The 57671-nt window shown below is 71.9% G+C and carries 35 protein-coding genes, 2 rRNA genes and 1 pseudogene (2 of these 38 only partly in view); 15 read left to right on the top strand and 23 right to left on the bottom strand.

Annotated features, from left to right (window positions below; translation table 11 throughout):
- The 3 genes from prfB to E4198_RS16910 all read right to left on the bottom strand — a co-directional run.
- Positions 1–997 carry the 5' portion of a peptide chain release factor 2 gene (prfB, locus tag E4198_RS16920; protein ID WP_136183900.1) on the bottom strand. 122 nt of this gene lie to the left of the window's left edge, so 997 of the gene's 1119 nt are visible here — the first part of the coding sequence; the start codon lies at positions 995–997; its stop codon lies beyond the left edge, outside the window.
- 126 nt (positions 998–1123) lie between these two features.
- A complete protein-coding gene (locus E4198_RS16915; RefSeq protein WP_136183899.1) occupies positions 1124–2452 on the bottom strand; it encodes a serine/threonine-protein kinase in 1329 nt (442 codons plus the stop codon).
- Positions 2453–2657: 205 nt separating this feature from the next.
- On the bottom strand, positions 2658–4367 hold the full coding sequence (locus E4198_RS16910) for a serine/threonine-protein kinase (RefSeq protein WP_136183898.1): 1710 nt from the start codon (positions 4365–4367) through the stop codon (positions 2658–2660).
- Between the two features lie 442 nt (positions 4368–4809).
- Between E4198_RS16910 and E4198_RS16905 the strand changes: the two genes are divergently transcribed.
- Positions 4810–7845, top strand: a complete 3036-nt coding sequence (locus E4198_RS16905) for an FHA domain-containing protein (protein WP_136183897.1) — start codon at positions 4810–4812, stop codon at positions 7843–7845.
- Between the two features lie 42 nt (positions 7846–7887).
- On the opposite strand, the gene E4198_RS24950 is transcribed toward E4198_RS16905, so the two are convergent.
- The 4 genes from E4198_RS24950 to E4198_RS16890 all read right to left on the bottom strand — a co-directional run bounded on the left by E4198_RS24950 (position 7888) and on the right by E4198_RS16890 (position 11860).
- Positions 7888–8064 carry a hypothetical protein gene (locus tag E4198_RS24950; RefSeq protein WP_168711456.1) on the bottom strand — a complete coding sequence of 59 codons (177 nt, stop codon included), beginning with the start codon at positions 8062–8064 and terminating at the stop codon, positions 7888–7890.
- 159 nt (positions 8065–8223) lie between these two features.
- Entirely contained in the window at positions 8224–10545 is a 2322-nt protein-coding gene (locus tag E4198_RS16900; RefSeq protein ID WP_136185439.1) for an FtsX-like permease family protein, read from the bottom strand.
- Positions 10546–10547: 2 nt separating this feature from the next.
- Positions 10548–11357 (bottom strand): ABC transporter ATP-binding protein, encoded by an 810-nt coding sequence (locus E4198_RS16895; RefSeq protein WP_051308598.1) that lies wholly within the window; start codon positions 11355–11357, stop codon positions 10548–10550.
- On the bottom strand, positions 11354–11860 hold the full coding sequence (locus tag E4198_RS16890) for a PadR family transcriptional regulator (protein ID WP_136183896.1): 507 nt from the start codon (positions 11858–11860) through the stop codon (positions 11354–11356). Before E4198_RS16890 ends, E4198_RS16895 begins: the two co-directional genes overlap by 4 nt.
- Before the next feature lie 198 nt (positions 11861–12058).
- Between E4198_RS16890 and E4198_RS16885 the strand changes: the two genes are divergently transcribed.
- The 5 genes from E4198_RS16885 to E4198_RS16865 all read left to right on the top strand — a co-directional run bounded on the left by E4198_RS16885 (position 12059) and on the right by E4198_RS16865 (position 19073).
- Complete coding sequence (locus tag E4198_RS16885) at positions 12059–13324, top strand: ABC transporter substrate-binding protein (protein WP_136183895.1); 1266 nt, start codon at positions 12059–12061, stop codon at positions 13322–13324.
- Between the two features lie 246 nt (positions 13325–13570).
- Complete coding sequence (locus tag E4198_RS16880; protein ID WP_136183894.1) at positions 13571–15250, top strand: glycoside hydrolase family 13 protein; 1680 nt, start codon at positions 13571–13573, stop codon at positions 15248–15250.
- A 64-nt stretch (positions 15251–15314) separates the two neighbouring features.
- Complete coding sequence (locus E4198_RS16875) at positions 15315–16691, top strand: extracellular solute-binding protein (RefSeq protein WP_136183893.1); 1377 nt, start codon at positions 15315–15317, stop codon at positions 16689–16691.
- 157 nt (positions 16692–16848) lie between these two features.
- On the top strand, positions 16849–18126 hold the full coding sequence (locus tag E4198_RS16870) for a sugar ABC transporter permease (RefSeq protein ID WP_247597941.1): 1278 nt from the start codon (positions 16849–16851) through the stop codon (positions 18124–18126).
- On the top strand, positions 18123–19073 hold the full coding sequence (locus tag E4198_RS16865; RefSeq protein WP_136183891.1) for a carbohydrate ABC transporter permease: 951 nt from the start codon (positions 18123–18125) through the stop codon (positions 19071–19073). Before E4198_RS16870 ends, E4198_RS16865 begins: the two co-directional genes overlap by 4 nt.
- A 264-nt stretch (positions 19074–19337) precedes the next feature.
- Here E4198_RS16865 and rox read toward each other — a convergent pair whose 3' ends face one another.
- Positions 19338–20777: a rifampin monooxygenase gene (gene rox, locus E4198_RS16860; RefSeq protein WP_136183890.1), complete on the bottom strand. Its 1440-nt coding sequence runs from the start codon at positions 20775–20777 to the stop codon at positions 19338–19340.
- Between the two features lie 296 nt (positions 20778–21073).
- Between rox and E4198_RS16855 the strand changes: the two genes are divergently transcribed.
- Entirely contained in the window at positions 21074–24784 is a 3711-nt protein-coding gene (locus E4198_RS16855; RefSeq protein WP_136183889.1) for a bifunctional glycosyltransferase/CDP-glycerol:glycerophosphate glycerophosphotransferase, read from the top strand.
- Between the two features lie 25 nt (positions 24785–24809).
- Here E4198_RS16855 and E4198_RS16850 read toward each other — a convergent pair whose 3' ends face one another.
- From E4198_RS16850 to E4198_RS16830, 5 genes and pseudogenes are all read right to left on the bottom strand, one after another.
- Positions 24810–27077 (bottom strand): bifunctional glycosyltransferase family 2 protein/CDP-glycerol:glycerophosphate glycerophosphotransferase, encoded by a 2268-nt coding sequence (locus tag E4198_RS16850; RefSeq protein ID WP_136183888.1) that lies wholly within the window; start codon positions 27075–27077, stop codon positions 24810–24812.
- A 270-nt stretch (positions 27078–27347) separates the two neighbouring features.
- The gene (locus E4198_RS16845; protein ID WP_136183887.1) at positions 27348–32342 is read right to left on the bottom strand and encodes an NAD-glutamate dehydrogenase; all 4995 of its coding nucleotides are present in this window, start codon (positions 32340–32342) and stop codon (positions 27348–27350) included.
- A gap of 651 nt (positions 32343–32993) precedes the next feature.
- A pseudogene (locus tag E4198_RS25525) lies at positions 32994–33125 on the bottom strand (transposase); the annotation flags it as partial.
- An 84-nt stretch (positions 33126–33209) separates the two neighbouring features.
- Positions 33210–33899, bottom strand: a complete 690-nt coding sequence (locus tag E4198_RS16835; protein WP_136183886.1) for an HAD family hydrolase — start codon at positions 33897–33899, stop codon at positions 33210–33212.
- Between the two features lie 82 nt (positions 33900–33981).
- Positions 33982–34518, bottom strand: coding sequence for a hypothetical protein (locus tag E4198_RS16830; protein ID WP_136183885.1), 537 nt, complete (start codon positions 34516–34518; stop codon positions 33982–33984).
- Between the two features lie 732 nt (positions 34519–35250).
- On the opposite strand from E4198_RS16830, the gene E4198_RS16825 reads away from it, so the two are divergent.
- On the top strand, positions 35251–35586 hold the full coding sequence (locus E4198_RS16825) for an Rv3235 family protein (protein WP_027764961.1): 336 nt from the start codon (positions 35251–35253) through the stop codon (positions 35584–35586).
- 89 nt (positions 35587–35675) lie between these two features.
- Here E4198_RS16825 and secA read toward each other — a convergent pair whose 3' ends face one another.
- A complete protein-coding gene (gene secA / locus E4198_RS16820) occupies positions 35676–38489 on the bottom strand; it encodes a preprotein translocase subunit SecA (protein WP_136183884.1) in 2814 nt (937 codons plus the stop codon).
- 177 nt (positions 38490–38666) lie between these two features.
- Between secA and E4198_RS16815 the strand changes: the two genes are divergently transcribed.
- Together E4198_RS16815 and E4198_RS16810 are read left to right on the top strand one after the other, a co-directional pair.
- Positions 38667–39251, top strand: coding sequence for a GNAT family N-acetyltransferase (locus tag E4198_RS16815; protein ID WP_136183883.1), 585 nt, complete (start codon positions 38667–38669; stop codon positions 39249–39251).
- 132 nt (positions 39252–39383) lie between these two features.
- Positions 39384–40550, top strand: coding sequence for a crosslink repair DNA glycosylase YcaQ family protein (locus tag E4198_RS16810; protein WP_136183882.1), 1167 nt, complete (start codon positions 39384–39386; stop codon positions 40548–40550).
- 69 nt (positions 40551–40619) lie between these two features.
- Here the strand turns inward: E4198_RS16810 and E4198_RS16805 are convergent, their stop codons facing one another.
- The 7 genes from E4198_RS16805 to mtnA form a co-directional block, all read right to left on the bottom strand.
- Positions 40620–41360: a response regulator transcription factor gene (locus E4198_RS16805; protein WP_247597940.1), complete on the bottom strand. Its 741-nt coding sequence runs from the start codon at positions 41358–41360 to the stop codon at positions 40620–40622.
- Between the two features lie 187 nt (positions 41361–41547).
- Positions 41548–42246: a ribosome-associated translation inhibitor RaiA gene (gene raiA / locus E4198_RS16800; RefSeq protein ID WP_136183880.1), complete on the bottom strand. Its 699-nt coding sequence runs from the start codon at positions 42244–42246 to the stop codon at positions 41548–41550.
- 147 nt (positions 42247–42393) lie between these two features.
- Complete coding sequence (locus tag E4198_RS16795) at positions 42394–43227, bottom strand: ComF family protein (RefSeq protein ID WP_247597718.1); 834 nt, start codon at positions 43225–43227, stop codon at positions 42394–42396.
- Between the two features lie 113 nt (positions 43228–43340).
- On the bottom strand, positions 43341–45173 hold the full coding sequence (locus tag E4198_RS16790; protein ID WP_136183879.1) for an LpqB family beta-propeller domain-containing protein: 1833 nt from the start codon (positions 45171–45173) through the stop codon (positions 43341–43343).
- Positions 45163–46983, bottom strand: a complete 1821-nt coding sequence (gene mtrB / locus E4198_RS16785; protein WP_247597939.1) for an MtrAB system histidine kinase MtrB — start codon at positions 46981–46983, stop codon at positions 45163–45165. Before mtrB ends, E4198_RS16790 begins: the two co-directional genes overlap by 11 nt.
- Before the next feature lie 49 nt (positions 46984–47032).
- A complete protein-coding gene (gene mtrA, locus E4198_RS16780) occupies positions 47033–47710 on the bottom strand; it encodes a two-component system response regulator MtrA (RefSeq protein ID WP_136183877.1) in 678 nt (225 codons plus the stop codon).
- Complete coding sequence (mtnA, locus tag E4198_RS16775; protein ID WP_136183876.1) at positions 47707–48807, bottom strand: S-methyl-5-thioribose-1-phosphate isomerase; 1101 nt, start codon at positions 48805–48807, stop codon at positions 47707–47709. The genes mtrA and mtnA overlap by 4 nt, the downstream gene beginning before the upstream one ends.
- A 143-nt stretch (positions 48808–48950) precedes the next feature.
- On the opposite strand from mtnA, the gene E4198_RS16770 reads away from it, so the two are divergent.
- From E4198_RS16770 to E4198_RS16750, 5 genes are read left to right on the top strand one after another with little or no spacing between them, the layout of a single operon-like run.
- Complete coding sequence (locus E4198_RS16770; RefSeq protein ID WP_136183875.1) at positions 48951–50279, top strand: glycerophosphoryl diester phosphodiesterase membrane domain-containing protein; 1329 nt, start codon at positions 48951–48953, stop codon at positions 50277–50279.
- Between the two features lie 5 nt (positions 50280–50284).
- A complete protein-coding gene (locus E4198_RS16765) occupies positions 50285–51031 on the top strand; it encodes a DUF4129 domain-containing protein (protein WP_136183874.1) in 747 nt (248 codons plus the stop codon).
- Positions 51028–52257 (top strand): DUF4350 domain-containing protein, encoded by a 1230-nt coding sequence (locus E4198_RS16760; RefSeq protein ID WP_136183873.1) that lies wholly within the window; start codon positions 51028–51030, stop codon positions 52255–52257. Before E4198_RS16765 ends, E4198_RS16760 begins: the two co-directional genes overlap by 4 nt.
- Entirely contained in the window at positions 52254–53219 is a 966-nt protein-coding gene (locus tag E4198_RS16755) for a MoxR family ATPase (protein ID WP_136183872.1), read from the top strand. The genes E4198_RS16760 and E4198_RS16755 overlap by 4 nt, the downstream gene beginning before the upstream one ends.
- 9 nt (positions 53220–53228) lie before the next feature.
- Positions 53229–54542, top strand: coding sequence for a DUF58 domain-containing protein (locus E4198_RS16750; protein WP_136183871.1), 1314 nt, complete (start codon positions 53229–53231; stop codon positions 54540–54542).
- 133 nt (positions 54543–54675) lie between these two features.
- Here E4198_RS16750 and rrf read toward each other — a convergent pair.
- Both rrf and E4198_RS16740 read right to left on the bottom strand, forming a co-directional pair.
- A 5S ribosomal RNA gene (gene rrf, locus E4198_RS16745) occupies positions 54676–54792 on the bottom strand.
- A 128-nt stretch (positions 54793–54920) separates the two neighbouring features.
- Positions 54921–57671: ribosomal RNA gene (locus E4198_RS16740) — 23S ribosomal RNA — on the bottom strand; it runs 374 nt beyond the window's last position.

Here is a 57671-nt window from a genome sequence, read left to right as displayed (position 1 = left end):
TGACCATCTGGTACGGGTGCAGCACGTAGGAACGCATCTGGTTGCCCCACGAGTTGCCGCCGTCGCCCTTGAGCGCGTCCATCTTGGCCTGCTCCTCCTCCCGCCGGTGGGCGAGGAGGCGTGCCTGCATGACCCGCATGGCCGCGGCGCGGTTCTGGATCTGCGACTTCTCGTTCTGGCACGACACGACGATGCCGGTCGGGATGTGCGTCATCCGCACGGCGGAGTCCGTGGTGTTGACGGACTGGCCGCCCGGACCGGACGAACGGAACACGTCGATGCGGAGCTCGTTCTCCGGGATGTCGATGTGGTCCGTCTGCTCCACCACGGGAAGCACCTCGACGCCGGAGAACGACGTCTGGCGACGGCCCTGGTTGTCGAACGGCGAGATCCGGACCATGCGATGCGTGCCCTGCTCGACGGAGAGCGTGCCGTAGGCGTACGGCGCCTTCACGGTGAAGGTCGCGGACTTGATGCCCGCCTCCTCCGCGTAGCTGATGTCGAACACCTCGGTCGGGTAACCCTTGCGCTCGGCCCAGCGCAGGTACATCCGCATCAGCTGCTCGGCGAAGTCGGCGGCGTCGACACCGCCCGCCTCGGCGCGGACGCTGACCACGGCCTCACGCGGGTCGTACTCCCCGGACAGCAGCGTCCGGACCTCCAGCTCCTCCACGGCCTTGCGGACGCTCGCCAGTTCCTGCTCCGCCTCGGCGCGGGCGTCGGCGTCGCCCTCGTCCTCGGCGAGCTCGAAGAGCACGCCGACATCGTCGATGCGGGACCGCAGGTCCTCGGCCTTGCGGAGCTGGCCCTGAAGGTAGGACAGCTTGCTGGTGACCTGCTGGGCGTTGTCCACGTCGTCCCACAGGTCGGGGGCCGCCGCCTGCTCCTCGAGCGCGGCGATATCGGCCCTCAGCCTGTCCAGGTCGAGGACTGCCTCGATCGACTCCATGGTGGAGGAGAGGGACTTCAGCTCTTCGGATACATCGACGACTGCCACGCCCCCAGCCTAACGGCTGGCCCGGCGGACCCGGCCCCTCCGGGGGCGCCCCGCTGCGGCGCCGCAGCGGGGCCCGGGGCTCCCCGGACCCGTCGTGCGGGGGAAGCGGAGGGGGCGGCCCCGCGGTCAGGGCTGCTGGACGGCGGGCGCGGGGCGCGTCGAGGTGCCGTCATCCCCGGCCGCGAGCCACCCTCCGACGCCGACCGCCGCCGCGACGGCGACTCCCGCGACCGCCAGCACCAGGCGCCGCCGCCCCGCGGCGGCCGCACGGTTGCGCGCCGACCCGGCCCGTCGCGCACCCGCCGCCCGCGGCGTGCGCGCCGTACCGTGGGCGCCGCCGGCGAGCTCGTCCGCGCCGGGCACCCGCATCGAGGTGTGGGTGTCGCGGTTCGCGTCGGGGCCCGCGCTGCTGCGCACCAGCGGCACCGCGGCGCGTCCCGGCTCCGGTCGCACCTGCGCCGGTACGGCCGCCTCGTCGGCGCCCGCGACGGCGGGTGCGGCACCGTCGGCGGCGTCGTACGGCTCGTCCTGGTGGTCGTCGATGTCCAGCGGCGGCAGACCCCGCAGCAGGGGCAGCACCTCGCGCAGCCGCTCCGACAGTTCGGGGGCGCGCAGGCGGGACGCCGGGGCTTTCGCCAGACACTGGTGGACGACCTGCCACAGCTCGTCCGGGATGCCGGGCAGCGGGGCGACGGTCTCGGTGACGTGCCGCCGCAGCACCGCGCCGGGGTGTCCGCCGCCGAACGGCGTGAATCCGGCGAGCAGCTCGTAGAGCACGGTCGCGAGGGCGTAGACGTCGACGAAGGCACGCGGCGGCAGCCCTTCGACGAGTTCGGGGGCCAGGTAGTCGGGGGTGCCGATGAGTCCGCGCGGGGCGCGCTCGCCCCCCGTCGCCGCGCCCGGCCCCGAGGCGCCCCCCGCGGCGCCCGCCGGGAGCCCTGCGGCGGCCCGCCGCCGGGGCGAGTCGATGAGCTTGGCCACGCCGAAGTCGGTGAGCAGGGCCGGCGGCGCTCCGCCCGGCCCGCCGGGGCCGTGTGCGTCGAGCAGCACGTTCTCCGGCTTCACGTCACGGTGGACGACGCCCGCGGCGTGGGCGGCGGCGAGCGCGTCGGCGACGTCCGCGCAGATCGCGACGGCGACCTCGGGCGCAAGACGTCGTTCGCGTTCCAGCCGGGTGCGCAGGTCGGTGCCCCGGACCAGGTCCATGACCAGGGCCAGGTCGGCGCCGTCCACGACCAGGTCGCGCACGCCGACGACGTGCGGGTGGTCGAGGGAGAGCAGCGCGGCCCGTTCCTGCACGAAGCGGTCGACCAGGTTCTCGTCCGAGGCCAGGTCGTCCCGCAGCAGCTTGACGGCGACCGGGCCGTCGGGGCCGTCCGCGAGCCATACGGTGCCCGCGCTGCCGCGTCCGATGATCTGCCGAGCGGTGTAGCGACTGCCGATCTTCCGTGCCACGTTCCGTCCCTCGCTGAAGCCGGGTGGGGTGAGCCGAGTGCGCCGAGTGACCGGCCCCGCCGTCACGGAAGAGGGGCCGCACGGCGACAAAGTACGCGCCGTGGACCCCTGTGGGCGGGAGAACGGGGGTGATATGTCGTGAATGCGAGGGTTTTACCCTCCCGGAGTCGACAAATCTCCCCGGTGACGTGCCGTCCGGAGGGTGCTACTGCCCGCCCGTGGCGTCCTCGGCGCTGCTGAAGAAGTCGCCGACGTCGTTGAAGAACTCCTTGGTCTGATCCCACCACTGCTGACCGGTCTCCCACCACTCCGGCAGCGGCGTGAAGTTCCACACCAGCACGGCGATGACGACCAGGATCAGGATCGAGACCAGGCAGCCCTTCAGGCAGCCCAGGCCCGGGATGCGCGTCGGGTTCGCGCTGCGACGGCGCGGCTCGCGGGCCGGTGCCTCGCGCGGCGCGGGACGCCGGGGCTCGTACCGCTGCGGGGCGGGCTGTTCGGGGCGGCGCGCCGGCGGGCGGGACGGCGCCTCCGGGGCGCCGCCGTAGGACTGCCGGCGGGGCTGCGGACGCTGCTGCTGCGGGCGCGCCGGCGGCGGGGGCTGCTGGGCCCGGCGCTGGGGGCGGCGGCGCAGCGGGTCGAGGGACGGGTCGAGCGGCTGAACCTGGGTCTGCTCGTTGCGGTCGCGGGCCGCACGCAGCTGGCTCTCCCACGGGTGGGGGCCCTCCGGCTGCGGCGGCTGCTCGGGGTACTGCTGCGGCCCGCCCGGTCCGCCGGGACCGCCGGTGGGCATGACACGGGTGGCGTCCTCGGAGCCGCCGGGCCCGCCATGGCCGCCGGGTCCGCCGGTCTGCGGCATCACGCTGGTGGCGGCGTTCGGGTCGTACCCGTAGCCGCCCTGCCCCGGGCCGCTGTGACCGTCGTACGCGGCGGCGCCGCCCTGCGGCAGGACCTCGGTCGGCGCGGACTCGCCGATCAGTCGGCCGTCCGGCACGGTGGTCGGCTCGGGGTCGGGCGCGAGCAGCGCGGCGACGCCCATCGCGGCGCCCGCCTGCTGCGGGGTGGCCTGCGCGCCGATGCCCGCCGCGACCGTCCGCAGGGCACGCCCGAGGTTGACGGCGCTGGGGCGCTGGGCGGGCTGCTTGCGCAGGCAGCGCTCGATCACCGTCCACAGCGGGTCGGGGACACCGGGGGGACGCTGCGGCTCGTCGTCGAGGTGGCGGCGCAGCACCTGCAGGGTGGAGTCGCCGCCGAACGGCGGGCGTCCGCTGATGAGTTCGTAGAGCAGGATGCCCGCGCCGTACACGTCGACGGCGGAGGTCTGCTCGCGGCCCTCGGCCGACTCGGGCGCCACGTAGGCCGGGGTGCCGACGAACTCCTGGGTGCGGGTGAGGCCGGGCGAGTCGGCGAGGCGGGCGATGCCGAAGTCGGTGAGCATCGGGTGCATGCCGTCCGGGCCCTCGGCCAGCAGCACGTTGGCCGGTTTCAGATCGCGGTGCACCACACCGTCCGCGTGGCTGGCGGCCAGCGCGTCGGCGATCTGGGCGGTCAGCAGGGCGGCGCCGACCGGTGAGAACGTGCCGTTCTCCCGCAGGTAGCGGTGCAGGTCGGGGCCCTCGACCAGGTCCATCACCAGTGCCAGCAGGTCGCCCTCCACGACGAGGTCGCGGGTGCGGACGATGTTGCGGTGGGTGAGGCGCAGCAGGGCGGACCTCTCACGCAGGAAGCGCATCACCACGTCGGGGTCGTGGGCGAGCTCCTCGCGCAGGACCTTGATCGCCACGGCCTCACCGGGGTGCCCGGCGACCGCGGCCTCGTCCCCAGCGACCTCCCGTTGCCGCGCCCGCCACACGGTGCCTGTGGCCCCGCGCCCGAGCTGCTCCTCGAGGAGATACTTGCTGCCTACCGGCCGCACGTCATGCGCTCCTTGGGTCTCGCACTGCTGTCCCGCCCACTGTACGGCCGTCGCGCCGGGCGGCGGCCGGGCCGAGGCGATCGTACGCGGGCCCTGCGGGCCCAGGGGCGACCGCATTCCTGTCGAAGACGTGCGGGCGGGGCCGCAGGTTCCCGCGCGGGCGTCTTCCCGGACACCGGACGAGAGCCCCCGCGGCGAAAAGACCGGGGGATCTCCCACACCGGCGGGACCCCGGCGACGGAGACCGGGAGCGATCACCCTCGGGGCCGGACCGATCGCGGCCGGATCACGCACAATCCCCCTCGGACACCTTGCGCACCGAACGCGCCAATCAAGATCATGTGGCGGTGCGGGCGCGGCCGGATGTCGGCGCCGGATGCGAGGATGCCGGAGAGCGCCTGCGGGAGCAGACGCACGCGGTGGTGGGAAGCGGGAGGGACCGATGCAGATCCGTCTGGGCGTCCTGGCGTCGCGCGGCGGGCAGGCCGCCGCGCGTGCGACCGACGTCGTCGTCACGGCCCCGAGCGGCACCGTCCTGGCCACCATCGCGGAGGGGCTGGTCGCCGCGGCTGCCGGGGCGCCGGACGGCGCCGAGCGGAGCGAGCGCCCCGAACGCGACCGCGACCGGGGTCACGAGACGGTGCCGGTGTACGTCGGCGAACACCGGCTGGACCCGCATCGGCAGATCGTCGGCGTACCGCCGCTGGTAGACGGCGCGGAGGTGTCGCTGTACACCCCCTCCCCCGCCGCGCACGCGGAGGCGCCCGGCGGCGCGCGGGCCCGGCTGCACGTGGTCGCCGGACCCGACGCGGGCGGCGTGCACCTCCTGCACGGCGGACGGGTCACGCTGGGCCGCTCCGCGGAAGCCGACGTGCCCCTCGACGACCCCGATGTCTCCCGGCTGCACTGCGCGGTGACGGTCACCGACTCCGGGCAGCTCACCGTGACCGACCTGGAGTCGACCAACGGCACGGCGCTCGACGGCTCGGACGTGCCGAGCGGCCGCACGGTGCCGCTGCGGGCGGGGGCCACCGTCCGCCTCGGCGAGTCCGCGGCGCGCGTCCAGACTTCCGAGGGCGACGCGGTACCGCTCGGCACCGTCCCGGACGGCGAGGGCCGCCTCCGCCTCACCCAGCCTGGAGTCCCCGGCGCCGACGGCGGCCCCGGCGAGCCGGCTCCGGCACCCAGTCCCGTGACCGGCCCGGAGGCGCCGGGAACGCTCAGCGTTCCGCCGCCCAGCCGCGCCCCAGGCGGCGGAGCCGCCGCCCGTCGCGGCCAGGACCCGACGACCGGACCGCCCGGACCCCCCGGACCGCCCGGCTCGTCTGTCGCGGACGGCCGCCGCACGGAACCGGAGGCCGCGCACCGCGACGCCGCGCCATCGGGGCCGTCGGAGCCGTCAGCGCCGTTGGGCAGAGGGCTCACCGGCTGGGCGCGGAAATGGGCGACCTGGCGGGCGGAGGCGGCGCCGGGTCTCGACGCGCGCAGCGGGGCTGCCGCCCACCGCGCCACCGGGCCACAGGAAGGCGGCCCCGCCGCGCGGGACGTGACGCAGCCCGACCTCGCCACCGTGCTGCTCACCGCGTTGGGCCCCGGCCCCCTGCTGTGGGAGCGCGGGCCGCAGCACCCGCACGCCCTGACCGTGCGGATCGGCATCGCGCACCGCAGCCACGGGCCGGGTGAGCCTGTCACCGTCGATCTCCGCACCTCCGGCTCCCTCGGCATGGCCGGGCCCCGCACACGGCTCGCCGCGCTCGCCCGCGCGCTCCTCGCCCAACTCACCGCCCTGCACGGGCCCGGCGCGCTGGAGACCGTGCTCATCGCCGCCGACGGTGCGCGCGACGTGGCCGACCGCACCCGGGAGTGGGCCTGGCTCGGCTGGCTGCCCCACGTACGGCCCGCGCACGGACAGGACTGCCGACTGCTCGTCGCCTACGACTGCGACCAGGCCGCCGCCCGCACGAGCGAACTGGTCCGCCGCCTCGACGAAACCGCATCCGTCTCCCCCGCCGCGTACCGGGGCCCGCGCACCGTCCTGGTCGTGGACGGCGACCCCGGCCCGGCCCCTGTGCGGGACGCCGTCGCCCGGCTGGCCGCCGAGGGCGCCGCGGCGGGCATCCATGTGCTGTGCCTGGCCGAGACGCCGTCGGCGACACCGGCCTCCCCGCTGGACGACACTGTCCGCGCCGCCGGTGAGGCGTCACCGCCGTTCCGCTCGTGCGGCACGTTCGCGCTGCTCAGCGGCGCGGTGGCGACCGCCGTACGGATAGTGCGCCCCGGCCGTCGGCACGCGGACGGCACGGTGGCCACCATGGACGGCGTGTCCGCCGCCTGGGCCGAGCGCTTCGCACGCGCCCTGGCACCGCTGCGCGAGGCCGACGGCTCCCCGCCCGGGTCCCCAGCCGCCGACGTTCCGCGCGTCCCGGCCGCCCTGCCCCGGACATGCCGGCTGCTCGACGAGCTGGGCCTGGCGCGCGCCACCCCGTCGGCGCTGCTCTCCCGGTGGGCGGCTTCCGCCGCGCAGCCGACACGACTGCCGCTCACCCTGGGAGCGGGGCCGCGAGGTCCGGTCACTGCCGCGCTCACCGCCACGCACCCGCACCTCCTCCTCACCGGCCCTGCCGGTTCGGGCAAGACGGAGCTGCTGCGCGCGGTTGCCGCCTCGCTGGCCGCCGACACCCCCACCGACCGGCTCGCCCTCATGATCGTCGACGGCGACGCGGATCGCGCGGCCGCCGGCGGCGGCCTGTCCGCGTGCGCGGACCTGCCGCCCGCCGGTGACCACCTCGTCGCCGGCGACCCGGTGCGGATGCGGGAGTTCGCCCAGTCGCTCAGCGCCGAGCTGAAACGCCGGGCCGAACTCGTCGCGGAGGGCCGGTCCTTTGACAGCCCTCCGCCGGACGCCACCCGCGTGGTCTCCCCTCGCCGCCCGCTCGGCACAGCAGGCACGGCACGCCACGCCGGGCCCCCACTGCCCCGACTCGTCGTCCTGGTCGACGACTTCGACACCCTGGTCGACCCGGCGCTGGGCAACCCGGGGCGGCCGTCGGCCGGTTCGGTCGTCCGCGCGCTGGAGGCCGTGGCCCGCGACGGTGCGCGGCTCGGCGTGCACCTGATCGCCGCCTCCGGCCGCCCCGACGCCGTCGCCGACACCGCGACGGCGCGCGGCGCCGCGTTCGAGGTGCGTCTCACCGGCCGCGACGGCGACGACCCGGTTCCCGGTCGCGGCTCCCTGCGCCTCCCGGACGGCACCTCCCTCCCCTTCCAGGGCGGGCGCGTCTCCGGGCGCATCCCCCGCACGGCCACACTCCGGCCGACGGTCGTCCCGCTCGACTGGGCGCGGGCGGGCGACCCCCCGACCCGCCGCACGGTCCGCGAACTGGGCAACGGGCCGACCGACCTCGCCCTCCTGGCCAGCGCGATGACCCGCGCAGCCCGCCCGGCCGCCGCCCCGACCCGCCACGCCTCCCCCACCTGACGCGCGAGACACCCTGCGAACCCTCGGGGCGTCATGCTTTCGTCAAAGAAATCTCTCCAGCGAAAGCATCAGGTCGGGACCCGCACCGACAATCCCGAGATCGACCTCGTCGGCGCCGGCCGCTCCCCCGTGGCGAAGAAGGTCACATGCGTCGGCGCCGTCAAGTGGCTGGAGAACAAGCCCTTCGACTCGCGAGACCTCGGCCGCCTCGTCGAGCATCGCTCCCGACTCCCGGGCGCCGACGACTCCGCCCCGCTCCTGGCCCTGACCCGGACCACCTGCACCGCCCCCGAGATCCCCCACCTCTCCTCCGCCGGCCTCCTCTCCGCTTGGGCCTGCCCCCACGGCGGCGGGCCCGCCACGGGGTCAGCCACGGGGTCAGAGCGTCGCGCTCAGCGAATCGGCGAGGCGGCGGCGGGTGATGCGGGCCGCCGGGAGGGCGGCTGCGGCGACGGCGCCGCACACCGCGGTGGCCGCGAGGGCGAGGAGCGTCCAGAAGGACGGCAGCGCGGCGATGCCCGAGCCGATGCCGCTCATCGCTCCCTGGAGGTCGATGAGCCAGCCGCTGAGCAGCACGCCCAGCGTGGTGCCGATGAGCGCCGCGGCCAGCGAGATGAAGCCCGCCGAGGCCACGATGACGCCGCTGATCTGCCGCGGCGTGAGCCCGATGGCCCGCAGGGCGAGCAGGTCCCGGCTCCGGTCGCGGACGAACGAGCCGATGGACGTGAGGAGTTCGGTCAGGCCGATCAGCGCCAGGACGGTGACCAGTCCGGCGATCCCCCACAGGGCGGGGGCCAGCCCGTCCGCGGGGTTGGGGACCTCCCATATCTCCAGGCCGCCGGGGGCGTTCTCGGCGAGTTGGGAGCTGACGGCGCGCGGGTCGGCGCCGGGTTCGAGCAACAGCAGGGAGAACTCCGGCCGCAGGTCGGCGTCGCGTTCCCGCAGGGTGTCCAGTGAGGTGGAGACGACCTTGCCGCCGTCCTCGGGTTCGAGGCTGCGGCCGACGAGGTGCAGGATCTGCGGTCTGCCCTCGACGGTCATCCGCACCCAGTCGCCGATCTCGACCTGCAGCAGGTCCATCAGCCCCTGCCCGGCGACGGCCTCGTCGGGCCCGTCCGGGTATTCCCCCTCGGCGAGGGTGAACGGGTAGGGGTCCTCCTGCGTGCCCAGGCCGCGCAGGGTGATGGTGCCGGTCTGGCCGGGGACGAGGGCGGCGACCTCCGCCCCGGGGTGGACGGCGTCGACCTCGCGGTGCTCGGCGAGCAGTCGCCGGGTCTCCTGCGGACCGAGTTCGCCGCCCTGCGCGGAGCGGGCGGTCAGAGCCGCGGGCAGGCCGATGCTTCCGGGGGCCTCCTGGAAGCGGTCGATGGTGGTCCACACGCTCAGCGCGATCGTGATGAGCGTGAGCGGGACGGTGAGCCGGGCGACGGCGGTGACGGCGCGGGCGCGGCGCGGGAAGGCACCGCGCCAGCCGAGGAGGACGGTGGAGGAGAAGGACAGGCCGAGGAAGCGCCGGGTGAGCGGGGTGACCGGGCCGGCGGACGGCAGGGCGGCGCGGGAGGCGGGCACCGGCGGCACCCGTCCGGCGCGCCAGGCGGCGAGTGTCGTGGCGACGACGATGACGAGCACCGCTCCGGCCGGGATACCGGCGAGCAGCAGCAGGTGTCCTGGGAGCTGGTGCCACACCGACATCGCCTCGCCGATGCGGCCGGGTATGTGGGGGCCTAGGGCGAGGGTCAGGCCGGTGCCGACGGCGACCGCGAGGAGTGCCATGCCCAGGTGCTGGGCGAGGAAGACGCGGACGACCTGGCCGGGCGTGAAGCCGATGGCCTTGAGCACGGAGATGTCGCGGAGCTGTCCCCGGATGCGGGTGCTGATCGCGCCAGAGGCGACGAGGGCACCGGCGAGCAGCGCACCGAACCCGAAGATGCCGAAGACCAGGCCGAGCAGGCGGTAGCCGTCCTCCGCGTCGGAGCGGGCCTCCTGCCACTTGGTGACCTGAGTGACCTGGTCGGCGCCGAGCACCGTGACCACGCGCTGGACGAGGAAGTCCAGGTCTTCGGGCTGTTTCAGGCGCAGCCCGACCGCCTGGCCGCCGCGGCCCTCGGCGGCGGTTCGGGCGAAGGCGTCGGGCAGCGCCCAGGCGATGCCGGGCTGTTCGCCGGGCCGGTAGTGGAGTTCGGCGGTCTCGGCAACGCCGACGACTTCCAGCGTCTGCGGGCCGTCGGCCGCCTGCCCGCCGGGGAAGGTGAGGGCGTCTCCGGGTTCGACCCACAAGGCCTCGGCGAGCGAGCGCTCCAGCACGATGCCGTCGGGGGCGCCGGGGTCGAGCCAGTCGCCGGCGGCGATCTGGGGGCGGGCGACCCGGGGCTCGGTCGCCTCCGCGGAACGCAGTTCCACCCCGGCCCGGACACCGCGCGCCTCGGCGGACGTGCGGGTGGTGGGGTACGGCCCGGCCGCGTCGCGGACGCCGTCGAGGAAGACGAGTTCGCCTGCGGGGGCGTCGGCGGTGGTGTGGAGCCAGACGTGGGCGCCGCGGGTCTGGGTGAAGACGCGCTCCCACGGGTTGGTGGCGTAGCTGAACAGCGCTGCGGCGAGCACGAGGGAGGCGATGATGCCTGCGGTGGTGAGGACGGTGAACAGGGTCTGTCCCCGGTGGGCCCGCAGGTCGGCGTGCGCCCAGCGCAGAGTCGCGCGCACGGTCATGTGCCCAGTTCCAGCACGCCGGTGACGCCCCCGGGAGCCTTGCCGGAACGGTTGCCGCCGCCGGCGGCGAGGTCGGCGTCATCGAGGATGCGCCCGTCGAAGAAGCTGATGACACGGTCGGCGGCACTGGCCATCCGCGCGTCGTGGGTGACCATGACGATGGTCTGGCCGCGCTGGTGGAAGCGGCCCAGCAGGCGGATGACCTCGCGGGTGCCCTTGCTGTCCAGGCTGCCGGCGGGTTCGTCGGCGAGCAGGATGCCGGGGTGGTTGACCAGTGCGCGGGCCAGGGCGACGCGCTGCTGTTCGCCACCGGACAGTTCGGCCGGCATGGCGCGTTCCTTGCCCGTGAGACCCAGTTCGTCGAGGAGTTCGCGCCGCCCGGCGCGGGCGTCCCGCGGGGAGGCGCCGGCCAGGAGGGCGGGCAGCTCGATGTTGTCGGCGACGGTGAGGTTCGTCACCAGGTTGAAGAACTGGAAGACGATGCCGATGCCGCTGCGCCGGGTCACGGCCCAACGGGACTCGCTGAGGTCGTCCATGCAGCGGCCGTCGATCCACAGGCTGCCGCCGTCGGGGCGCTGGAGACCTCCCAGCAGGTGCAGCAGGGTGGACTTGCCGGCGCCGGAGGGGCCGGTGACGGCGACGAACTCGCCGCGCCGCACCTCCAGGTCGACGCCGCGGACGGCGTACACGGGGGCGCCTTCGCCGCGATGGGTCTTGGTGAGGCCGCGGGCGCGCACCAGCGGCTCGCTCTCGCGGGCGCCGTCGGCCGCCTCCGCCGCTCGGGCGGAGTCCGCGTCCTCGCTCATTCCAGCTCCTCCTGGCAGCGCTCGAGCCAGTCGAGGTCGGCCTGCAGGTGCAGCATCGCGCCCTCGATCAGCAGCTGGGCTATCCGGTTGTCCCGGTCCCCCGCCACCGCCAGCTTCGACAGGTCACGCATGGTGTTGAGGTACTGACGCCGCTGTTTGTTGATCAGGGTGATCTGGTCGGCCAGGCCGGAGTGCGTGGCCAGGGCGAGTTTCATGAAGAACTCGTCCCGGATACGCGGCTCGTCCGTCGTCTCCTCGAACCACGCGAGAACGGCCTCGCGCCCGGCCTGGGTCAGCCGGTAGGTGCGCTTGTTGGGGCGATTGGTCTGTGGGACGTCCTCGCCCTCGATCAGGCCCGACTTCTCGAGTCGCCCGAGGGTGACGTAGATCTGCCCGACGTTGGGCTGAGGGTACGCGCTGCCCAGAAGCTTCTCAAGCTCTCCCTTGAGCTCGTAGCCGTGCGCCGGGCCACGGGCGAGGAGGGCCATGAGCGGCAGACGCACGCGCGCTCTCCTCCTCCGGTTCGGGCCTGCGGCGTGGTGCGCTCACCACCCCTTGTCGTAGGGCCGCCACCGGGGCCCGCTCCCCGACCCTCCCCGGCCCGGTCGCCACACCCTAGTATCGCCCATGCCTAACGGGTATATATGAGCCCGGATCACCGGGGCAAGGAACCGGCCGACGATCTGAGGGAGGCACCGAAAATGCGGTGGATGCGGGCCGCAGGCAGGAGCCTTCTGGTGACCGCCCTGCTGGTGACCGGCTATACGGCCTGCGCGCAGCAGGACGAGCGGCCGGACGAGCGGGGGCCGATGACGCTGGCCACGGCCGGCGACCTCACCCGCTACCTGGGTCCGCTGCTGCGGGACTGGAACCGGGAGCACCCCGATCAGCGGGTGAAGCTGGTCGAGCTGCCGGACTCGGCGGACGAGACGCGGTCGCAGATGATCACCGAGCTGCGTTCGGGGAGTCCGCGCTTCGACATCCTCAACATCGACGTGGCGTGGACGTCGGAGTTCGCCGCCGCCGGATGGATCTCACCGCTGGACCGGTCCCGTTTCCCGCTGGACAGCTTCCTCCCGCCGGTGCTGGACACCGCGACCTTCGACGACCGGCTGTACGCCGTCCCCTACGTCACCAACGCGGGGCTGCTGTACTACCGCAAGGACGTCCTGGCGAAGGAGGGCGCCGAGCCGCCCCGCACCTGGGACGAACTCGCCCGCCAGGCGCGGGAGATCGCCCCGAAGTACGACCTGGACGGCTACGCCGGACAGTTCCTGCCGTACGAGGGACTGACCGCGAACGTCACCGAGGCCGTGCGGTCCTCCGGAGGCTCGCTGCTCGGCGACGAGGGCGCGAAGGTCACCGTGGACGGTGCGACCCGTGAGGGCCTGGACTTCCTGGCCGACGGGGTGCGGGAGGGCTGGATCCCCCGCGCGGCGCTGGACTACAAGGAGGAGGAGTCGCGGATCGCCTTCCAGAAGGGCGAGCTGCTGTTCCTGCGCAACTGGCCGTACGTGTACCAGCTCGCCAACGGCGACGAGGACTCGGCGGTGGCGGGGAAGGTCGGCGCCGTCCGCATCCCCGGGCCGGACGGGCCGGGCACGAGCGTGCTCGGCGGCTCCAACCTGGCGGTCAGCGCCCACTCCCGGCACCGCGAGTCCGCCGCGGACCTGATCGCCTACTTGACGAGCGAGCCGGTGCAGCGGCGTGTGCTGGCCGAGGGGGCGCTGCCGCCGGTGCGCGCGGATCTCTACAACGATCCGGAACTTGTGGGGGAACACCCCTATCTTCCGACGCTCAGGAAGAGCATCCTTACCGCCGAGCCGCGTCCCAAGAGCCCGCGCTACGACCAGGTGAGCCTGGCCGTGCAGGCGGTGGCGCACGACGTGTTGTCGCTGCGCCAGTCCCCCGGCGACGCCGTGAACCGGCTGCGCCGGGAACTGACGGCCATCGCCCGCGAGGACTGACGCCCCGGACCGCTGCCGCACCCCGGCGCCGTCCTCGCCGTCGGACTTCTTGGCCCGCGGGCTTGCTACTCAACAGTTAGGTAGCGGACCGCTCACGATGCTCGACGCAAAACCGGGCATTCCCCTCGCACTTCTGCACGTTCGTTGACACTGACTCGCTGGGCTTACTTAACATGCATGTAACCGACGACCCCGTCTGTGGTCGCCTCTGCGCAACTCCGAGAGTCAGGTACAGGTCAGCGAAAGATGTTGGCAGCCCCGGCCGTGAACGGCCTCCCGCCCCGCACCAGCCGCGCCACGGAGCAGTGGTGGCGTGATGCGGTCATCTACCAGGTGTACGTCAGGAGCTTCCTGGACAGCACCGGGGACGGCATCGGCGATCTCGCCGGCGTGAGAACGGGCCTGCCTTATCTGAAGAAGCTCGGCGTGGACGGCGTGTGGCTCAGCCCGTTCTACCCCTCGCCGCAGCACGACCACGGCTACGACGTCGCCGACTACTGCGACGTCGACCCGGTCTACGGCGACCTGGAGGAGTTCGACCGCATGGTCGCCGACGCCCGTCGGCTCGGCATGCGACTGCTGCTGGACATCGTTCCCAACCACTGCTCCAGCGACCACGTCTGGTTCCGCGAGGCACTGGCGGCCGAGCCCGGCTCCGCCGCCCGCGAGCGGTTCCACTTCGCCGACGGCCGCGGCAAGGACGGCGAGGAACCGCCGAACAACTGGCACGCCATGTTCGGCGGACCGGCCTGGAGCCGGGTCACCGAGCCGGACGGCACGCCCGGGCAGTGGTACTTGCACATGTTCACCCCCGAGCAGCCGGACCTGAACTGGCGCAACCCCGAGGTCGGCGAGGAGTTCGACCGCGTCCTGCGGTTCTGGCTCGACCGCGGCATCGACGGCTTCCGCATCGATGTCGCCGCCGGCCTGTTCAAGCACCCGGACCTGCCGGACTCCGACGACCCGCACGCCGACGAGCGCTCCCGGGACTCGGTCAACCCGCTGGCCTGGAACCAGCCCGAGGTGCACGACGTGTGGCGCCGCTGGCGGGCGGTGTGCGAGGAATACACCGCCGAGGACGGCCACGACCGGCTGCTGGTCGGCGAGGTGTCCGTGGCCAACGCCCGCGAGCACGCCCGCTACATCCGGCCCGACGAGCTGCACCAGGCGTTCTTCTTCGACCTGCTGAGCGCGCCGTGGAACGCCGACGCCTTCCGCACGTCGATCGCCGAAGCAATGCGCGACATCGCCGGCACCGGCTCCACCACCACCTGGGTGCTCAACAACCACGACCAGATCCGCTCGGTCACCCGCTACGCCGAAGCCTCCGGCGACGGCCGCTGCCTCGGTTCCGACCGCGCCCGCGCCGCCGCACTGCTGATGCTGGCGCTGCCCGGCAGCGCGTACGTCTACCAGGGCGAGGAGCTGGGTCTGCCCGAGGTCGACCTGCCCGACGAGCTGCTCACCGACCCGATCTTCCGGCGCACCGGCAACCGCAGCCGGGTCCGGGACGGCTGCCGCGTGCCGCTGCCGTGGTCCGGGCACGCCTCGCCGTTCGGCTTCACCTCCTCCGGGATGGAGCCGACCCGGCCGCCGTGGCTGCCGCAGCCCGAGTGGTTCGCGGACCACGCCACCGACCGGGCGCTCGCCGACCCGCACTCCTTCTGGCACCTCTACCGCGAGGCGCTCCAGCTACGCCAGACCCTGCCGCAGCTCGGCACCGGCGAGCTGCGCTGGCTGGACTCCCCGTCCAGCGTCCTGACCTTCGTCCGAGGCGACGGGCTCATCTGCGCCGTCAACTTCGGCACCGCGCCGGCACCCGCGCCCGTCCCGGGCGCACCGCTGCTGGCAAGTGGCCCGTACACGGGCGGCGACCTGCCCGGATCCACCGCCGCGTGGTGGATCAGCGACCACATCACCGCCTGACCCGGCTCCCGGGGCGGACGTTCCGGGAGCCGACAGGCTCGAACCGCGAGGAAGGAACAACCGGATGAGAATCCGTAACGCAGGCGGAGGCCGCGCCAGGCGCGCCGCCGCGGCGGCCACCGCCGCGCTCGCCCTCTCCCTCACCGCCGCCTGCGGCGGCGGTGGCGAGGACAAGACCGACGAGACGGGCGGCAGCGAGGACGTCAAGGCGACCGTCGAACTGCCGGACCTGAAGGGCGAGACCGTCCAGGTCGCGGCCGTGTGGACCGGTCCGGAGCAGAAGAACTTCGAGACGGCGCTGGCGGAGTTCGAGAAGCGCACCGGCGCCGAGGTCGAGTTCGTCCCGACCGGCGACAACGTCGCGACGTTCATCGGTTCCAAGATCGAGGGCGGCGCGCCGCCGGACGTCGCGATGCTGCCGCAGGTGGGCGTCCTGAAGCAGTTCGCGGAGAAGGGCTGGCTCAAGCCGGTCGACAAGGCCACCCAGGAGCAGCTCGACGAGAACTACTCCGACGGCTGGAAGGAACTCGGCCAGGCCGACGGCAAGCAGTACGGCGCCTACTTCAAGGCCGCGAACAAGTCGCTGGTCTGGTACAACACCGCCGCCTTCGAGAACGCCGGCGCGGAGGAGCCGAAGAGCTGGCAGGACTTCCTGGACACGGCGCAGCTCGTCGCGGACTCCGGTGTCGAGCCGGTCTCCGTCGGCGGCGCCGACGGCTGGACCCTGACCGACTGGTTCGAGAACGTCTACCTCTCGCAGGCCGGCCCGGAGATGTACGACAAGCTGGCGGCCCACGAGATCAAGTGGACCGACCCCTCGGTGGAGAAGGCGCTGACCACACTCGGCGAGCTCTTCGGTGAGGACCAGCTGCTCACCGGCGGCAAGAGCGGCGCTCTGCAGACGCCGTTCCCGGAGTCGGTCACCAAGACCTTCTCCGACCTGGAGGCCCCGCAGGCCGCCATGGTCTACGAGGGCGACTTCGTCGGCGTCACCATCGCCAACGACACCGACGCCAAGATCGGCTCCGACGCGCAGGTCTTCCCGTTCCCGGCCGTCGGCGAGGGCGACTCCCCGGTCGTGACGGCGGGCGACGCCGCGGTGGCGCTGAAGGACACCAAGGCCGCCCACGCCATGATGACCTTCCTCGCCTCCAAGGACGCCGCACGCATCATGGCCGAGCAGGGCGGCTTCCTGTCCCCGAACAAGGGTCTGGACACCGCCGCGTACCCGGACGACGTCCAGCGTGAGATCGCCCAGGCGCTCATCGACTCGGGCGACGACTTCCGCTTCGACATGTCCGACCAGGCCCCCGCGGCCTTCGGCGGCACCAAGGGCGAGGGCGAGTGGAAGGCCCTGCAGGACTTCCTGAAGAACCCCGAGGACGTCGAAGGCGCCATGCAGGCCCTGGAGAAGTCCGCCGCCAAGGCGTTCGGCAACTGACAGCAGGAGACCATCTCTCATGTCCCAAGCATCCGCGGGTGGCTCCGGGGCTCCTGCAGTCAAGGACCCCGGAAGCCGTGGAACTGATGAACCTGACCAGTCCAGCAGTCCAGGCGGCAGCTCTGCCCGTACGGGTGCGGGCGGGCGCGTGTCAGCGATGCGCGCCCGCCCCTGGGTGGCCGTCAGCTTCCTGCTCCCGGCCTTCCTGCTACTCGGCGCACTCGTCGTCTACCCGATCGGCTACTCGATCTGGCGCAGCTTCTTCGACGCTGCGGGCGACTCCTTCGTCGGTCTGGCCAACTACGTCGAGATCTTCACCGATCCCGACAACCTGACCTCGGTCCAGAACACCCTGATCTGGGTGATCGTCGCGCCGTCGATCGCCACCCTGCTCGGTCTGATGTTCGCCGTACTGACCGACAGGCTCCGGTTCGCCACCGCGTTCAAGCTGATCATCTTCATGCCGATGGCGATCTCCATGCTGGCCGTCGGCATCATCTTCCGGCTCGTCTACGAGCAGGAGCCCGACCGCGGCGTCGCCAACGCCGTGTGGGTCGGCGTCCACGACACCTTCGCCGAATCCTCCGCCTGGCCGGGAGCCCGGCCGCGTCCGAACGCCGGACTGGAGGAGATCAAGGGCGGCGGCTTCGTCACCGCCGACACCGTCGGCTCGGCCGACCCGACGAACCTGCCGCTGGTCGGCGTGCCCCCGCAGGACGTGGCCCAGGCCGCGACCGCGGGCACCGCCCAGCCCTCCGGCGACGAGGTCACCGGCACCGTCTGGCTGGACTTCACCCCGGGAGGCGGCGGCGAGGCCGGCACGATCGACCCGAAGGAGAAGGCTCTCGCCGGGATCGCCGTCGAGGCGGTCAAGGACGGCGAGGTCGTCGCCACCGCGACCACCGGCGAGGACGGCACGTACGCGCTGCCGGCGGAGGCCGAAGGCGCGACCCTGCGACTGCCGGCCGCCAACTTCAGCGAACCGTACAACGGCGTCGACTGGCTCGGCCCGGCACTCGTCACACCCGCGATCATCGGCTCCTACCTCTGGATGTGGGCCGGCTTCGCGATGGTGCTGATCGCCGCCGGACTGGCCAGCGTCCCCCGGGAGATCCTGGAGGCCGCACGCGTCGACGGCGCCAGCGAATGGCAGGTCTTCCGCAAGGTGACCGTGCCGCTGCTCGCACCGGTGCTCGGCGTCGTCCTCGTCACGCTGATGATCAACGTGATGAAGATCTTCGACCTCGTGTACATCATCGCGCCCAGCGCGGTGCAGTCCGATGCGAGTGTCCTCGCCCTCCAGCTCTACCTGGTGTCCTTCGGTGGCGGCGCCAACCAGGGCCTCGGCAGCGCCTTCGCGGTGCTCCTGCTGCTGCTCGTCCTGCCGGTCATGGTCATCAACATCCGCCGCCTGCGGAGGGAGAACCGACGATGAGTACCCCCACTCCCGCGCCGGCCGTGCCGGCCCCCGGGAAGGAGCAGGCCGCAGCCGCGGCGGGCTCCGGGACCGGACCCGCCGACGGGAAGCCCCGGCGCACCGTCGCCTCCCGGCTCACCTCGCTCACCGGCGGTACGTTCGTGCGGTTCGCCCTCGTCGTCATCGCCCTGATCTGGCTGATGCCGACGGCCGGCCTGCTGAGCTCGTCCTTCCGCGATTCGGCCGACATCGCCGATTCGGGCTGGTGGACGGTCTTCACCGACCCGGGCCAACTGACCAGCGCGAACTACGAGGCGCTGTTCGCCAACGACGCCATCACCGGCTCGCTCGGCGTGACCATCGCGATCACCATTCCGTCGACGGTGCTGGTCATCGTCATCGGCTCGCTCGCCGGATACGCCTTCGCCTGGATGGACTTCCCCGGCCGCGACTGGTGGTTCCTGGTGGTCGTCGGCCTGCTGGTCGTCCCCATCCAGGTGGCGCTGATCCCGGTCGCGAAGCTGTTCAACGCGGTGGGACTCTTCGAGACCATCCCCGGCGTGGTGCTCTTCCACACCGCCTTCGGTCTCCCCTTCGCGGTGTTCCTGCTGCGCAACTTCTTCGCGGAGATCCCGAAGGAGCTGCTGGAGGCCGCACGGCTGGACGGCGCCGGCGAGATCCGCCTGTTCACCCGCGTCATCATGCCGCTGGGCGGACCGGCGATCGCCTCGCTGGGCATCTTCCAGTTCCTGTGGGTCTGGAACGACATGCTGGTCGCGCTGATCTTCGCGGACTCCGGTTCGCCGCCGATCACCATCGCGCTCCAGCAGCAGGTCCGGCAGTTCGGCAACAACATCGACGTACTGGCACCCGGCGCGTTCATGTCGATGGTCATCCCGCTGGCGGTCTTCTTCGCCTTCCAGCGGCAGTTCGTCTCCGGCGTGATGGCGGGCTCGGTCAAATAGGCCCGCAGTGACGGGGGAGCCCGGGATCCTGGGGATGCCGGGTCTCCTCACCGACGCGGGGGAGGGCAGGACTGGGGAGAGTAACCTGCCCTCCGCCGTGCAGTCGGGCCGGGCACGGACGATTCGCCCGTCCTGCCCGAGCCCACCCCGCGCCGGGCGCGTTCCGTTCCGGACCCTCCTCCGGCCACGGGCGCGCCCGGCGCGGAGACGGCCGCGGTCGCCCGAGGGCGCCGCGGCCGTCGCCGTCCGGCCGCACGGGGGGTGTCAGGCACCGGCCGGGGCCGCGGCCCCGAACCACCGCTCCATCGGGCCGGTCAGCTCCTCCTGCTCCTCTCCCACCCACGCCACATGCCCGTCCGGGCGCAGCAGCACCGCGGGAACGTCCAGTTCGTCGCTCCCGTCGACCACGTGGTCCACGCGGTCGGCCCAGCCCGCCGCCGAGAGTCGCCCCGCCCGGTCGAGCAGCAGCCCCCGGCCACCGTGCATCAGCGCGTAGAGGCGGCCCCGCTTCAGCTGCACGTCGCGCATCCGCAACCCCAGCAGAGCGTGCCCCTCCCCGGCGTCGTAGCGGACGGCCGTCGCCGTGATCTTCTCGACCAGATGCCGGTTCACCTCCTCGAAGTCCATCAGCTCCGAGACCAGCCGCCGTACCGCCTGCGGCCCCGGCTCGGTGGACATCAGCACCATCTGTGCGCGGGTGTTGTCCAGCACATCGGCAGCCACCGGGCGCCGTTCGGTCTCGTAGCTCTCCAGCAGCCCCTCCGGCGCCGTGCCGCGGACCTCGGCCGCCAGCTTCCAGCCGAGGTTGAAGGCGTCCTGCACGCCGAGGTTGAGTCCCTGCCCGCCGACCGGCGGGTGGATGTGCGCCGCGTCGCCGGCCAGCAGCACCCGGCCGCTCCGGTACCGCTCGGCCAGCCGCGTGGCGTCGCCGAAACGGGACAGCCAGCGGGGCGAGTGCACACCGAAGTCGGTGCCGCAGACCGCTCGCAGCCGGTGCCGGAACTCCTCCAGGGTGGGCGCGACCGCACGGTCCTCGGCCACCCCCTCGGCGGGCACGACGACCCGGCACACCCCGTCGCCGACGGGTCCGGCGCCGAACCGCAGCTCGGTCCTGCGCACCTCCGCCGTCACGGCGGCCATCGTCTCCGGCGCAGCGGTCGCCTCCATCTCGCCCAGCAGCGTCTCGGTACGGCTGGGCTCGCCGGGGAAGCCGACGCCGAGCAGCTTCCGCACCGTGCTGCGGCCGCCGTCGCACCCGACGACCCAGCGCGCACGCAGCCGCGCACCGTCGGCGAGCTCGACGGTCACCCCCTGCTCGTCCTGCTCCAGCCCGGCCACGTCGCAGCCGCGCCGGATGCCGGCGCCCAGCTCGGCGGCACGCTCGGCGAGCAGCCGGTCGGTGACCGGTTGCGGAATGCCCAGCACGTAGCCGTGGGCGGTGTCCAGCCCTTCGGGGGCGGGCTTGGCGATGCCGGCGAAGAACCCGCCCAGCGGATGCTTGCGCCCCTCCGCGAGGAACCGCTCCAGCAGGCCGCGCTGGTCCATCACCTCGATGCTGCGCACGTGCAGCCCGAGCGAGCGGACGAACGCGGAAGGCTCCGCCGCCTTCTCCAGCACCAGTGTGCGCACACCCCACAGCCGCAGCTCGGCGGCCAGCATCATGCCGGTCGGCCCGCCGCCCACCACGATCACGTCGTTCGTCATGCAGTCCCCGTCTTCCTGGTTCCGGCTTCGGCCGGTGATTGTGCGGCACGACGGGGACCTTGCCGCAAGGCCCCCCATGCGCTATACGTTGAGGGTGGCAAGGAGTCTCCGACCTCCTTGCCTTCCGTTTTTTCCGGGCCGGGGCGCCCCTCGCGAGGCTCCTGTGAGCGTGCCGCATCCGGCCTTCCCGGAGCGCACGTCTCACCCGTACGGATCGCGTACGGTGACCGTCCCGGGCCGTCACCGGTTGGGCATCGTGGCAGAAGTCTCGCCCCGATGAACGGACGTGCATCCCGATGAGCCCGCGCCTCAGCGTCGTCGTCCCCCTCCCCACCACCGACGCCGCCCTGCTGCCGTGTCTGCGGTCGCTGGCGGCCCAGACGGCGGCGGACCTGGAGGTCGTCCTCGTGGACGACGGTCCGGAGGATGCATCGGTGGCGGCCGCGGCGCGCGCGTTCGCCGCGGGGGACCGGAGGTTCCGCGTCGTGCGGGAGGCCGACCGCCCGCCGGGAGGCCAGGGCCGCACCGGCCGGGCCCGCAACGCGGGCCTGCGGCACACCGGCGCCAAGATCCCCTACCTCGCGTTCCTCGACCCCGAGGACACCCTGCCGCCCACCGCGTACGAGCGGCTGCTCGGGACCCTGGAGGAGACCGGTTCCGACTTCGCCACCGGCAACGCCGTACGGCTCGGCGCGGACGGCCGCCCCGGCCGGACACCTCTGCTGGGCAGGCCGCTGGACCGCGACCGGCCCGCCACGCACGTGACCCGGCACCGCAATCTGGCCCGGGACAGGATGGCCGGCACGAAGGTCTTCCGTCGCGCCTTCTGGGAGCGCCACGCGCTGTCCTGGCCGGAGGAGGCGGGCCAGACCGACCTGCGTCTGGTGGTGCCGGCGCACTTCCTCGCCACCGCCGTGGACGTGGTGGGCGAACCGGTGCTACACCGCCGGGACTCCGGCGCAGACCGTCCGGAGCCCGGCGCGCCGGTGGCCGGCGCGCCGCGCGCCCGGGGGGCGAGCGCGGGTGCGGAGCTGCGCGAACTGGTCAGGGCCCTGGACGCGGTGAGCCGGTTCGTGCACGGCCGGCCCGCCGACCGCCGCCACCGCGGCGAGGACGAGCGCCACTTCGACACCGGCGTGCTCACCATCGACCTCGCGCCCTACCTGGCCGCGTTCCCGGAGGCGGACGAGGGCTTCCAGGCCGAGTTCGCCGCCCTCACCCGCGACTTCCTCACCCGCGTCGACCCCGCCGTGGTCGCCGCGCTGCCGCTGCCGTCACGCATCAAGTGGCATTTGGTCCGCGAGGGCCGCACCGACGACCTGCTCGCCGCCCTCGCCTTCGAGCGGGACAACCCCCACGTCTTCCACGTCACCGGTCGCGGGCCGCGCCGCACTGCGACATACCTGCGACCGGACGGCAGCCCCATCGAGGTGCCCCACCGCATCGGCCGGGTCCGCTCCGCCGAGCAACCCCTGCACGCCCGGCTGCGGGAGGCACGCTGGCAGCCGGACGGCACGCTGCTGCTGCGCGGCTACGGCTACGTCCGGTCCGCGGACGCCGACCGCCCGCAGCGCTCCCGCAAGTTCGGCTGGCTGCGCCTGGGCGGTGGCAGCCGACGGCGCCTGCCACTGCGGGTACGGACCGTCCCGGCCCCCGAGGCCACCCGCAACTCCCGCCAGCGCACGTACTCCTACGACGCGTCCGGCTTCGAGATCACCGTGGACCCCGAGCGGCTGCTGACCGCGCTGCGCGGCGACCGGCGCAGCGCGAGCTGGACGGTGTGTCTGGGCGTGGTGACCGGCGGGCTGGTGCGCAGCGGCGGCGTCAAGGCCGGCAGCGAGGGATCGGGGGCGCAGCCTCCGGTGCGCGAACTGCCCGGCGACCGCCGGGTGTCGGCGAGCTTCGCCAGCGGACGGCTGCGGCTGACGGTGGAGGAGACCACCGCGCGGCTGACCGGGCAGCGGATCGCGGACGGCGTCTGGCACGCGACCCTCGCGGTGCGGAAACCGCACCGGCCGGTGGCGCTGCGGATGGCGCACCAGCAGTCGGGTACGGAGGTCGAACTGCCCGTCCGGCCGGACGCGTCCACCGCGCCGGCCGACGACGGCTGGACGCCGTACGCCGTGTCGGTCGCGGCGGCCGAACTCGCCTCCGCCCTCGCGGCCGCTCGCGCCCTGGAGGGCGAGGAGGGTGAGGAGGGCGAGGCGGAGGAGACCGGCGCCGGACCCGACGCTGCCGAGGGCGCCGCTCGGCAGCGCGGCACCGACCGCTGGCGGCCGGCCCTGTCCCTCGCGGACGAGACCACCTGCCGGATCGTCGTTCCCTCCGCGCAACAGCCCGCGAGCGCACCCCTGCGGGCGCCCCTGGCTGCGTCCGGTGAGCACGCGCCGCGCGAGCTGTACGCCGGTCCCGACGCGCAGGGTCTGCTGGCCCTGACCGACCGCCCGGTGCATCCGGTGGCGGACCGGGTGTCCTGGAGCCCGGACGGCGAACTGGCCGTCGAGGGCGTGCTTCCCGAGGCAGTCGGGGAGGAGCTGGAGGTGGTGTGGCAGCACAGCGGCCACCGTCAGGAGGTGACCGCGCCGCTGGAGAGGTCCGGCGAACGCTTCCGCACCGCGCTGCGTCCGGCCGGTGCCGCGCCCGGCGAGCTGCCGCTGCGGCAGGGCCGCTGGTTCCCGTTCCTGCGGGCGGTCGGCGCCGAGACGCGGCACCACGACCTGCCGGTGCGGCTGTACCCCGCGGCGCTGGACACACTGCCGCTGACGCACCGCAGCAGCGGGCCGGGCGGACGCGCGTTCACCGCCGAACGCCGCTACCACGACCGGCTGTTCCTCGCCTCCGGCTCCGACCTCGCCGAGACCGAGCGCGGCGCGTACGGGCAGCACCGGCTCAGCACCCTGCACTATCCGCTCGCGCGGAGGCAGCCGCTGCGGGACGCGGTGCTGTACCACAGCTTCGACGGCCGTCAGTACTCCGACTCCCCGCGCGCGGTGCACGAGGAGGTGCTGCGGCGCGGCACGGACGTGGAGCACCTGTGGGTGGTGCGCGATGGGCAGGCGCTGGTGCCGTCCGGCGCGGAGGCGGTGGCGATGGGCAGCGCCCGGTGGCACGAGGCACTGGCGCGCAGCCGTTGGCTGATCGGCAACACCCACTTCCCCCGCTGGTTCTCCCGGCGTGACGGTCAGACCGCGGTGCAGACCTGGCACGGGACGCCGTTGAAGCGCATCGGTCTGGATCTGGCGGACACCGACTTCGCCAACCGCTCCTATCTGGAGAGCCTGCCCGCCCGCGCCGCGGAGTGGAGCGTGCTGCTCTCCCCCAACCGCTTCAGCACCCCGATCCTGCGCCGTGCGTTCGGCTACGAGGGCGAGGTGCTGGAATCCGGCTACCCGCGCAACGACCTGCTGTACACGGAGGACCGGGAGAAGCGTGCGGAGGAGGTGCGGCGCCGGCTGGACATCCCCCTCGACACCCGCGTGGTGCTGTACGCGCCCACCTGGCGGGACGACAACCGGTACGACCGCGCGAACTGCCGCTTCGACCTGCGGCTGGACCTCGCCGCCGCGCGGGACGCGCTCGGCGCGGACCACCTGCTGCTGGTGCGCAAGCACTATCTGGTCGCCGACAGTGTCCCCGGCACCGCCGACGGTTTCGTGCGGGACGTCTCCGCGCACCCTGACCTGGCAGAACTGCTGCTCGTCGCGGACGTGCTGGTCACCGACTACTCGTCGGTGATGTTCGACTTCGCGCACACCGGGCGGCCGATGCTCTTCCACACCTACGACCTCGACCACTACCGGGATGTGCTGCGCGGCTTCTACTTCGACTTCGAGCGGCGCGCGCCGGGACCGCTGCTGTCATCCTCGGACGAGGTGATCGAGGCGCTGCGCGAGGTGGACGCGGTGGCGGACGTGCACCGAGACGCGTACGCGGACTTCCGCCGGGCGTTCTGCGACCTGGACGACGGCACGGCAGCGGCCCGGGTCGTGGACCGCATGTTCGACTGAGAGCCCGGCGCTCGGGCCGCACCCTTCAGACGACCGGGGCGGCGGGCCGCCCGGCGGAGGACGCGTCGTCGTGGTGCACGGCGCGCGGCGGCCGCCGGGCGGCGACCGGCACCACGGGCGGGAGTGCGTCGGCGTCCTGGCCCAGGAACACACGGCGCACCACGCGTTCGGCCGCCCGCCCGTCGTCCCAGGGGCAGAAGCGCTCCCGGAACGCCGCTCGCAGCCGGGCGGCGTCCTCACCGCGCCAGGCGCCGGAGGTGAGGGCGGCGATCAGCTCCCCCTCGGTGCGCGCCACCGTCCCCGGGGTCTCGCCCGGACGGCCGGAGAGGAGGTCGAAGTAGACGCCACGGGCCGCCTGGTACGCCTCCCAGTCCGGGGCGTAGGTGAGGATCGGCCGATCCAGGTTGGCGTAGTCGAACATCACCGACGAGTAGTCGGTGATCAGCCCGTCGGAGGCAAGGCACAGCTCCTCGACGCTGTCGTGCGCGGACACGTCCAGCAGCAGGCCCTGCCGCTCCAGCTCCTCCAGGCGCGGGTCCTGGCCGTAGAAGTAGTGTGTGCGCACCATCAGCACGTAGCCGTCGCCGAGTTCCTGCGCGATGCGCACCAGGTCGAGCTCGGGGACGAAGCTCTTGCGATAGTCGCGCATGGTGGGCGCGTACAGCAGGGCCACCCGGTCCCGGGGGACGCCGAGACGTTCGCGGATCGCGAGGACGTCGTCGTAGGTGGCGGTGGAGAAGACGTCGTTGCGCGGGTAGCCGGTCTCCAGGTGCTCGTACGGGCACGGGTAGACGCGGTCCCACATCTCGGTGGAGTGCGGGTTGGCCGAGATGCTGTAGTCCCAGCGGCCCGCCCGGTGCAGCAGGCGGCGGAAGCTCATCCCGGCCGCCGCCGCGGGGAACGGCTGCTGGTCCAGGCCCATCCGCTTCAGTGGCGTGCCGTGGTGGGTCTGGAGGTGGACCTGGCCCTCCCGCTTGACCACGTAGTCGGGGAAGTTGACGTTGTTGACCAGGTACGTGGCGCGGGCGATGACCTGCCAGTAGCGGACGCTGCGCGGCAGCACGTAGTCGACGCCGGGCGGCAGCGACTCGACGGCCTCCCGGCGCACCACCCACACGCTGCGCACGTGCGGCGCCAGCTCGCGGACCTTGGCCTCGATCGCGGCCGGATTGCAGCGCATCCCGCGGTCCCAGTAGGCGCTGTAGACGGCGAGGTGCTCGTCGAGCGGCAGCCGGCGCTGCATCCGGTACAGCGCCCGGTAGGCGACCTTCCCAGCGGTGCGCCGGGAGAGCCGTACCCCGGACGTGCCGCGGCGGTGCATCTCGCGGGCGGCGTCCACGGAGGCGAAGAGCGGGAAACGTCCGGAGGCGACGGCGCGGTGCGCCAGCCCGGAACGGCCGGCGGGTGGGTGGTAGTCCTGCGGGCGGTAGCGGCGGTGGAAGGCGGCGGCGACGCCGAAGTACTCGCGGCGGTCGACGGGCCGTACCCGGTCGGGGCGCCCGAGGCAGAACACGAAGTGGTTGATCATGCGCTCGAAGATCACCGGACGCAGCGGGTCCAGGTGCGGGCGCTCGTCGAGGAAGGCGAACAGCGAGGCGTACTGGGGGAAGATGTCGAAATGCTTCCGGCCCGGCGAGCGGGTGATGGCGCCCTGGTAGCGCTGCCGGTAGTCCACGCAGGCGCGGTCCAGGCAGCCGACCCGTTCCGCGGTGATCATCGCCTCGTACGCCAGCGGGGCGTCCTCGTACAGACCGGGCAGGAAGGCCAGGCCGCCTGCCCGGTAGAACGCGCGCCGGTAGGCCTTGTTCCAGGCGACGGCGAAGAGTTCCAGCAGCGCGGGCTCCTCGAACACGCTCGCGGTGCGGTCGCCGACGGCGGCGAGGACCTCGCCGAACTGGCTGGGGCGGACCACGTTCCACCAGAACGAGCGCACGTGGTCGAAGACCAGCACGTCCGGGTCGCCACAGGCGTCGAGCCGCCGGGCGATGGCCTCCAAGGCGCCGTCCAGGTAGCTGTCGTCGCTGTCGAGGAAGAGCAGGTAGTCGCCGGTCGCGCGCTCGACGCCCGCGTTCCGGGCGCGGCCGAGCCCGACGTTCTCCGGCAGGTGCAGCACGGTGACCCGGCCGTCGCGTGCGGCGTACTCGTCCAGGATGCGGCCGCTGCCGTCCGGCGAGCAGTCGTCGACCGCGATGACCTCCAGGTCGGTGAAGGACTGGCGCAGGATCGAGTCCAGGCACTCGCGGAGGTAGCCCTGAACCTTGAAGACCGGTACGACGATGCTGAGACGTGGCATGAGCTCCCGAATCCCCGACTCGACTCGTTCGAACACGTACGCGACGGATGAGGCGGCTGCTGCGCGCGGCGGCGGATGGGTTCCGTCGACCACGTGCCAGAAATCGTCGCACAGTATGCCCGCTTTCGTACTCCGGTGGGGCACTCGGGGGAATGTGAACGGAGACGCGGACGGGGATACTCCCCGGGACGCGGACGAGAACGGCGACGGCCCGCCTCCCGCAGTACGGGAGACGGGCCGTGCCCGGTGCTCGGGTGCGCTACGCGGCCGTCAGCGGTTGCTGCGCAGCAGCGTGCGCATGGTCCGCATGGCCACCGACAGGTTCGCCAGGTCGAAGGACTCCGAGGCGTGGATCTCCTCCAGCGTCGCCCGGGCGCGGTGCAGGATGGCGGAGTTCTTCTCCTCCCAGGCCGTGAAGCGCTGCCCGGCGCCCGCCGTCTCGTCCGTGGACGCCAGTACATCCGCCGTCAGCAGCTGGTGGGCCGCGTACAGGTCCTCGCGGATCGCCGCGCGGGCCATGGACTGCCAGCGGTCGGAACGCGGCAGCTCGCCGACCCGCTCCTGGAGCTGGGTGATGGCCAGCCGGTCGGCCAGGTCGTAGTACACCTCGGCGACGTCCAGCAGGCTGTTCCCGGTGCGCTCGGCGACCGCGACGACGTCCAGCGCGGGGAACGCCGCCGAGAAGCCAGCCACCTTACGCGCCAGGTCCTCCGGCACGCCCGCACCGGCCAGCTCGTCGTGCACCTTGCGGTGCCACTCCAGGTCGTCGCCCTGGAGCAGCTTGGGCAGCTCGGCCCACACGGTGGCCACCCGCTCGCCGAACAGCTCGATCGTCTCGGTGAGCTGGAGGGGCTGCGGCCGGTTGTTGAGCAGCCAGCGCGTGGCGCGCTCCACCAGCCGCCGCGAGTGCAGCCGGATGCGGGTCTGGATCTCCGCCGACACCTTGTTGTCCAGCGACTCGACCTCGTCCCAGATGGCGCCCAGGCCGAAGACCGCGCGGGCCGCGGTGTGCGCCCGGACGATCTCCTCCGTGGACGCCCCGGTCTCCTCCTTCAGCCGGTGCACGAACGAGGAGCCGCCGGTGTTGATCGCGTCGTTGACCAGCAGCGTCGTGATGATCTCGCGGCGCAGCGCGTGCTCGTGGATCTCCTGCTCGAACCGCTCGCACAGCGCCCTCGGGAAGTACGCCAGGGCGAGCTGCTGGAGATACGCGTCGTCGGGCAGGTCGCTGGCCAGCAGGTCCTCGGTGACGACGATCTTGGTGTAGGCGAGCATCACAGCCAGTTCGGGCTGGGTGAGCCCGAGGCCGCTGTTCAGCCGCTCCCGGATCTGCTTGTCGCCCGGCAGGAACTCCAGCTGGCGGTCGAGCTTGCCCTCCTTCGTCAGCCGTCGCATGTGCCGCTGGTGGGCGTGGAGCAGGCTGGAAGCCTGCTCCAGGGAGTTGGCCAGGGCGGCGTTCTGCGCGTAGTTGTTGCGCAGCACCAGCGCGCCGACCTCGTCCTCCATCTCGGCGAGCAGCGCGTTGCGCTGCTTGACGGTCATGTCGCCGGCCGTGACCACCGCGTTCAGCAGGATCTTGATGTTCACCTCGTGGTCCGAGGTGTCCACGCCCGCGCTGTTGTCGATCGCGTCGGTGTTGATGCGGCCGCCGTGGTGCGCGTACTCGATGCGGCCGAGCTGGGTCAGGCCCAGGTTGCCGCCCTCACCGACGACCTTCACCCGCAGGTCCTGGCCGTCCACCCGGATGGCGTCGTTCGCCTTGTCCCCGACGTCGGCGTTCGACTCGGTGGACGCCTTCACGTACGTGCCGATGCCGCCGTTCCACAGCAGGTCGACCGGGGCGGACAGGATGGCCCGCATCAGGTCGGCCGGCGTCATCTTGCTGACTCCGGACTCGATACCCAGCGCCTTGCGCACCTGCGGGGTGATCGGCACCGACTTGGCGCTGCGCGGGTGGACGCCGCCGCCCGCCGAGATCAGTGAGGTGTCGTAGTCCTCCCACGAGGAACGCGGCAGGTCGAAGACGCGCCTGCGCTCGGCGTACGAGGTCGCGGCGTCCGGGTCCGGGTCGAGGAAGATGTGCCGGTGGTCGAACGCGGCCACCAGCCGGATGTGCTCCGACAGCAGCATGCCGTTGCCGAACACGTCGCCGCTCATGTCGCCGATGCCGACAACGGTGAAGTCCTGCGTCTGGGTGTCGTAGCCCAGCTCCCGGAAGTGGCGCTTCACCGACTCCCAGGCGCCCTTGGCGGTGATGCCCATGCCCTTGTGGTCGTAGCCCGCGCTGCCGCCGGAGGCGAACGCGTCGCCCAGCCAGAAGCCGTACGCCGTCGCCACCTCGTTGGCGATGTCGGAGAACTTCGCGGTGCCCTTGTCCGCCGCGACGACCAGGTAGGTGTCGTCCTCGTCGTGCCGCACCACGTCCGTCGGCGGCTCGACCTCGCCAGCCACCAGGTTGTCGGTGATGTCCAGCAGACCGGAGATGAAGGTCCGGTAGCAGGCGATGCCCTCCGCCTGCCAGGCGTCCCGGTCCACCGCGGGGTCGGGCAGCTGCTTGCCGACGAAGCCGCCCTTGGCGCCCACCGGCACGATGACGGTGTTCTTGACCTCCTGCGCCTTCACCAGGCCCAGGATCTCGGTCCGGAAGTCCTCCCGGCGGTCGGACCAGCGCAGACCGCCGCGCGCGACCTTGCCGAACCGCAGGTGCACGCCCTCCACGCGCGGCGAGTACACCCAGATCTCGTACGCCGGACGCGGCGCCGGAAGATCGGGGATCTGCTGCGGGTCGAGCTTCATCGACACATACGCGTGCGGCTCGCCGTAGGTGTCGCGCTGGAAGTAGTTGGTGCGCAGCGTGGCCTTGATGACGGTGAGGAACGAGCGCAGGATGCGGTCCTCGTCCAGGCTGGCGACCTCGTCCAGTGCGGCGTCCAGCTCCTCCAGCATCGCGTCGGTCAGCTCGTGCCCGGCCCGCGCCCGCTCCGGCGACATCCGCGCCTCGAACAGGTTCACCAGCAGCCGGGTGGTGTGGACGTTGTGCCGGAGGGTGTCCTCCATGTAGTCCTGGCTGAAGGTCGCGCCGGCCTGCCGCAGGTACTTCGCGTAGGCGCGCAGCACCATCGCCTGTCGCCAGGTCAGCCCCGCGGTGAACACCAGCGTGTTGAAGCCGTCGTTCTCCGCACGGCCCGTCCACACCGCGCTGAACGCCTCCTGGAAGCGCTCGCGGGCGTCGTCGCCGAAGGACTTCATCTGCGACACGGGCATCCGCAGCCCGAAGTCGTAGATCCACGCGCGGCTGCGGTCGGAGGCCTTCAGCTCGTACGGCCGCTCGTCGACCACCTCGACGCCCAGCGCGTGGAGCACCGGCAGCACCGCCGACAGCGACACCGGCTCGCCGGTGCGGTAGATCTTGAAGCGGCGCTCGCCGATCGCGGCGCCCACCGGCTCGTACAGACTGAGCGCGAAGTCCGGACGCTCCACGTCCGAGCCACGCTCCTCGCCGCCGCCGCGCAGCTTCTGGATGTGCTGGAGGTCCGCGACCGCGGCGCGGGGCGGGAAGTCGGCCTTGTAGCCCTCCGGGAAGGCGTTGGCGTACTGGTGCGCCAGCTCGGCGGCCTGTTCCTCGCCGCATTCGGAGACCAGCGCCTCGGTGAAGCCGTCCGCCCACGACCGGGCGGCCTCGGCCAGCCGGGTCTCGATGCGGTCCGTCTCCTCGTCGGTCAGCTCGGTCAGCGCACTGCCGGGCTTCACCCGGATGACGAAGTGCAGCCGAGAGAGGATCGACTCGGTGTTCCACGCCGTGAAGTCGACGCTGGTGCCGCCCAGCTCCTCCGTCAGGATGTCGATCAGCCGCAGCCGCACGGCCGTGGTGTAGCGGTCGCGCGGCAGGTACACCAGCGCCGAGTAGTACCGGCCGTACTCGTCCTGGCGCAGGTAGAGCCGCAGCCGGCGGCGCTCCTGGAGGTAGAGCACCGAGGTGACGATCGCGCGCAGCTCCTCGACCGGCGTCTGGAACAGCTCGTCGCGCGGGTACGTCTCCAGGATCTGGAGCAGGTCCCGGCCATCGTGGCTGTCCGGGGTGAAGCCCGCCGTCGACAGCACCTCGGCCACCTTGCGGCGGATCACCGGCACGCGGCGCACCGACTCGGTGTAGGCCGCCGAGCTGAACAGGCCAAGGAAGCGGCGCTCGCCCACCACGTTCCCGTCGGCGTCGAACTTCTTCACGCCGACGTAGTCGAGGTAGGAGCGGCGGTGCACGGTGGCACGGCTGTTGGCCTTGGTGAGAATCAGCAGGTTGTGCTCGAGCGCTCTGGCACGGGCGTCCGACGGCAGCCGGTTGAACGACGGCGACACCGGGTGCCCCTCGTCGTCCACGTGCCGCGGGTCGGAGCGGAGCACGCCCAGGCCGGTGCCCGCCTTGGCGGCCAGCAGCAGCGTCCCCTCGCCGTCACCGCCGTCGCCCTCGGTCTCCAGCTCGTACTCGCGGTAGCCGAGGAAGGTGAAGTGGTCGTCGGCCAGCCAGCGCAGCAGCTCGCGGGCCTCCTCCAGCTCGCCCTCGCGCAGGTCGTCCGGGGCCGCCTCGTCCGTCAGCTCGTCCGCGATGCGCAGGGCGGCGTCGCGCATCTTCGTCCAGTCCTCGACGGCCTCGCGGACGTCCGACAGGACGCTCAGCAGACTCTCGCGGATCTCCTGGAGGTCCTCGCGGTCCGTCTCACGGTCGATCTCGACGTGAATCCACGACTCATGCACCGCGTCGTCCGGCAGCTCCTCCGGGCGATGCGTGGTCGCAGCGGGTGAGAACGGGTCGCGGCCCGCGTCCAGCACCTCCAGCAACGCACCCGTGACGTCGCGGCGGACGATCATCTGCGGGTGCACGACGACGTGGATGCCGCGGCCCTCGCGGGACAGCTCGTTGGTGACGGAGTCGACGAGGAAGGGCATGTCGTCGGTGACCACCTCGACGACCGTGTGCGTGCAGGCCCAGCCGTTCTCGTCCACGGAGGGGGTGTAGACCCGTACGTTCGCCGTGCCCTGCGGACGGTCCTGCGCCAGGGTGTGGTGGGCGAGAGCCGCACCGAGGATGTCGACCGGGTCCCGGTCGGTCAGGTCCTCCGGGGCGGTGTGCAGGTAGTAGCGCTGGAGATACGCGCCGAGGGAGTGCGGCTGGAGACCCTTGGTCTTCTGGCCTCCCAGCGGGCTCTGCTCGGCTACTCGAACCGCCTCGGCGAGCCGCTCGGCCTTGGCTTCGTCCAGCTTGGTCTGCATGTCCTCTGACTCCTGTCGCGCGCCGTTGCGTGACGTCGGTGTGGTGTGGGCACGACGACGTCACACACAGCACGGGGTGTCCGCAGAAGTGAGACGTCATGCCGGATGCGGTGACCAGCGGCGACGGCCCCGGAGCGGTGTCCCCCGGGGCGCGGGGCGAGGGCGTCGGCGCCCTCCGCGTGTATCGCGCTGGTCACGCGCACCAACGTACCCCCTCGGATGCGGTGGCCGATTGGTACGGCGTACAAAAATCCCTCCGGGAAACCTGCCGATATGGACGAAACCGCGCGGCCCTTCCCGGCGTCCCCGCGGCGGAGCCGCGACGCGGCGCGCACCTCCTCCGACGCCCCGGTCACCCGTCCGCGGCGGGCCCGCGGCCGTTCCCTCCCTGCCCCTGCTTCACCCGGCCCGGGCGACGCCGCACGTGGCTGCGCGCCGCTGCGGAGGTGAGCGGGCGGACCCGGTCCCTGGGCGGGGCGATGCTCCTATGGATGTCAAGCGGCTGCGATGAGGCCTCCACCGCGTCCTGACGCGGTCCCTGGACCACGTGGCGGGCGGCGCGGTCACCACCACGGTTGGGACGGTGGCGGTGCGGCGCTCGAGGTAGACACACCACCACCCGAAGCGGGGCTTCCTCCGGCCGGCGTGACCTATCGGGGCGACGCCACACAGATGTGCGAAGGCGGCTTCCGAGTGCAACCGGTCGGGATTGTCCGCAGCCGTGGCCAGAAGCTGACCGGCCACGTCCGCGCCGACGCCCTGCAGAGCCAGCAGCTCCGGTGCGGCCTGGGCGGTTGAAAGACAACCGCGAGGCGTCGGTCAGACGGTGAGTCAGACCCGTCGGAGAAGCCACCACACTCCTCACAGTCAGACGTGGCGGACGCCGGAGGCGATACGGTCCGCGGCCTCGACCGCTTCGGCGAGGGTGTCGACGACGGGCACGCCCGCCTCCTCCAGACTGGCGCGGCTGTGCGAACCGCCGGTGTACAGCACGGCCCTCGCCCCGACGTGCGCGGCCGCCACCGCATCGTCCACCGCGTCGCCGATGACCACCGTCCGGTCGGAACCGACGCCCTCCAGCGCCGCCAGGTGGCGCGCCATCTGGGCGGCCTTGCCGCCGGCGTTGTCACCGGTGGAGCCGTCCACCCGCAGGAAATGGGCGTCGATGCCGTGCGTGCGGATCAGGGGCAGCAGCATGTCGTGCGGCGCGAGCGAGCACAGCGACTGCGTGTGCCCGGCGGCCTGCCGGGCGGCCAGCAGCTCCGCCGCGCCTTCGGTGAGGCCCAGGCCCTCGGCGCGCTCCCAGTAGTGCCGGTGGAACATCGCATCCATGGCCGCCCACTCCTCGTCCGTGGGCAGCCGCCCCATCAGCCGTTCGTAGAAACGGGGGACGGGAACGCAGTACAGGTCGCGGTAGCGCTCCAGGGTGATCGATGGCATACCGGTCTCCGCGAACGCGGCGTTCGTCGCGTCGAGGACGGCGTGGATGTCGTGGAGGAGCGTCCCGTTCCAGTCCCAGACGATGTGGGTGGTGCCTGCGTGCTGCGGAGATGCCATGTGCAGCACCGTACGCGCCGGGTCCGACAGCGCGGTAACGGAATTCCGGCGCACTCCCGGGCCCCTCCGGGCCTGTGCACGCTCAGCTCTCGGACGCTGGACCACCGGACGCTCGGCCCAGCAGAGTGTCGATCTCCTGGGTGGCGAACCACAGCAGTTCGTGGTCCTCGGCGCCGTCCACGACGAAGCGGGCGTCGTCGTCACCCTTGTCGGCCGCACCGAGGGCCTCGGCCGCGGCGGACACGTCCTCACGGGCGTCCTCGGCGTCCACGTGCACCGCCGCCGCATCGGTGAGGGACACGGGCCCGGCGACGCGGACCTCGCCGAGCGCGGAGGGGTCGGGACTGCGGTCGGGGTCGGCGGTCGCGGCGCCGTCGGCGACGTCGACCGCGACCACCACACGCACCCGGGGTGCCTCGGGGTCGCAGGCCAGCAGGCGCAACGACGCCTGCGCGGCCCGGTTGAGGGCGGCGTACTCCAGCTCCTCCAGGTCGTCGGAGACGTACCACTCGCGCAGCCCCGGTGTCACGGCGTAGGCGTCGAAGGCTTCCGGACCCAGTGCGCCGGAGCGGTGCGCGGCGGCGAGAGCGGGAAGGGTCAGGGGGACGTAGACGCGCATGGCTGCCGCTTTCGTGTATCGCCGTTCCGACTGCCCCGTCAGCATACGGTCCGCCGTTCACTCCTGCGCCCGCCGCCGGTACGACCGGTCCGCCCGGCGGCCGGGACGGGTGGGCCCGGTATCGGAGCTGTGCAGCGCACGAGCGGGACCCTCGCGCGTCAGCGCCCGACAGCCGCTCACCCGGATAGGTGCATCACACTCCGCGACGACGCGGGCCCGCCGCGCGTTGCGGCCGACGACGGGACGCCGCTAGAACCTGAGCTACTGGCGAGTAGTCATCTCGTGCAGCACCCATCACGGATCGGGGGAGAACCCATGCCCAGCACCTGTGACCAGCGGCGCACACCCGGCGGCGAGCCCGCAGGCCCGCCGGTGCCGCAGCCGAGGCGGCCGCACGCCGACGAGCAGCGGACGCACCCGTCGTCACCCGCGCCCTCACGCTCCGCGACCACCGCTCCCTCCGCTTCCCCGGGCGGCCCCGGTGCCCGGACCGCCGGGAACGCCAGGAACACCGGGACCGATGGGGCCGATGGGGCCACCGGGGCCACCGGGGCCGATGGGGCCGATGGGGCCGCCGGGAACGCCAGGGACCGCGCCGCCGCAGGCCGGGCCGCGGGCACGCCACCGCCCGGCGCCCGCACCCCCGTCGGGCCCGGCCCACGGCGGCGCGCCCCCGCCCGTACCGCCCCGCCCGGACGGCGGGACCCCCGGCGTCCGGGTGCCCGCGGCGGCGTGCGGACAGCCGTACGCCCCTCCCCGTCGCGGTGGTTCGCCGAGCAGCTGGTCGAGGTGCTCAGCGGCCGCCGGCCGGTGCACGCCCTGCTGGGCCACGCCCGCGGGACGGCCTTCGACCAGGTCGTCGCCCTCGCGGAACGGGCGCCGCTGCGTCCGGACGGCGCGGACCGGCGGGCCGCGGTGCTGGCATCGGTGCGCAGCATGCGCCTGGAGGACGACGTGATCGAGGCCAGCGCCCGGATCAGCACCGGCGGCCGCGAACGGGCGATGGCGTTCCGGCTGGAGGCGGGCGAGGACCGGCGCTGGCGGTGTGCTGCGGTCGAGCTGGGATGACGCGAAGCGGGCCGGGCCCGTGCCCCGCTGAGGAGCACGGGCCCGGCCCGTCGGCGGGCGGGCGCGCCAGGAGCACCGCCCGCGGCCGTTCACTTCTTGCGGCGACGGCCGCCCTTCTGTGCCTTGCGCCGCTCCGCGCGGGTCATGCCGTCAGCGGGGGACCGCACCGGTCCGTCACCGGTCGGCATCTCGCCCTCGACGACGCCGCCCTCGGCGGTGGGGGCCGAGAAGTGCAGCCGATCCGGACGCTGCGGCGCGTCCAGACCCTTGGCACGGATCGCCGGGGCGGGCGCGGCGCCTGCCGGGACGGCGTCCTTCTTGCCCCGGTCCTCCGCCGCCCCGCGCTCTGCCACGGGAACCTCCTCGACCTGCCGTTCGACCTGAACCTCCAGGTTGAACAGGTAGCCGACGGACTCCTCCTTGATGCCCTCCATCATGGCCTGGAACATGTCGAAGCCCTCGCGCTGGTACTCCACCAGCGGATCCTTCTGCGCCATGGCACGCAGGCCGATGCCCTCCTGGAGGTAGTCCATCTCGTAGAGGTGCTCGCGCCACTTGCGGTCCAGGACGGAGAGCACGACGCGGCGTTCCAGCTCGCGCATGATCTCGGAGCCGAGCTCCTTCTCCCGCGCGTCGTACTGCTCGTGGATGTCGTCCTTGATGGACTCGATGAGGAAGTCGGAGGTGACACCGGCCAGGTCGCCGGCCGCCTCCTCCAGCTCGTCCACGGTCACCTGCACCGGATAGAGCTGCTTGAAGGCGCCCCAGAGCCGGTCCAGGTCCCACTCCTCGGCGAAGCCCTCCGACGTCTCGGCCTCGACGTACGCCTCGATCGTGTCGTCCATGAAGTGCCGCACCTGCTCGTGCAGGTCCTCGCCCTCCAGGACGCGGCGACGCTCGCCGTAGATGACCTCGCGCTGCCGGTTGAGCACCTCGTCGTACTTGAGGACGTTCTTACGGATCTCGAAGTTCTGCTGCTCGACCTGCGACTGGGCGGAGGCGATGGCGCGGGTGACCATCTTGTTCTCGATCGGCACGTCGTCCGGGACGTTGGCCATGGCCATCACGCGCTCGACCATCTGCGCCTTGAACAGCCGCATCAGGTCGTCGCCCAGGGAGAGGTAGAACCGGGACTCACCCGGGTCGCCCTGACGGCCGGAACGGCCGCGGAGCTGGTTGTCGATGCGACGCGACTCGTGTCGCTCGGTGCCCAGCACGTACAGGCCGCCGAGCTCCTTGACCTCTTCGAACTCGGTCTCGACGGCCTTCTCGGCCCGCTCCAGCGCGGCCGGCAGCGCCGCCGACCACTCCTCGGAGTGCTCCACCGGGTCCAGGCCCTTGGCCCGCAGCTCGTCCTCGGCGATCTCGTCCGGGTTGCCGCCGAGCTTGATGTCGGTGCCGCGGCCGGCCATGTTCGTGGCGACCGTGACGGCGCCCCTGCGGCCCGCCTGGGCGACGATCACGGCCTCCCGGTCGTGCTGCTTGGCGTTGAGGACCTCGTGGCGCACGCCCCGCTTGTTGAGCTGCTTGGAGAGGTACTCGGACTTCTCCACGGATGTCGTGCCGACCAGGACCGGCTGGCCCTTCTCGTACTTCTCCGCGATGTCGTCGACGACCGCGTCGAACTTGGCGACCTCGGTGCGGTAGATCAGGTCGGCCTGGTCCGCACGGGCCAGCGGGCGGTGCGTCGGAATGGGGACGACGCCCAGCTTGTAGATCTGGTGGAACTCCGCGGCCTCGGTCATGGCCGTACCGGTCATGCCGGACAGCTTGTCGTACAGCCGGAAGAAGTTCTGCAGGGTGATCGTGGCGAGCGTCTGGTTCTCGTCCTTGATGTCGACCTGCTCCTTGGCCTCGATGGCCTGGTGCATGCCCTCGTTGTAGCGGCGGCCCGCGAGGATACGGCCGGTGTGCTCGTCGACGATCATGACTTCGCCGTCCATGACGACGTAGTCCTTGTCCTTCTTGTAGAGCTCCTTGGCCTTGATCGCGTTGTTGAGGTAGCCGACCAACGGCGTGTTGACGGATTCGTAGAGGTTGTCGATGCCCAGCCAGTCCTCGACCTTGGCCACGCCGCTCTCGTGGATGCCGACCGTGCGCTTCTTCTCGTCGACCTCGTAGTCGCCGGTCTCGGCCTTGCCCAGCCGCGGGTCGCCCGGCTCGCCCTTCTCCAGGCGCTTCACCAGCTTGGCGAAGTCGCCGTACCACTTGGTGGCCTGGTCCGCGGGGCCGGAGATGATCAGCGGGGTGCGGGCCTCGTCGATGAGGATGGAGTCCACCTCGTCGACGATCGCGAAGTTGTGTCCGCGCTGGACCAGCTCGTCCTTCGACCACGCCATGTTGTCGCGCAGGTAGTCGAAGCCGAACTCGTTGTTGGTGCCGTAGGTGATGTCGCACCCGTACTGCTCGCGGCGCTGCGCCGGCGTCATGTTCGCCAGGATGCAGCCCACGCTCAGGCCCAGGAACTGGTGGACGCGGCCCATCCACTCCGAGTCGCGCTGGGCGAGGTAGTCGTTGACGGTGATGATGTGGACGCCCTCGCCGGAGATCGCGTTGAGGTACGCGGGCAGGGTGCCGACCAGGGTCTTGCCCTCACCAGTTTTCATCTCCGCGACGTACCCGAGGTGCAGTGCGGCGCCGCCCTGGAGCTGCACGTCGTAGTGCCGCTGGCCGAGGACGCGCTTGGCCGCCTCCCGGACGGTGGCGAAGGCCTCCGGCATCAGGTCGTCGAGGCTCTCGCCCTCCGCGTACCGCTCCTTGTACTCGTCGGTCAGAGCCCGCAACTCGGCGTCGGAGAGATCGACGAAGTCCTCTTCAATGGAATTCACCTGCCGCGCGATGCGGTCCAGCTTGCGCAGGATCTTTCCTTCACCTGCGCGCATGAGCTTGCCGAAGACGGACACGTAGGGTGACTCCTTGCCGGTCGGGCCTGGCACGGTCTGGTGCGCGGGCACGGCGGAGCAGTCCCCCGCCGCACCGGCCATCGTAAGACAGGGGCGTAGCCCCCTGTACCCCCAACGTGCCGGACTTCCGGAACGTGCCGGGTACGGCAGGCCGGACGGGCACGGGAGAATGCCGTCATGGAGCCCATCACCCTCACCACCGAGCGCCTCGAACTGCGCCCGTTCACCGAGGCCGACGTCGACGCCGTCGCCGCCGCCTGCCAGGACCCGGAGATCGCCCGGTGGATACCGGTGCCGGCGCCGTACCGCCGGGAGGACGCGCTCGAGTTCGTGACCCGCGTCAGCCCCGCCGGCTGGCGCGACGACACGATGTACAACTTCGGCTACTTCACCCGTGAGGACGGCGCACTGGTGGGTTCCATGGGGCTGGTGCGGCTCGCACTGCTGCACGCCCCCGAACGCCAGGCCGAACTGGGCTTCTGGGCGGCGAAGGAGCAGCGCGGCCGGGGCTACACGGCGGAGGCGGCGCGCGCCGTCGTGGACTGGGCCTTCACCGGGCTCGGCGTGGAACGCATGGAATGGGTCGCCGCGGCGGGCAACGAGGGCTCCCGCGCGGTGGCTGCACGGGTCGGCTTCGTCATGGAGGGTCTCCAGCGCGGCCGCCTGGTGCACCGCGGCGTCCGGCTGGACGCCTGGATCGGGGCCCTGCTGCCCGGGGACTGGGGGCGCGCCTCCGCGACGCCGTACGAGCCGGCTATCTGAGCTCGCCCGAGCCGGCCTGTACCGGTCGGAGCAGGGGCCTGCCCGCGCGGTCGCCGCAGCGTCCCTGTCGTGTCTCGCCGCGGCCGCACGCGACGGGACCGGCTGTCAGTGCGGCGCTCTAGGGTGTGCGGCATGACTCCCGAGCTCTCGCTGACCGCCGACGAGGCACGACGCGTCGCGCTGCGCGCCCAGGGCCTGCTGGGTGCGCCGGACCGGCGCGGCGGCGTGCGCGGGGTGCTCGGCAGACTCGGGGCGGTGCAGCTCGACACCATCTCCGTGCTGGCCCGTTCGCACGAGCTGGTGCCGTACGCCCGCCTCGGCGCCGTCGGACGGCAGCGCGTGGAGGACGCGTACTGGACCGGCGGTCACTCCTTCGAGTACTGGTCGCACGCGGCCTGCATCCTGCCGATCGAGGAATGGCCGCACTTCGCCTTCCGCCGGCGTGCCCGGCGCGCCAAGGGGCGCCGCTGGCACCACCTGGAGGACACGGAGGCATCCTGCGCCGCGGTGCGCGACCGCCTCAAGACCGACGGGCCGCTGACCACCACGGAACTGGGCGGCGGTAAGAACGGCGGCGAGTGGTTCGACTGGTCGCAGACCAAGATCGCCGTGGAGTGGATGCTGGACACCGGCGAGGTGGTCTGCACGGAGCGTCGCGGCTGGAAGCGGGTCTACGACCTTGCCGACCGCGCGGTCCCCGACGCCCTTCTGCACGACGACCTGGACGACGCCGCGTGCCTGCGGCGCCTGGTGGCGCAGGCCGGCAGCGCCATGGGCGTCGCCACGCGGTCCGACCTGGCCGACTACCACCGCCTCACGGGCGACCAGGTGGCGTCCGTGCTACCGGACACCGGGCTGGTGCCCGTGGAGGTGCAGGGCTGGCAGAAGCCCGCCTGGGCCGACCCGCAGGCCCTCGCCTCCCCGCCGCGCGGCCGGCACCGCACCACGCTGCTCTCCCCCTTCGACTCGCTCGTCTGGGACCGCCCGCGGACGCTGCGCATGTTCGACTTCACCCACCGCCTGGAGGCGTACGTGCCACGGCCCAGGAGGCTGCACGGCTACTTCGCGATGCCGCTGCTGGCGGGCGGGAAGCTGCGGGGCCGGGTCGACCCGGCGCGGGAGGGGACGACGCTGGTCGCACGGCAGCTGTCGCTGCGGGGGCGGAGCGCGGTGGAGCCGATGGCGAAGGCGCTGCGGGAGGCCGCGGAGTGGGTGGGCTGCGACGCGGTGCGGGTGGAGCGGTGCGCACCGGAGGAGTTGCGCGGGCCGTTGGAGGCGGCGCTGCGGGGGGTCTCCTGACGGGGGAGGGCTCCTGGCGTCCGGACCCGCCGCTGGGTGGCGGGCGCGGGCAGCCGGCCTCGGGCGCCCTCAGCGGATCTCGAGGATCTTCTCCCGCATCGCGTAGACCACGGCCTCCATCCGGGAATGCAGCTGAAGCTTCTCCAGGATGTTCCGGACGTGGTTCTTCACCGTGTTCTCGCTGATGAAGAGTTCCTTGGCGATGTCGCGGTTGTTCTTACCGGTGGCGACGAGTTTGAGGACCTCCAGCTCGCGGTCGGTCAGCCGGGGCGCCGGTACCAGCTTGCTCTCGTCAGTGCGCTGGATCATCGACTTGAACTCGGTGAGCAGCTTCGCCGCCATGGAGGGGCTGATTTGGGACTGCCCGTCCGCGACGGCCCGGATGGCGGTGGAGACCTCGTCGGTGGAGATCTCCTTGAGCAGGTAGCCCGTCGCGCCGGCCTTGATCGCGTCGTAGAGGTCGGCCTCCTCGTCGCTGATCGTCAGCATGATGATCTTCGCGCTGGGAGCCACCTCCTTGAGCGCCGTACACGCCTCGATGCCGCTGCGCTTGGGCATCCGCACGTCCATCAGCACAATGTCGGGCAGCAGGTCGGCGGCCACCTCCACGGCTTCGGCACCGTCACCGGCCTCGCCGACCACCTCGATGTCCTCCTCCTGCGCGAGGACGATCTCCAGACCGCGCCGGAACAACGCGTGGTCGTCCACTACGAGGACCCGGATCGGCTCCTCGCGCGAGGGGTCGTGCGAGCCCGCAGCCTCTTCCGCGTCGGGCGCTCCCGCTGGTTGCCGTGCGCCCGGCACGGACATCGCGGGCCCGAAGCTGTCCGCCATCGATTCCTCCCCCAACGGGCTCGGCCGCCCCAACGCCGTTTGGAGAACACGCCGGTTGACGGTCCGGCCATCCTCCCATGCCGCAGGTCCCGCGTCCGCCCGGCACCGCGTGGGGCGCCCCCGGCCGGGTCTCCCGTGACCCGGCCGGGGGCCGCGGCGTCGGTCAGCCTCCGAGGGCGCCGCCCGCTCCGAGCGGAGCCTCCTCGGCGAACGGATCCTGTTCCAGGTGGATCACGCCGTAGTCGTAGCCGTGGCGCCGGTAGACGACGCTGGGGTTCTTGGTCTCCGAGTCGACGAACAGGTAGAAGTCGTGGCCCACCAGCTCCATTTCGTAGAGCGCCTGGTCGAGCGTCATGGGTGCGGCGGCGTGGGTCTTCTCCCGTACGACCAGGGGGCCTTCCCCCTGGACCTCGAGCGGGCCGACCCGTGTGGTGTTCGAATGCCCGTCGTCCTCCGAGGTGCGCGCCGCCGCGGAAGCGGCATCCATCTCCCCGTTGAGTTCCGCAGCCAGGTGCGCCGTCGCCGCGGCCACGCTGATCGGTGCGCGGTGGCCGCCGCGGTGCACCCGGCGCTTGTCGTGTTGCTTGCGCAGGCGTGCCTCGAGCTTTCCGGTGGCAAGGTCGAGCGCCGCATACGGATCAGAGGCCGAAGCCTCGGCGCGAATGACCGGGCCGCGGGTGCGCAGGGTGATCTCCACCCTGTCGGAACGGTTGGCCTGCCGGGGGTTGTGCTCCTTCGAGACCTCGACATCCAGGTTGATCACCTTGCCGTCGAGCTTCTGGATCTTCTCCAGCTTCTCGGCCACGTGCTTGCGGAACCGGTCCGGCACCTCTGTCTTCCGGCCCTTGACGACGATGTCCACGCAGAACTCCGTTCCCGGACGCTGCTACGCGCTGAGCGCGGCGCGCCCTTTGTGCACTGACGCCGGAGGTTCACGGCCGCTGCCGGTCACGCTCCGGCACAAGGTCGGGTTGCGACTTCACCTCCTCCTCCCCCACTCGGAAGATCGTCATCCCTCTCCGAACGTACCTCCGGTGGAGGACGCCCGGCACCCCTTACTGACACGTACCTCCGATCGGGCGAATATCACCCGCCCACCGGCAACGACGGACCGCGAGGGGTGGTTCCGTACGCCGGCGGCGACCACGGCAGCTACCGGGAGGACTCCGGTCCGCTCCGTGACCACCCGTGACGCCTCGGCGAGCGAGGCACCCGTGGTGATCAGATCGTCCACCAGCACCACGAGCGGCTGCACCCCGCCGGGTCGGCACCGCGCCCGCGGCGACAACAACCGCGCCGCACCGGGCGCCGTCTCCAGCGCCCCGGACAGGTTCGCAGCGCGGCGCGCGGCCGTCAGCCCCGCCTGGTCGGCGACCTTCCGCCGCTGCCGCAGCACCGGCAGGACGCGGGCCGGTTCCCCCGCGCGCCGCAGAGCGGCCGCGGCGGCGGACGCGACCCGTCGCACCGGGTCGTGGCCGCGTGCGGCGACGGAGCGGCGCGCCGAGGGCACCGGCACCAGCAGCACCGGACGGCACGCGCCGCTCCCGGCCACTGCGGCCCGTACGGCGCCCGCCAGGGCACGGCCGAGGGGCTCGGCCAGCGGCAGCGCGCCCCGCTCCTTGTGCGCGAGCAACACGGCCCGGGCCTCGTCGGCATATGGCAGCACCGCGTGGACGGAGGGCAGTCCATCGGGGACTGGCGACGGACGCACCGGGCGGGGAACGGCGCGCCCAAGCAGCGCGCGGCAGCGGGCGCACAGCCGTCGCGAGGCCCGAGAGACCCCGCACCCGGCACAGCCCCCTGGCAACACCAGGTCGGTCAGCTCCTGCCACAGGGCCTGCATGAACCCAGTCTCCCAGCGGCCGGACGCCCCCACCACCCCTGTGGAGAACTCCGTCGGCACACGCTCCGAGCTGCGGCGACACCGCGTCACCGGACGACTCCGCGGGGGCCCGGTCAGCCGGGATAGACGGGTGCGCTGCCGTCCTCCGAGACGGTCTCCCAGTCGCCGTCCGGTGGCGTCAGCCGGACGATGCCGTACTGCGACTCGGCGAAGAGCGGCATGTTCTCGCTCTCCGAGGCCGCGACGCTCTCCACGTCGTTGATGCCGGGGAGCGGCGGCTGGTGCGCCGTGGACCCGTCCGTGCCGACGTACTGCAGCTGCTGCACACCGCGCGACTCCCGCCCCACCACGACGAGTTCGCTCGGACCGGACCACGACATCGCGACGACGTCCTCGAGTTGCGGGGCGACCCGCTGGAGGGCGGCGACGGTGACCGACGAGTCCCCCCGCGTCCCCTCCCGCTCCACGCGGCCGAGTTGCAGCGAACTGGTGCCATCGGGGTTCCTGATCCTCAGCGCGATCCGCACCCCGTCGGAGGAGATCCGCAACGACTCGATGCGCTCGTTCCTGGCGAGGCCCGGCACCGAGACGGCCTCGGCCTCCCCCTGACCGCCGGGGAGCCTGAGCAGCCGCGGGTCGCGCGGATCGCGGTCCGCGATCCACAGGTCCCCCAGCCCGTCCCAGCTCGGCGCGCTGAGCCGGTCCTCCTCGCGCACCGCCCGGCTGGCGAGCACCGGCTCCCCGGACTCCTCCTTGCCCGGGGACTTCAGCGAGGCCGACACGTACAGCGCCCGCCCGTCCCGGGAGACGGCCGCGCCCATGCGCTCGTCGCGGCTCACACCGACCGACCGGAACTCCACCCGGCCGCTGCCCAGCAGGCCGGGCACAACCCGGGGGCGGTTCGACGTCCGGTCCATGGTGGCGACCCGGTGTTCCGCGTCCACCATGTACGGCGAAAGCGTCCCGTCCAGCCGGCCGGGCGCGTAGAACCGCGCCTCGTCCCCTTCGAGTTCGCAGATCTCGCCGTCGGGGCCCCGGAGCGCGACGCTCGTGACCTTCGACGAGGCCTGCGACTGCACGCTGTGGAGCACCTGTGCGGCCATCCGTTCGCACCGGGCGCCGCCGGCCGTCGCCCCCGCCCGGTTGAGCCGCACGGTCACCGCACCCGAGTCCTGCACGGTCACGCTGTTTCTGCGGGCCAGCAGCGTGTCGTCGGGAAAGGCGGTGCGAACGACCGGATCGAGCCAGTCGGTGGGACCTTCGAGCAGAGCGCGCACCGTGTCGGCGACGGGTTCGATGCGCGACCGGACGTACACCGGCTGGGCCACCAGAACGTCCTCTCCCCGGTTCACGGAGGGGGCTCCGGGGCCGAGCCGTGCGAAGTAGTAGATGTCCACGGAGCGGTAGATGCGCTCGAAGTCGGACGATCCGAGGACGAGGCCGTCGGGGAGCCGGTCGATGCGCCAGCCCTCGCCCTCGACCTCGGTCAGGTGAAAGGCGTCGGTGAGCCGGCCGCTGTCGGGCCGGTAGGCGTGCCGGGTGTCGAGCCGCGCGGCCCGCTCCCCGGTGACCACCACCGTGGAGCCGCTCTTTCTCCCGCCGTCGGGAACGCCGCCCTCGGTGACCGGTCCCCGCTCGAGCACCGTGGTCCCGGCGAACGGATCCCATGCCTTCGCGGCGTCCTCGGTGAGGTACTCACGAGCCGTGCTGAAGCCGGGTTCGTCGCTGGTCGTGGCCTCCAGGAACCCGCGCACGATGTCCTGCGGATCTCCCCCCTTCTGCGGGCTGAGGCCGTACACGCGGACCCGCGACTCCTGCTCGGCCCGCTGGGAGGGCTCGACGGCGGTGACCGGGCCGCCGGAGGGCATGGAGGCGCACCCGGAGAGCAGAAAGGCGACGGACAGCAGCGCACCAGCGCCTCTGCAGCGCCGTCGGTCAGCTCTCATCCTCCGTCTCCTCTCCCCGGCCGCCCTGCCCGTTCGCGGACACCCCCGTGCGGGGCGGCAGCACGCCTTCGGCACCCCGGCGGCGGCGCGAGTCGGCGGGCTCCAACGGTATCGGCGAGCCGCTCAGCGGATCACCCGCGGTGCGCGGCAGCGTGAGACGGAACTGCGAACCGCCCCCCGGCTCACCCCATGCCTGGAGCCAGCCGCCGTGCAGCCGCGCGTCCTCCAGGGCGATCGCCAGCCCCAGCCCGGTGCCGCCGGTGGTGCGGGCGCGGGCGGGGTCGGCGCGCCAGAAGCGGCTGAACACCCGGTTGACCTCGCTCGGCTTGAGGCCGATGCCGTAGTCCCGCACCGCGACCGCGGCGGCACCGCCGCCGGCGGCCAGACGAATCACCACGTCGCGTCCCTCGCCGTGCTCTATCGCGTTGTCCAGCAAGTTGCGCAGCACCCGCTCCACCCGGCGGCCGTCGGCCTCGACCATCACCGGCTGCTCGTCCCCCTGGACCCGTACGAGGCTGCCGGTGCGTTCGGCGAGCGGCGCGCAGCCGTCCACCACGCGGTACACCACGTCCCGCAGGTCGACGGGACCGGCCTCCAGCGCCGCGGCGCCCGCGTCGAAGCGGGAGATCTCCAGCAGTTCGCCCAGCAGCGACTCGAAACGGTCGAGCTGGCCGAGGAGCAGCTCCGCCGAACGGGCCGTGACCGGGTCGAAGTCGTCCTTCGCGGCGTGGATCACGTCCGCGGCCATTCGCACGGTCGTCAGCGGCGTCCGCAGTTCATGCGACACGTCGGAGACAAACCGCCGCTGCATCCGGGACAGCTCCTCGAGCTGGTGGATCTTGCGGTAGAGGTTCTGAGCCATCTTGTTGAACGACTCGCCCAGACGGGCGATGTCGTCCTCGCCGGCGACCTTCATCCGCTCCCGCAGCCGCCCGGCCGCCAGCCGTTCGGAGATGCCCGCGGCCATCCTGACCGGGGTGACCACCTGGCGTACGACCAGCCAGGCGATGGCGCCGAGCAGCGCGACCACGAACACCCCGGCGGTGATCAGCGTGCCTTTGACCAGGTTGAGCGTCTCCTGCTCCTGGGCGAACGGGAAGACGTAGTAGAGCTGGTACGGATTGCCGTTCAGGTCGCTGACCCGCTTGCCGATGATCAGACCGGGCTCGGTGGCGCCGCCGGGACGGTGCACCAGGGCGAACTGCTGGTAGGCGCCGTCCTTCTTGTCGAGCGTGCTCCGCAGCTCCGCCGGGATGGTGCGGACCGGGTCCACGTCGTCCGAGGCGCGCGGGCCGAGCGGACGAGTCCCCTGGTCCAAGGAGGGCGGCGAGTCGTCGGGGTCGGAATTGAGCACGACCACGGAGAAGACGCCCTGTCCGCCGCTGGACAGCTGCTCGGCCAGGCTGTTCAGCCAGGGACCGGCGGACTGGTCCACAGGACCGTCCGCCGGGTCGGAGCCGCCCTCGGAGAAGCCGCGACCGCTGGAGGCGTCCGCCACCTGCTGGGCGAAGGCGAATCCGCCGGCGGCCTGGCTCTGCGCCGCCTGCTCCTTCGCCTCCCGCAACCCGTTCCGGACCTGGCCGGTCACCACGATCCCCAGCAGCACCACCACGCACAGCGACATCATCAGCGTCGCCGCGACCACCCGGAGCTGGATGTTCCGTCGCCACAGGCGCACGGCAGGCAGCAGCGGACGGCGAATCAGCCGGACCGCCATCCGGAACACCGGATGCGAGCGGGTCCCCGTCGCCCCCTCGGGCAGCAACCCCTCGGAGAACAGCGCACCGCCCGCACGCCGCAGCCGCGCCATGCGGGACCCGTCCGGCCTCTCGGGCATCTTTGTCACCTGTGCGGGCTCGTCAGCCCGGTCCGGCCTTGTACCCGACGCCTCGGACGGTGACCACGATCTCCGGCCGCTCCGGGTCCTTCTCGACCTTCGACCGCAGCCGCTGCACGTGCACGTTCACCAGCCGGGTGTCGGCGGCGTGCCGGTAGCCCCACACCTGCTCCAGCAGCACCTCGCGGGTGAACACCTGCCACGGCTTCCGGGCCAGCGCCACCAGCAGGTCGAACTCCAGCGGGGTCAGCGCGATGGACTGCCCGTCGCGCTTCACAGAGTGACCGGCGACATCGATCACCAGGTCGCCTATGGCGAGCTGCTCCGGAGCGGGATCCTCCGAACGGCGCAGCCGCGCCCGGATGCGGGCCACCAGTTCCTTCGGCTTGAACGGCTTGACGATGTAGTCGTCGGCACCGGACTCCAGACCGACCACCACGTCGACGGTGTCGCTCTTCGCGGTCAGCATGACCACCGGTACCCCGGACTCGGCACGGATCAGGCGGCACACCTCGATACCGTCCCGGCCGGGCAGCATCAGATCGAGCAGCACCAGGTCCGGTTTCGTCTCGCGGAAAGCGGCGATCGCCTTGTCGCCGTCCGACACGAACGACGGTTCAAAGCCTTCGCCGCGCAGCACGATGCCGAGCATCTCTGCCAGTGCGGTGTCGTCGTCGACGACGAGGACGCGTCCCTTCATGAGTTCATCATCCCATTGCGCGATCGTGACGCTCCCGTCGGTGGTGCGGAACACACCGCCGCGATCCCCTCGCGACCGACCGGGGTGACCACACCACGTTCCGTCACGATGGCCGTGACCAGCTCGGCAGGCGTCACGTCGAACGCCGGGTTGTACGCCTCGGCGCCCTTCGGCGCGTTCGCGGTCACCTCCTCCGCCGACCGCTGCTCGATCTCGATGGCCGCGCCGTCCGGCGTCTCCGGGTCGATGGTCGTCACCGGAGCCACCACCAGGAACGGCACCCCGTGGTGCCGGGCGAGCACCGCCAGCGGGAAACTCCCCACCTTGTTCGCCGTCGAGCCGTCCGCCGCGATCCGGTCCGCGCCGATCAGCACCGCGTCCACCCGGCCCGCCGCGAACAGCGACCCCGCGGCACCGTCCACCAGCACGCTGTACGGCAGGCCGTCCCGCTCCGCTTCGTACGCCGTCAGCCGCGCCCCCTGCAGCAACGGCCGCGTCTCGTCCACCCACAGGCGCTCCAGCCGCTCCGCCCGGTGCACCGCCCGGGCCACCGCGAACGCCGTGCCGCCGCCGCCCGAGACGAGGCTGCCGGTGTTGCAGTGCGTCAGCAGCCTCAGGTCACGCGCGCCCCGGCGGCCGGCGAGCAGCGTATTCAGCAGCAGGTCCCGTCCATGCTCGGCCATCCGGTCGCTCGCCTCGGCGTCCTCCGCGTGCAGGGCACAGGCCTCGGCCAGGGCCACCGCCGCGGCTGCCTCCGGCCCGGCGCCCTCCGCGACCGCCCGGCCATGGGCACTCTCGACCCGTCGCGCGCCGTACCCCAGGTTCACCGCGGTCGGCCGGGCGCCGGCCAGCACGCCCGCCGCTTTCGGCACGTCCTCCCCTCGCGCGGCGGCCAGCGCCACCCCGTACGCGCCCGCTATGCCCAGCAGGGGTGCGCCCCGCACCGCGAGGGACCGAATCGCGGAGACCAGGGACGGCACGTCGCCGCACCGCAGCTCCGCCTCCTCGGCAGGCAGCCGCGTCTGGTCCAGGAGCAGCACCGCGGGGCCCTCGGGTGCGTCCGCCCACCGGAGTACCGGAACACTGTGATCTGTCATCCGCCCAGTCTGCCCCTCACCGGCGCGGTGCAGAAGGCGCACGCCCCGCAGAGGCCCCACCTCTAGGGCGTGATCCAAAAGAAACGCCCGGCCGCCACCGGTCGTGGCACGATGGCAGCGAACCAGGCGAAGGAGTGGCAGAAATGAACGATTCTCCGGGCTGGGCCTCGCCCGGATCCTCCCCGTCCGAGCCATCGAAGGGCGCCGAGGGGAGTCCGGCCGACGACGCCTCCCGGACCCCGCCGCCCGAACCGCCGGGCGCGGGGCGGCAGGGGCGGCCCGGCGAGCAGCCGGAACGTCCCGACGCGCAGCCTGGGCGCGTGCCGGGGAACGTGCAGCCGGGGAAGTGGTCGGCCGAGCAGCCGCCGGCGTCCGCGGGCGGCGGATGGGGCGCCGCCCCGCCGCCCCCGGGCGGGCCGGGGCACCCGGCGCCCGGGCAGCCGCCGGGTTGGGGAGCCTGGAACCAGTGGGGGCGCCCGCCCGCCGCCAAGCCCGGCGTCATCCCGCTGCGGCCGCTCGGCGTCGGGGAGATCCTCGACGGCGCCGTGTCCACCGCCCGCGCCCACTGGCGCACCGCCCTCGGGGTCGCCCTCGGCGTCGCCGTCCTGGTGCAGCTCGCGTCCACCGTCGCCAACGGCATATGGCTGCGCGGCAACGACGGGGTGGAGACCCTCCAGAACAACCCGCAGCCCAGCACGGACGAGCTGCTCGACGCGATGAGCGCATCGTTCAGCAGCGCGGGCATCACCCTCCTCGCCACCCTCGTCGGCACGGTCATCGCCACCGCGATGCTCACCATCGTCGTCAGCCGCGCCGTCCTCGGCCGCACGGTCACCATGTCGGAGGCCTGGCGCGAATCGCGACCCCAGCTCGGCCGCATGCTCGGCCTCACCGTGCTGGTCATGCTGATCGTGACGGGCTCGGTCCTCGCCGGAACACTGCCGGGAATCGTCCTGCTGGCCGCCGGGGCCACCGTCGCCGGAAGCGGCCTCCTCCTGCTGGGCATGATCGGCGGCGCCGCCTGCGGGATCTGGCTGTGGATCCGGTACTGCCTGGCCGCACCGGCGCTCATGCTGGAGCGGCAGGGCGTCACCACCGCGCTGCGCCGCTCCGCCAAGCTCGTCCGGAACAGTTGGTGGCGCATCTTCGGCATCCAGATCCTGGCCTGGCTCCTGGTGCAGATCGTCAGTCTCATCGTGCAGATCCCGTCCTCGGTGCTCGCCTCCGTCATCGAAGGGGACGGTCTCAGCGACGTCCTCAGCGGCTCGCTGACGTTCTCCTGGACGTACCTGATCATCGTCGGCATCGGCGGCGTACTGGCCATGACCGTGACGCTGCCCCTCAGCGCCGGCATCACGGCCCTGCTCTACATGGACCAGCGCATCCGCCGGGAGGCCCTGGACCTGGAGCTCGCCCGCGCCGCAGGCGTCGACGCGAGCAGTTCCCCGCCTTCCGGTCCGGCGGGGAGCTGACACACATGCCGGGGGGTTCCGCGGTGGCCCGCGTCCTCGGCGAGGACGCCCCGCCGGTCACCACGCCGCGCGAACCCGCCCGACGGGACGCGGAACGCGAACTCTCCGAGCCCGTCTACCACCGCGACGACCCGAGTCTTCTCGAGCAGGCCGCCGACTGGGTCTGGGAGAAGCTGAGCGAGCTGCTCGGCTCCGCCGTGGACGTCGTGCCCGGCGGAGCCGTCGGCGTCACGGTCCTGGTGGGCGCCCTGATGCTGATGGTCGCCGCCCTGTGGGCACGCCTGGGCAACCCCCACCGGACAGCCGGCCCGACGCGCCCCGCTCTCTTCGAGGACCGCCCCCGCACCGCCGACGAGCACCGCGCCACCGCCGACGCCCACGCCGCTGCCGGGCAGTGGAGCGAGGCCGTACGCGAGGCCATGCGGGCACTCGTGCGCTCCCTGGAGGAGCGGACGCTGCTCGACCCCCGTCCCGGCCGCACCGCCGACGAGGCGGCGCACGAGGCGGGCCGCCTGCTGCCCGCCCAGGCAGGCGCGCTGCGCGACGCCGCCGTCGCGTTCGACGAGGACACCTATGCCGGGCGGGCGGCGCGGCAGGACACCTACCGCCGCATCCGCGACCTGGACGAGACGCTCCGCCGGACCACACCCACACCCACACCCACACTCACCGGTGCCGGCACCGGCACCGGCACCGACGCCGACGCCGACACCGGGAGCGGAAGCGGCGCCGGCACCGGGAGCGGCCGGTGAGCCGTCCGACGACCTCCGTCTCCCCGACCGCAGGGCACGTCTGGGCACGCCTGCGCGGCCTGCTGGTCGCCGCCGCGATCCTCGCTGTGGCCGGCGTGACGCTCGCCGCGCTGCGTTCCGGAGAACACCACGGAGCGCTGGACCCGCGCTCCCCCGACGCGTACGGAAGCCTGGCAGTCGCCGAACTACTCACCGAACGTGGCGTCACCACCACCGTCGTGACCACCGGCGCCGAGGCCGCGGCCGCCGCCGGACCGGACACCACCGTGCTGGTCACCCGACCGGACGTCCTGAGCCGCGAGCAGCTGACGTCACTGCGCGCGGTGGCCGACACCGGCGGCCGTACCGTCGTGGTCGGCGCGGGGCCGCGCGCCGTGTCCGTCCTCGCGCCAGGCGTCGAGGCGACCAAGACCAGCGCGGCCGCCGAAGCGACCCCGCCCCGCTGCGACCTGCCCGCGGCGCGACGCGCGGGCGACGCCGACCTCGGCGGAGTCCGGTACCGCACCGCCGACGAGACCGCCCAGGCCTGCTACCCCCGGGACGCGCGGCCGACCCTGGTCGTCACCGCGTCGGAGAGGGGCGACGGGGACACGGTCCTCCTTGGCACTCCCCACCCGCTGTACAACGACCGGCTGGACGACCACGGCAACGCCTCACTCGCCCTCCAACTGCTCGGCTCACGACCGCAGCTCGTCTGGTACCTCCCTTCGCTGACCGACTCCGCCGCCGACCGGGACGGCGCGGACGGCTTCTTCGACCTCCTTCCCGGCGGCTGGCGCTGGGGTGTCCTCCAACTCGCCGTCGCCGCCCTGCTGGCAGCCCTCTGGCGGGCACGTCGCCTCGGGCCGCTGGTACCCGAACGCCTCCCGGTCGTCGTCCGGGCTTCCGAGACCACCGAGGGCCGTGCACGCCTCTACCGCCAGACGCAGGCCCGCGACCGCGCCGCCGAAGCTCTGCGCGAAGCGAGCCGTCGACGACTGGCACACCTCGTGGGCGTGAGCACCACGCAGGTGGACGCGCCCGAGCGACTCCTGCCGGCCCTGGCCCGGCACCACAGCGGGGACGTGCATGCGCTGCTCTTCGGCCCCGCCCCGGCCGACGACCGGGCTCTGGTCCTGCTGGCGGACCAACTCGACGCCCTCGAAGGCCAGGTCGCCCACCGACCGACCGCACCACCTCCGTCGCCCGTCACCGCACCACCGACAGACAAGGACCGCACCTCGTGAGCGTCCCCTCCGCAGACAGCGCCCGCAGCGCACTCGAGGCGCTGCGCACCGAGATCTCCAAGGCCGTCGTCGGACAGGACGCCGCCGTCACCGGCCTCGTCATCGCCCTGCTGTGCCGAGGCCACGTCCTGCTCGAGGGCGTCCCCGGCGTGGCGAAGACGCTGCTCGTGCGCGCCCTCGCCGCCACGCTTGAACTCGACACCAAGCGTGTACAGTTCACGCCCGACCTGATGCCGAGCGACGTCACCGGATCCCTGGTGTACGACGCCCGGGCCGCCGATTTCTCCTTCCAGGCCGGACCTGTTTTCACCCACCTTCTCCTCGCAGACGAGATCAACCGGACTCCGCCCAAGACGCAGGCGTCGCTCCTGGAGGCCATGGAGGAACGGCAAGTCTCCGTCGACGGGACACCCCGGCCGCTGCCCGATCCGTTCCTCGTCGCCGCCACCCAGAACCCGGTCGAATACGAGGGCACCTACCCCCTCCCCGAGGCTCAGCTCGACCGCTTCCTGTTGAAGCTCAACGTGCCGCTGCCCTCCAGGGAGGACGAGATCGGCGTCCTCACCCGGCACGCCGAGGGCTTCGATCCTCGCGACCTGTCCGCCGCCGGTCTGCGTCCCGTCGCCGGCCGGGAGGCGCTGGACACGGCACGCAGGGCCGTCGCCGGGACGTCCGTTTCGACAGAGATCACCGGGTACGTCGTCGACGTCTGCCGCGCCACCCGCGAATCCCCCTCTCTCTCCCTCGGTGTCTCTCCCCGAGGCGCCACCGCTCTGCTCGCCACCGCGCGCGCCTGGGCCTGGCTGACCGGCCGCGACTACGTCATCCCGGACGATGTGAAGGCTCTGGCGCTTCCCACCCTCCGCCACCGAATTCAGCTGCGTCCCGAAGCGGAGATGGAAGGCGTCAGCCCGGACAACGTCATCCACTCCGTCCTGGCCCACGTGCCGGTCCCCCGCTGAGGCCTGGCCATGGCTCTCACCGGACGCGCCGCTCTGGTCGCAGCTCTGGGCGCGCTACTCGTCGGACTGGTGCTCCCCGGCTGGACCGGCGTCCTGGCCGTGGAAGTCCCCCTGCTCCTCGCCATCGTCTACGACCTTCTCCGCGCCGCGCCAGTACGAACGCTCCATTTCACCCGTTCCGGTGACACATCAGTTCGACTCGGTGGGAGTGCGACGGTGACCCTGCTGGTCACCAACACCTCCTCCCGGCCGCTGCGCGGCGTGCTCCGCGACGCCTGGCCCCCCAGCGGCGGCGCCGAGGGCCCGGAGGCAGGGCTCTCCTCCCGCCATCGGCTCGACGTTGCGGCGGGCGAACGCACCCGTCTCACCACCCGCCTCCGGCCCAGCCGGCGCGGCGACCTGCGGTCCGCTCAAGTGACGGTCAGGTCCCTCGGCCCTCTGGGGCTCGCCGCACGGCAAGGCGGCCACGCCGTGCCCTGGACGATCCGCGTGCTGCCCCCGTTCGAGAGCCGCAGACATCTACCGGCCAAGCTCGCGCGGCTCCGCGAACTGGACGGACGCACCAGCATCCTCACCCGGGGCGAGGGCACCGAGTTCGACAGCCTCCGCAAGTACGTCCCGGGCGACGACACCCGGTCGATCGACTGGCGTGCGACGGCACGGCAGTCCGACGTCGCCGTCCGTACCTGGCGCCCGGAGCGGGACCGTCACGTCCTCGTCGTCCTCGACACCGGTCGTACGGCAGCGGGTCGCGTCGGCGACGCACCACGACTGGACACGGCGATGGACGCCGCACTGCTGCTGGCTGCCGTCGCCTCCCGGGCGGGTGACCGCGTGGATCTGCTGGCTTACGACCGTCGCGTCCGGGCCACCGTTCGCGGAAAGTCCGCACAGGACGTGCTGCCTTCCTTCGTCTCGGCGATGGCCCCGCTGGAAGCGGAGTTGGTGGAGGCCGACGCCCGAGGGCTGGCGTCCACCGCCCTGCACATGGCGCGTCGGCGCTCTCTGATCGTGCTCCTGACCGGCTTGGAGACCGCCGCCGTGGAGGAGGGCCTGATGCCGGTCCTGCCGCTGCTGACGCAGAGGCACACGGTGCTGGCGGCAGCAGTGGCCGACCCGCGGCTGGAGGAAATGACACGCAACCGGGGGTCCGTGGACGCGGTGTACGAGGCGGGAGCGGCGACGCGCGCCCAGGGGGAACGCCACAGCGCGGCCGATCTCCTGCGCCGCCACGGAGTGACGGTCGTCGACGCGACGCCCGGCGTTCTCGCGTCGCGCCTGGTCGACGCCTACCTCGCATTGAAAGCCGCGGGACGCCTGTAGGCGCTTGCGCGTGCGGGTGAGTGTCCGACCCGGTTCCGTCACTCACCCACCCCGGGCCCGAGGCTGAAACACCGGGTCTGGAACGGCGAAAGCCCCGCCGGCCCGAAGGCCGACGGGGCTCCCGTCAATGATTGTTCGGCGGCGTCCTACTCTCCCACGAGGTCCCCCTCGCAGTACCATCGGCGCAATAAGGCTTAGCTTCCGGGTTCGGAAAGTAACCGGGCGTTTCCCTCACGCTATGACCACCGAAACACTATGAAACACACAAACACCGGGAGAACAACCGCAACCCCCCACACACCACCAAAAGTGGGCAAGGAATTACGGGTTCTCGACCTGGTTGTGGTCTCAGAACCCACACAGTGGACGCGAGCCTCTATGGACAAGCCCTCGGCCTATTAGTACCGGTCACCTCCACCCATTACTGGGCTTCCAGATCCGGCCTATCAACCCGGTCGTCTACCGGGAGCCTTAACCCCTCAACGGGGGTGGGAGTCCTCATCTCGAAGCAAGCTTCCCGCTTAGATGCTTTCAGCGGTTATCCCTCCCGAACGTAGCCAACCAGCCATGCCCTTGGCAGAACAACTGGCACACCAGAGGTCCGTCCGTCCCGGTCCTCTCGTACTAGGGACAGCCCTTCTCAAGACTCCTACGCGCGCAGCGGATAGGGACCGAACTGTCTCACGACGTTCTAAACCCAGCTCGCGTACCGCTTTAATGGGCGAACAGCCCAACCCTTGGGACCGACTCCAGCCCCAGGATGCGACGAGCCGACATCGAGGTGCCAAACCATCCCGTCGATATGGACTCTTGGGGAAGATCAGCCTGTTATCCCCGGGGTACCTTTTATCCGTTGAGCGACGGCGCTTCCACAAGCCACCGCCGGATCACTAGTCCCGACTTTCGTCCCTGCTCGACCCGTCAGTCTCACAGTCAAGCTCCCTTGTGCACTTACACTCACCACCTGATGACCAACCAGGCTGAGGGAACCTTTGGGCGCCTCCGTTACTCTTTAGGAGGCAACCGCCCCAGTTAAACTACCCACCAGACACTGTCCCTGATCCGGATCACGGACCCAGGTTAGACATCCAGCACGACCAGAGTGGTATTTCAACAACGACTCCACCCAAGCTGGCGCTTGAGCATCACAGTCTCCCACCTATCCTACACAAGCCGAACCGAACACCAATATCAAGCTATAGTAAAGGTCCCGGGGTCTTTCCGTCCTGCTGCGCGAAACGAGCATCTTTACTCGTAGTGCAATTTCACCGGGCCTATGGTTGAGACAGTCAAGAAGTCGTTACGCCATTCGTGCAGGTCGGAACTTACCCGACAAGGAATTTCGCTACCTTAGGATGGTTATAGTTACCACCGCCGTTTACTGGCGCTTAAGTTCTCAGCTTCGCCATCCCGAAGAATGACTAACCGGTCCCCTTAACGTTCCAGCACCGGGCAGGCGTCAGTCCGTATACATCGCCTTACGGCTTCGCACGGACCTGTGTTTTTAGTAAACAGTCGCTTCTCGCTGGTCTCTGCGGCCACCCCCAGCTCAAGGAGCAAGTCCCATCACCAGACGTGGCCCCCCTTCTCCCGAAGTTACGGGGGCATTTTGCCGAGTTCCTTAACCATAGTTCACCCGAACGCCTCGGTATTCTCTACCAGACCACCTGAGTCGGTTTAGGGTACGGGCCGCCATGAAACATCGCTAGAGGCTTTTCTCGACAGCATAGGATCATCCACTTCACCACAATCGGCTCGGCATCAGGTCTCAGACACAAGCCAGGCGGATTTACCTACCTGACGTCCTACACCCTTACCCCGGGACAACCACCGCCCGGGATGGACTACCTTCCTGCGTCACCCCATCACTCACCTACTACCAGCTCGGGCCACCGGCTCCACCACTCCGACTTCATCCGAAGAATCCACCGGCGGCTTCACGGGCTTAGCATCACTGGATTCGATGTGGGTCGCTTCACAGCGGGTACCGGAATATCAACCGGTTATCCATCGACTACGCCTGTCGGCCTCGCCTTAGGTCCCGACTTACCCTGGGCAGATCAGCTTGACCCAGGAACCCTTAGTCAATCGGCGCGCACGTTTCTCACGTACGTATCGCTACTCATGCCTGCATTCTCACTCGCATACCGTCCACAACTCGCTTCCACGGCTGCTTCACCCGGCACACGACGCTCCCCTACCCACCCACACGGTCGTTGGACCTATTGTGTGAGTGACACGACTTCGGCGGTGTGCTTGAGCCCCGCTACATTGTCGGCGCGGAATCACTTGACCAGTGAGCTATTACGCACTCTTTCAAGGATGGCTGCTTCTAAGCCAACCTCCTGGTTGTCTCTGCGACTCCACATCCTTTCCCACTTAGCACACGCTTAGGGGCCTTAGTCGATGCTCTGGGCTGTTTCCCTCTCGACCATGGAGCTTATCCCCCACAGTCTCACTGCCGCGCTCTCACTTACCGGCATTCGGAGTTTGGCTAAGGTCAGTAACCCGGTAGGGCCCATCGCCTATCCAGTGCTCTACCTCCGGCAAGAAACACACGACGCTGCACCTAAATGCATTTCGGGGAGAACCAGCTATCACGGAGTTTGATTGGCCTTTCACCCCTAACCACAGGTCATCCCCCAGGTTTTCAACCCTGGTGGGTTCGGGCCTCCACGAAGTCTTACCTCCGCTTCACCCTGCCCATGGCTAGATCACTCCGCTTCGGGTCTTGAACACGCTACTCAACGCCCTCTTCGGACTCGCTTTCGCTACGGCTCCCCCACACGGGTTAACCTCGCAACATGCCGCAAACTCGCAGGCTCATTCTTCAAAAGGCACGCAGTCACGACACAGCAAGCAAGCTTGCTGTGCGACGCTCCCACGGCTTGTAGGCACACGGTTTCAGGTACTCTTTCACTCCGCTCCCGCGGTACTTTTCACCATTCCCTCACGGTACTATCCGCTATCGGTCACCAGGGAATATTTAGGCTTAACGGGTGGTCCCGCCAGATTCACACAGGATTTCTCGGGCCCCATGCTACTTGGGTGCCGCACAAACGAGTTGCAGATGTTTCAGCTACGGGGGTCTTACCCTCTACGCCGGGCCTTTCGCATGCCCTTCGCCTA

Source organism: Streptomyces sp. RKND-216 (genome assembly GCF_004795255.1).
GTDB classification, from domain to species: Bacteria; Actinomycetota; Actinomycetes; order Streptomycetales; family Streptomycetaceae; genus Streptomyces; species Streptomyces hazeniae.
The sequence above is the reverse complement of the archived record's forward strand: the minus strand, read 5'-3'. Positions and strand labels throughout refer to the sequence as shown.

Bases quoted from the DNA above. Each gene is read 5' to 3' on its own strand.
- E4198_RS16905 (WP_136183897.1), top strand. From the start codon at position 4,810: ATGCAGATCCGTCTGGGCGTCCTGGCGTCGCGCGGCGGGCAGGCCGCC.
- E4198_RS24950 (WP_168711456.1), bottom strand. From the start codon at position 8,064: ATGCTCGACGAGGCGGCCGAGGTCTCGCGAGTCGAAGGGCTTGTTCTC.
- E4198_RS16895 (WP_051308598.1), bottom strand. From the start codon at position 11,357: ATGAGCGAGGACGCGGACTCCGCCCGAGCGGCGGAGGCGGCCGACGGC.
- E4198_RS16885 (WP_136183895.1), top strand. From the start codon at position 12,059: ATGCGGTGGATGCGGGCCGCAGGCAGGAGCCTTCTGGTGACCGCCCTG.
- E4198_RS16880 (WP_136183894.1), top strand. From the start codon at position 13,571: ATGTTGGCAGCCCCGGCCGTGAACGGCCTCCCGCCCCGCACCAGCCGC.
- E4198_RS16875 (WP_136183893.1), top strand. From the start codon at position 15,315: ATGAGAATCCGTAACGCAGGCGGAGGCCGCGCCAGGCGCGCCGCCGCG.
- E4198_RS16870 (WP_247597941.1), top strand. From the start codon at position 16,849: ATGCGCGCCCGCCCCTGGGTGGCCGTCAGCTTCCTGCTCCCGGCCTTC.
- E4198_RS16865 (WP_136183891.1), top strand. From the start codon at position 18,123: ATGAGTACCCCCACTCCCGCGCCGGCCGTGCCGGCCCCCGGGAAGGAG.
- rox (WP_136183890.1), bottom strand. From the start codon at position 20,777: ATGACGAACGACGTGATCGTGGTGGGCGGCGGGCCGACCGGCATGATG.
- E4198_RS16855 (WP_136183889.1), top strand. From the start codon at position 21,074: ATGAGCCCGCGCCTCAGCGTCGTCGTCCCCCTCCCCACCACCGACGCC.
- E4198_RS16850 (WP_136183888.1), bottom strand. From the start codon at position 27,077: ATGCCACGTCTCAGCATCGTCGTACCGGTCTTCAAGGTTCAGGGCTAC.
- E4198_RS16845 (WP_136183887.1), bottom strand. From the start codon at position 32,342: ATGCAGACCAAGCTGGACGAAGCCAAGGCCGAGCGGCTCGCCGAGGCG.
- E4198_RS16835 (WP_136183886.1), bottom strand. From the start codon at position 33,899: ATGGCATCTCCGCAGCACGCAGGCACCACCCACATCGTCTGGGACTGG.
- E4198_RS16830 (WP_136183885.1), bottom strand. From the start codon at position 34,518: ATGCGCGTCTACGTCCCCCTGACCCTTCCCGCTCTCGCCGCCGCGCAC.
- E4198_RS16815 (WP_136183883.1), top strand. From the start codon at position 38,667: ATGGAGCCCATCACCCTCACCACCGAGCGCCTCGAACTGCGCCCGTTC.
- E4198_RS16810 (WP_136183882.1), top strand. From the start codon at position 39,384: ATGACTCCCGAGCTCTCGCTGACCGCCGACGAGGCACGACGCGTCGCG.
- E4198_RS16805 (WP_247597940.1), bottom strand. From the start codon at position 41,360: ATGTCCGTGCCGGGCGCACGGCAACCAGCGGGAGCGCCCGACGCGGAA.
- E4198_RS16795 (WP_247597718.1), bottom strand. From the start codon at position 43,227: ATGCAGGCCCTGTGGCAGGAGCTGACCGACCTGGTGTTGCCAGGGGGC.
- E4198_RS16790 (WP_136183879.1), bottom strand. From the start codon at position 45,173: ATGAGAGCTGACCGACGGCGCTGCAGAGGCGCTGGTGCGCTGCTGTCC.
- mtrB (WP_247597939.1), bottom strand. From the start codon at position 46,983: ATGGCGCGGCTGCGGCGTGCGGGCGGTGCGCTGTTCTCCGAGGGGTTG.
- mtrA (WP_136183877.1), bottom strand. From the start codon at position 47,710: ATGAAGGGACGCGTCCTCGTCGTCGACGACGACACCGCACTGGCAGAG.
- mtnA (WP_136183876.1), bottom strand. From the start codon at position 48,807: ATGACAGATCACAGTGTTCCGGTACTCCGGTGGGCGGACGCACCCGAG.
- E4198_RS16770 (WP_136183875.1), top strand. From the start codon at position 48,951: ATGAACGATTCTCCGGGCTGGGCCTCGCCCGGATCCTCCCCGTCCGAG.
- E4198_RS16765 (WP_136183874.1), top strand. From the start codon at position 50,285: ATGCCGGGGGGTTCCGCGGTGGCCCGCGTCCTCGGCGAGGACGCCCCG.
- E4198_RS16750 (WP_136183871.1), top strand. From the start codon at position 53,229: ATGGCTCTCACCGGACGCGCCGCTCTGGTCGCAGCTCTGGGCGCGCTA.